Source organism: Streptomyces sp. NPDC031479, assembly GCF_055581065.1.
This window is the reverse complement of sequence record NZ_JBVIKC010000002.1, coordinates 113,069-168,758: the sequence shown is the minus strand read 5'-3', so window position 1 is coordinate 168,758 and position 55,690 is coordinate 113,069. Positions and strand designations below refer to the sequence as shown.

General features: G+C 72.9%; 50 protein-coding genes, 1 tRNA gene and 1 pseudogene (1 of these 52 only partly in view). 22 read left to right on the top strand and 30 right to left on the bottom strand.

Annotated elements, in window-relative coordinates; genetic code table 11:
• Positions 1-45: 45 nt before the first annotated feature.
• From glpK to ACZ5D2_RS03320, 3 genes are all read left to right on the top strand, one after another.
• A complete protein-coding gene (glpK, locus tag ACZ5D2_RS03330; protein WP_371679313.1) occupies positions 46-1,572 on the top strand; it encodes a glycerol kinase GlpK in 1,527 nt (508 codons plus the stop codon).
• 40 nt (positions 1,573-1,612) lie between these two features.
• On the top strand, positions 1,613-3,220 hold the full coding sequence (locus tag ACZ5D2_RS03325; RefSeq protein WP_371679312.1) for a glycerol-3-phosphate dehydrogenase/oxidase: 1,608 nt from the start codon (positions 1,613-1,615) through the stop codon (positions 3,218-3,220).
• A gap of 127 nt (positions 3,221-3,347) precedes the next feature.
• Positions 3,348-4,364, top strand: coding sequence for a PAC2 family protein (locus tag ACZ5D2_RS03320; RefSeq protein WP_371679311.1), 1,017 nt, complete (start codon positions 3,348-3,350; stop codon positions 4,362-4,364).
• A gap of 250 nt (positions 4,365-4,614) precedes the next feature.
• Here the strand turns inward: ACZ5D2_RS03320 and mshC are convergent, their stop codons facing one another.
• The 4 genes from mshC to ACZ5D2_RS03300 all read right to left on the bottom strand — a co-directional run bounded on the left by mshC (position 4,615) and on the right by ACZ5D2_RS03300 (position 8,129).
• Positions 4,615-5,844, bottom strand: coding sequence for a cysteine--1-D-myo-inosityl 2-amino-2-deoxy-alpha-D-glucopyranoside ligase (gene mshC / locus ACZ5D2_RS03315; RefSeq protein ID WP_371679310.1), 1,230 nt, complete (start codon positions 5,842-5,844; stop codon positions 4,615-4,617).
• Between the two features lie 110 nt (positions 5,845-5,954).
• Positions 5,955-6,791, bottom strand: a complete 837-nt coding sequence (locus ACZ5D2_RS03310) for an SCO1664 family protein (RefSeq protein WP_371679309.1) — start codon at positions 6,789-6,791, stop codon at positions 5,955-5,957.
• Positions 6,755-7,345 carry a DUF3090 domain-containing protein gene (locus ACZ5D2_RS03305; RefSeq protein WP_280920854.1) on the bottom strand — a complete coding sequence of 197 codons (591 nt, stop codon included), beginning with the start codon at positions 7,343-7,345 and terminating at the stop codon, positions 6,755-6,757. The genes ACZ5D2_RS03310 and ACZ5D2_RS03305 overlap by 37 nt, the downstream gene beginning before the upstream one ends.
• Before the next feature lie 76 nt (positions 7,346-7,421).
• On the bottom strand, positions 7,422-8,129 hold the full coding sequence (locus ACZ5D2_RS03300) for a histidine phosphatase family protein (protein ID WP_371679308.1): 708 nt from the start codon (positions 8,127-8,129) through the stop codon (positions 7,422-7,424).
• Between the two features lie 54 nt (positions 8,130-8,183).
• On the opposite strand from ACZ5D2_RS03300, the gene corA reads away from it, so the two are divergent.
• Positions 8,184-9,176, top strand: coding sequence for a magnesium/cobalt transporter CorA (gene corA, locus ACZ5D2_RS03295; protein ID WP_371679307.1), 993 nt, complete (start codon positions 8,184-8,186; stop codon positions 9,174-9,176).
• A 52-nt stretch (positions 9,177-9,228) separates the two neighbouring features.
• On the opposite strand, the gene ACZ5D2_RS03290 is transcribed toward corA, so the two are convergent.
• Positions 9,229-10,017, bottom strand: a complete 789-nt coding sequence (locus ACZ5D2_RS03290) for a ferritin-like domain-containing protein (RefSeq protein ID WP_371679306.1) — start codon at positions 10,015-10,017, stop codon at positions 9,229-9,231.
• 230 nt (positions 10,018-10,247) lie between these two features.
• On the bottom strand, positions 10,248-11,297 hold the full coding sequence (locus ACZ5D2_RS03285) for an LLM class F420-dependent oxidoreductase (RefSeq protein ID WP_371679305.1): 1,050 nt from the start codon (positions 11,295-11,297) through the stop codon (positions 10,248-10,250).
• Positions 11,298-11,405: 108 nt separating this feature from the next.
• Between ACZ5D2_RS03285 and ACZ5D2_RS03280 the strand changes: the two genes are divergently transcribed.
• A complete protein-coding gene (locus ACZ5D2_RS03280) occupies positions 11,406-12,389 on the top strand; it encodes an aldo/keto reductase (protein WP_371679304.1) in 984 nt (327 codons plus the stop codon).
• Positions 12,386-14,767 carry a helix-hairpin-helix domain-containing protein gene (locus ACZ5D2_RS03275; protein ID WP_371679303.1) on the top strand — a complete coding sequence of 794 codons (2,382 nt, stop codon included), beginning with the start codon at positions 12,386-12,388 and terminating at the stop codon, positions 14,765-14,767. Before ACZ5D2_RS03280 ends, ACZ5D2_RS03275 begins: the two co-directional genes overlap by 4 nt.
• 89 nt (positions 14,768-14,856) lie before the next feature.
• Here ACZ5D2_RS03275 and ACZ5D2_RS03270 read toward each other — a convergent pair whose 3' ends face one another.
• On the bottom strand, positions 14,857-15,516 hold the full coding sequence (locus ACZ5D2_RS03270) for a hypothetical protein (protein WP_371679302.1): 660 nt from the start codon (positions 15,514-15,516) through the stop codon (positions 14,857-14,859).
• Positions 15,517-15,563: 47 nt separating this feature from the next.
• Between ACZ5D2_RS03270 and ACZ5D2_RS03265 the strand changes: the two genes are divergently transcribed.
• A complete protein-coding gene (locus tag ACZ5D2_RS03265) occupies positions 15,564-15,752 on the top strand; it encodes a DUF5703 family protein (protein WP_356223034.1) in 189 nt (62 codons plus the stop codon).
• A gap of 39 nt (positions 15,753-15,791) precedes the next feature.
• On the opposite strand, the gene ACZ5D2_RS03260 is transcribed toward ACZ5D2_RS03265, so the two are convergent.
• From ACZ5D2_RS03260 to ACZ5D2_RS03250, 3 genes are all read right to left on the bottom strand, one after another.
• Positions 15,792-16,622, bottom strand: a complete 831-nt coding sequence (locus ACZ5D2_RS03260; protein ID WP_371679300.1) for a chaplin — start codon at positions 16,620-16,622, stop codon at positions 15,792-15,794.
• 150 nt (positions 16,623-16,772) lie between these two features.
• The gene (chpH, locus tag ACZ5D2_RS03255; protein ID WP_030238980.1) at positions 16,773-17,006 is read right to left on the bottom strand and encodes a chaplin ChpH; all 234 of its coding nucleotides are present in this window, start codon (positions 17,004-17,006) and stop codon (positions 16,773-16,775) included.
• A gap of 137 nt (positions 17,007-17,143) precedes the next feature.
• A complete protein-coding gene (locus tag ACZ5D2_RS03250; protein ID WP_468926875.1) occupies positions 17,144-18,469 on the bottom strand; it encodes a M20/M25/M40 family metallo-hydrolase in 1,326 nt (441 codons plus the stop codon).
• Positions 18,470-18,637: 168 nt separating this feature from the next.
• Between ACZ5D2_RS03250 and ACZ5D2_RS03245 the strand changes: the two genes are divergently transcribed.
• Positions 18,638-18,722: transfer RNA gene (locus ACZ5D2_RS03245), tRNA-Leu, on the top strand.
• A gap of 50 nt (positions 18,723-18,772) precedes the next feature.
• Here ACZ5D2_RS03245 and ACZ5D2_RS03240 read toward each other — a convergent pair.
• The 12 genes from ACZ5D2_RS03240 to ACZ5D2_RS03185 form a co-directional block, all read right to left on the bottom strand.
• Positions 18,773-19,735, bottom strand: a complete 963-nt coding sequence (locus ACZ5D2_RS03240) for a TauD/TfdA dioxygenase family protein (RefSeq protein WP_371679298.1) — start codon at positions 19,733-19,735, stop codon at positions 18,773-18,775.
• 85 nt (positions 19,736-19,820) lie between these two features.
• Positions 19,821-20,768: an AEC family transporter gene (locus ACZ5D2_RS03235; protein WP_371679297.1), complete on the bottom strand. Its 948-nt coding sequence runs from the start codon at positions 20,766-20,768 to the stop codon at positions 19,821-19,823.
• The gene (locus tag ACZ5D2_RS03230; RefSeq protein ID WP_371679295.1) at positions 20,756-21,679 is read right to left on the bottom strand and encodes an aminotransferase class IV; all 924 of its coding nucleotides are present in this window, start codon (positions 21,677-21,679) and stop codon (positions 20,756-20,758) included. Before ACZ5D2_RS03230 ends, ACZ5D2_RS03235 begins: the two co-directional genes overlap by 13 nt.
• Position 21,680: 1 nt before the next feature.
• Positions 21,681-22,502, bottom strand: coding sequence for a hypothetical protein (locus ACZ5D2_RS03225; protein ID WP_371679294.1), 822 nt, complete (start codon positions 22,500-22,502; stop codon positions 21,681-21,683).
• 50 nt (positions 22,503-22,552) lie between these two features.
• The gene (gene asnB / locus ACZ5D2_RS03220) at positions 22,553-24,352 is read right to left on the bottom strand and encodes an asparagine synthase (glutamine-hydrolyzing) (protein ID WP_468926870.1); all 1,800 of its coding nucleotides are present in this window, start codon (positions 24,350-24,352) and stop codon (positions 22,553-22,555) included.
• Between the two features lie 36 nt (positions 24,353-24,388).
• Complete coding sequence (locus ACZ5D2_RS03215) at positions 24,389-25,354, bottom strand: peptidase (RefSeq protein ID WP_468926867.1); 966 nt, start codon at positions 25,352-25,354, stop codon at positions 24,389-24,391.
• Positions 25,351-26,640 carry an ATP-grasp domain-containing protein gene (locus ACZ5D2_RS03210; protein WP_468926864.1) on the bottom strand — a complete coding sequence of 430 codons (1,290 nt, stop codon included), beginning with the start codon at positions 26,638-26,640 and terminating at the stop codon, positions 25,351-25,353. The genes ACZ5D2_RS03215 and ACZ5D2_RS03210 overlap by 4 nt, the downstream gene beginning before the upstream one ends.
• Positions 26,637-30,542 (bottom strand): non-ribosomal peptide synthetase, encoded by a 3,906-nt coding sequence (locus tag ACZ5D2_RS03205; RefSeq protein WP_468926861.1) that lies wholly within the window; start codon positions 30,540-30,542, stop codon positions 26,637-26,639. The genes ACZ5D2_RS03210 and ACZ5D2_RS03205 overlap by 4 nt, the downstream gene beginning before the upstream one ends.
• Positions 30,543-30,810: 268 nt before the next feature.
• Complete coding sequence (locus ACZ5D2_RS03200; RefSeq protein ID WP_468926858.1) at positions 30,811-32,043, bottom strand: MFS transporter; 1,233 nt, start codon at positions 32,041-32,043, stop codon at positions 30,811-30,813.
• 443 nt (positions 32,044-32,486) lie between these two features.
• Positions 32,487-33,932: an amino acid permease gene (locus ACZ5D2_RS03195; RefSeq protein WP_371679287.1), complete on the bottom strand. Its 1,446-nt coding sequence runs from the start codon at positions 33,930-33,932 to the stop codon at positions 32,487-32,489.
• Positions 33,933-34,150: 218 nt separating this feature from the next.
• A complete protein-coding gene (locus tag ACZ5D2_RS03190) occupies positions 34,151-35,695 on the bottom strand; it encodes an APC family permease (RefSeq protein ID WP_371679286.1) in 1,545 nt (514 codons plus the stop codon).
• 34 nt (positions 35,696-35,729) lie between these two features.
• A complete protein-coding gene (locus ACZ5D2_RS03185) occupies positions 35,730-36,680 on the bottom strand; it encodes a hypothetical protein (protein WP_468926854.1) in 951 nt (316 codons plus the stop codon).
• 327 nt (positions 36,681-37,007) lie between these two features.
• Here ACZ5D2_RS03185 and ACZ5D2_RS03180 point away from each other — a divergent pair, with 327 nt between their 5' ends.
• The gene (locus tag ACZ5D2_RS03180) at positions 37,008-37,451 is read left to right on the top strand and encodes an ASCH domain-containing protein (protein WP_468926851.1); all 444 of its coding nucleotides are present in this window, start codon (positions 37,008-37,010) and stop codon (positions 37,449-37,451) included.
• Here the strand turns inward: ACZ5D2_RS03180 and ACZ5D2_RS03175 are convergent.
• Together ACZ5D2_RS03175 and ACZ5D2_RS03170 are read right to left on the bottom strand one after the other, a co-directional pair.
• Positions 37,448-39,106 carry an FAD-binding dehydrogenase gene (locus tag ACZ5D2_RS03175; protein WP_468926848.1) on the bottom strand — a complete coding sequence of 553 codons (1,659 nt, stop codon included), beginning with the start codon at positions 39,104-39,106 and terminating at the stop codon, positions 37,448-37,450. The two genes, ACZ5D2_RS03180 and ACZ5D2_RS03175, sit on opposite strands and share 4 nt — an antisense overlap.
• Before the next feature lie 90 nt (positions 39,107-39,196).
• Positions 39,197-39,883 carry a zinc ribbon domain-containing protein gene (locus tag ACZ5D2_RS03170; protein WP_468926845.1) on the bottom strand — a complete coding sequence of 229 codons (687 nt, stop codon included), beginning with the start codon at positions 39,881-39,883 and terminating at the stop codon, positions 39,197-39,199.
• A gap of 97 nt (positions 39,884-39,980) precedes the next feature.
• On the opposite strand from ACZ5D2_RS03170, the pseudogene ACZ5D2_RS03165 reads away from it, so the two are divergent.
• From ACZ5D2_RS03165 to ACZ5D2_RS03130, 8 genes and pseudogenes are all read left to right on the top strand, one after another.
• Positions 39,981-40,133: pseudogene (locus ACZ5D2_RS03165) on the top strand (transposase); the annotation flags it as partial.
• Between the two features lie 103 nt (positions 40,134-40,236).
• The gene (locus ACZ5D2_RS03160; RefSeq protein WP_371679282.1) at positions 40,237-40,761 is read left to right on the top strand and encodes an NUDIX hydrolase; all 525 of its coding nucleotides are present in this window, start codon (positions 40,237-40,239) and stop codon (positions 40,759-40,761) included.
• A 121-nt stretch (positions 40,762-40,882) separates the two neighbouring features.
• Positions 40,883-41,281 (top strand): YidH family protein, encoded by a 399-nt coding sequence (locus ACZ5D2_RS03155; RefSeq protein ID WP_266838225.1) that lies wholly within the window; start codon positions 40,883-40,885, stop codon positions 41,279-41,281.
• Positions 41,278-41,598 carry a DUF202 domain-containing protein gene (locus tag ACZ5D2_RS03150; RefSeq protein WP_371679281.1) on the top strand — a complete coding sequence of 107 codons (321 nt, stop codon included), beginning with the start codon at positions 41,278-41,280 and terminating at the stop codon, positions 41,596-41,598. The genes ACZ5D2_RS03155 and ACZ5D2_RS03150 overlap by 4 nt, the downstream gene beginning before the upstream one ends.
• Positions 41,599-41,672: 74 nt before the next feature.
• On the top strand, positions 41,673-41,969 hold the full coding sequence (locus ACZ5D2_RS03145; protein ID WP_371679280.1) for a hypothetical protein: 297 nt from the start codon (positions 41,673-41,675) through the stop codon (positions 41,967-41,969).
• 86 nt (positions 41,970-42,055) lie between these two features.
• On the top strand, positions 42,056-42,967 hold the full coding sequence (locus ACZ5D2_RS03140; RefSeq protein WP_371679279.1) for an MBL fold metallo-hydrolase: 912 nt from the start codon (positions 42,056-42,058) through the stop codon (positions 42,965-42,967).
• A gap of 158 nt (positions 42,968-43,125) precedes the next feature.
• The gene (locus ACZ5D2_RS03135; protein ID WP_371679278.1) at positions 43,126-44,166 is read left to right on the top strand and encodes a phosphotransferase family protein; all 1,041 of its coding nucleotides are present in this window, start codon (positions 43,126-43,128) and stop codon (positions 44,164-44,166) included.
• 9 nt (positions 44,167-44,175) lie between these two features.
• Entirely contained in the window at positions 44,176-45,411 is a 1,236-nt protein-coding gene (locus ACZ5D2_RS03130) for an acyl-CoA dehydrogenase family protein (protein ID WP_468926837.1), read from the top strand.
• A gap of 114 nt (positions 45,412-45,525) precedes the next feature.
• Here ACZ5D2_RS03130 and ACZ5D2_RS03125 read toward each other — a convergent pair whose 3' ends face one another.
• The 3 genes from ACZ5D2_RS03125 to ACZ5D2_RS03115 all read right to left on the bottom strand — a co-directional run bounded on the left by ACZ5D2_RS03125 (position 45,526) and on the right by ACZ5D2_RS03115 (position 48,733).
• The gene (locus ACZ5D2_RS03125; RefSeq protein ID WP_037688592.1) at positions 45,526-46,137 is read right to left on the bottom strand and encodes a TetR/AcrR family transcriptional regulator; all 612 of its coding nucleotides are present in this window, start codon (positions 46,135-46,137) and stop codon (positions 45,526-45,528) included.
• Between the two features lie 80 nt (positions 46,138-46,217).
• The gene (locus ACZ5D2_RS03120; RefSeq protein ID WP_468926833.1) at positions 46,218-47,963 is read right to left on the bottom strand and encodes a class I adenylate-forming enzyme family protein; all 1,746 of its coding nucleotides are present in this window, start codon (positions 47,961-47,963) and stop codon (positions 46,218-46,220) included.
• Positions 47,960-48,733 (bottom strand): SDR family oxidoreductase, encoded by a 774-nt coding sequence (locus tag ACZ5D2_RS03115; protein ID WP_371679275.1) that lies wholly within the window; start codon positions 48,731-48,733, stop codon positions 47,960-47,962. Before ACZ5D2_RS03115 ends, ACZ5D2_RS03120 begins: the two co-directional genes overlap by 4 nt.
• An 83-nt stretch (positions 48,734-48,816) precedes the next feature.
• Between ACZ5D2_RS03115 and ACZ5D2_RS03110 the strand changes: the two genes are divergently transcribed.
• From ACZ5D2_RS03110 to ACZ5D2_RS03095, 4 genes are all read left to right on the top strand, one after another.
• A complete protein-coding gene (locus tag ACZ5D2_RS03110; protein ID WP_468926829.1) occupies positions 48,817-50,109 on the top strand; it encodes an exo-beta-N-acetylmuramidase NamZ family protein in 1,293 nt (430 codons plus the stop codon).
• A gap of 111 nt (positions 50,110-50,220) precedes the next feature.
• On the top strand, positions 50,221-51,618 hold the full coding sequence (locus ACZ5D2_RS03105; RefSeq protein WP_468926826.1) for a serine-threonine protein kinase: 1,398 nt from the start codon (positions 50,221-50,223) through the stop codon (positions 51,616-51,618).
• Between the two features lie 154 nt (positions 51,619-51,772).
• Complete coding sequence (locus tag ACZ5D2_RS03100; RefSeq protein WP_371679272.1) at positions 51,773-52,387, top strand: hypothetical protein; 615 nt, start codon at positions 51,773-51,775, stop codon at positions 52,385-52,387.
• Positions 52,388-52,467: 80 nt separating this feature from the next.
• Complete coding sequence (locus ACZ5D2_RS03095; protein ID WP_468926823.1) at positions 52,468-53,199, top strand: 3-keto-5-aminohexanoate cleavage protein; 732 nt, start codon at positions 52,468-52,470, stop codon at positions 53,197-53,199.
• Here ACZ5D2_RS03095 and soxR read toward each other — a convergent pair.
• Positions 53,174-53,623 (bottom strand): redox-sensitive transcriptional activator SoxR, encoded by a 450-nt coding sequence (gene soxR / locus ACZ5D2_RS03090; RefSeq protein ID WP_371679270.1) that lies wholly within the window; start codon positions 53,621-53,623, stop codon positions 53,174-53,176. The genes ACZ5D2_RS03095 and soxR overlap by 26 nt on opposite strands.
• Positions 53,624-53,725: 102 nt before the next feature.
• Here soxR and ACZ5D2_RS03085 point away from each other — a divergent pair, with 102 nt between their 5' ends.
• On the top strand, positions 53,726-54,187 hold the full coding sequence (locus ACZ5D2_RS03085) for a MaoC family dehydratase (protein WP_468926819.1): 462 nt from the start codon (positions 53,726-53,728) through the stop codon (positions 54,185-54,187).
• Here the strand turns inward: ACZ5D2_RS03085 and ACZ5D2_RS03080 are convergent.
• Together ACZ5D2_RS03080 and ACZ5D2_RS03075 are read right to left on the bottom strand one after the other, a co-directional pair.
• Complete coding sequence (locus ACZ5D2_RS03080) at positions 54,178-54,822, bottom strand: TetR/AcrR family transcriptional regulator (protein WP_371679268.1); 645 nt, start codon at positions 54,820-54,822, stop codon at positions 54,178-54,180. The two genes, ACZ5D2_RS03085 and ACZ5D2_RS03080, sit on opposite strands and share 10 nt — an antisense overlap.
• A 91-nt stretch (positions 54,823-54,913) precedes the next feature.
• A protein-coding gene (locus ACZ5D2_RS03075) for an acyl-CoA dehydrogenase family protein (protein WP_468926816.1) crosses the window boundary here: on the bottom strand, positions 54,914-55,690 show its 3' portion. It continues 375 nt past the right edge of the window; the window shows 777 of its 1,152 coding nt (coding positions 376-1,152); its start codon lies off the right edge, out of view — the gene reads right to left on this strand; the stop codon is at positions 54,914-54,916.

The window sequence follows — 55,690 nt, the reverse complement described above, 5'->3', positions numbered from 1 at the left end:
CCTCCTGATTCCGCCAACCCTTCAGATCTGCCAGGAGCAGCCACCATGACCAGCAGCACCGGCCCCTTCATCGCCGCGATCGACCAGGGCACCACCTCCTCCCGCTGCATCGTCTTCGACCGCGACGGCCGCATCGTCGCCGTCGACCAGAAGGAGCACGAGCAGATCTTCCCGAAGCCGGGCTGGGTCGAGCACGACGCCACCGAGATCTGGACCAACGTCCAGGAGGTCGTCGCCGGAGCCATCGCCAAGGCGGAGATCACCGCCGCCGACGTCAAGGCGGTCGGCATCACCAACCAGCGCGAGACCACCGTCCTGTGGGACCGGCACACCGGCGAGCCGGTGCACAACGCGCTGGTCTGGCAGGACACCCGCACCGACTCCCTCTGCAAGGAGCTCGGCCGCAACGTGGGCCAGGACCGCTTCCGCCGCGAGACGGGCCTCCCGCTGGCGAGCTACTTCGCGGGTCCGAAGGTCCGCTGGCTGCTCGACAACGTCGAGGGCCTGCGCGAGCGCGCCGAGGCCGGCGACATCCTCTTCGGCACGATGGACTCGTGGGTCATCTGGAACCTCACGGGCGGCGCCGAGGGCGGTGCGCACGTCACCGACGTCACCAACGCCTCGCGCACCATGCTGATGAACCTGCACACCCTGGCCTGGGACGACAAGATCGCCGAGTCCATGGGCGTCCCGCTCAACGTCCTCCCGGAGATCAAGTCCTCCGCCGAGGTCTACGGCCACGTCAAGGAGGGCGTCCTCGCCGGCGTCCCGGTCGCCTCGGCGCTCGGTGACCAGCAGGCCGCGCTGTTCGGCCAGACCTGTTTCGCCGAGGGCGAGGCCAAGTCCACGTACGGCACCGGCACGTTCATGCTGATGAACACCGGCGACAAGGTCATCAACTCCTACAGCGGCCTGCTGACCACGGTCGGCTACCAGATCGGCGACCAGAAGCCGGTCTACGCCCTGGAGGGCTCCATCGCCGTCACCGGCTCGCTCGTCCAGTGGATGCGCGACCAGATGGGCATGATCAAGACCGCGGCCGAGATCGAGACCCTCGCGCTCTCGGTCGAGGACAACGGCGGCGCGTACTTCGTGCCGGCCTTCTCCGGCCTGTTCGCCCCGTACTGGCGCTCCGACGCCCGCGGTGTGATCGCCGGCCTGACCCGGTACGTCACCAAGGCGCACATCGCCCGTGCCGTCCTGGAGGCCACCGCCTGGCAGACCCGCGAGATCACCGACGCCATGACCAAGGACTCGGGCGTCGAGCTCGCGGCCCTCAAGGTCGACGGCGGCATGACCTCCAACAACCTGCTGATGCAGACCCTCTCCGACTTCGTGGACGCCCCCGTGGTCCGTCCCATGGTCGCGGAGACCACCTGCCTCGGCGCCGCCTACGCCGCCGGCCTGGCCGTCGGCTTCTGGCCCGACACCGACGCCCTGCGCGCCAACTGGCGCCGCGCGGCCGAGTGGACCCCGCGCATGCCCGCCGAGCAGCGGGACCGCGAGTACAAGAGCTGGCTCAAGGCCGTGGAGCGGTCCATGGGCTGGGTCGACGACGAAGACGCCAGCTGACCGCACCAGCTGAGTCAATCGACGAGGAGCTGAAAGAGATATGAGCACCCTGCAGAGCGTTCCCGCCCTGGGTACGCACCCGACCGCCGGTTCGAACCCGAGCCGCGCCGAAACCCGTGAGCAGCTGTCGAAGGCCACCTACGACCTGCTCGTCATCGGCGGTGGCATCCTGGGCACCTCGGTGGCCTGGCACGCCGCGCAGTCGGGTCTGCGGGTCGCCATGGTGGACGCCGGCGACTTCGCCGGCGCCACCTCGTCCGCCTCCTCCAAGCTCGTCCACGGCGGTCTGCGCTACCTGCAGACCGGCGCGGTCAAGCTGGTCGCCGAGAACCACCACGAGCGCCGGGTGCTGGCCAAGGACGTGGCCCCGCACCTGGTCAACCCGCTGACCTTCTACCTGCCCGTGTACAAGGGCGGTCCGGTCGGCGCGGCGAAGCTGGGCGCGGGCGTGTTCGCGTACTCGGCGCTCTCGGCCTTCGGCGACGGGATCGGCAAGGTCATCTCGCCGGCCCGCGCCGTCGCCGACAACCCCGGTCTGAAGACGGACAACCTGAAGGCCGTCGCGGTCTACTACGACCACCAGATGAACGACTCCCGCGTCGCCGTCATGACGGTCCGCGCGGCCGTCGAGTCCGGCGCGGTCGTCCTGAACCACGCCGAGGTCACCGGCCTGCGCATGACGCGCGGCCGGGTCTCCGGCGCCGAGCTCAAGGACCGCCTCGACGGCACCGAGTTCGGGGTCGACGCGCGCGTCGTGCTCAACGCCACCGGCCCGTGGGTGGACCACCTGCGGCGCATGGAAGACAAGCACGCGATGCCGTCGATCCGCCTGTCCAAGGGCGCGCACATCGTCATGAAGCGCAAGTCGCCGTGGAAGGCCGCCATGGCCACCCCGATCGACAAGTACCGCATCACCTTCGCCCTCCCGTGGGAGGACCAGCTGCTCCTCGGTACGACCGACGAGGTCTACGAGGGCGACCCGGCGGACGTGCGCGCCACCGAGTCGGACATCCAGCAGATCCTCGACGAGGCGGCCTTCTCCGTGAAGGACGCCGACCTCGACCGCTCCCTGATGACGTACGCCTTCGCCGGCCTGCGGGTGCTGCCCGGCGGCCCCGGCGGCGTCGAGAAGGCCAAGCGCGAGACGGTGGTCTCCGAGGGCGCGGGCGGCATGCTGTCGGTGGCCGGCGGCAAGTGGACCACGTACCGGCACATCGGCCGCGTGGTCATGGACAAGCTGGCCAAGCTCCCCGGCAGCCCGCTCACCGAGGACATGGAGCCGGTGAAGTCGCTGGTGCGCCGCATCGCGCTGCCCGGCGTCGCCAACCCGAACGCGGTCGCGCACCGGCTCCTGGTGGACCGTGAGCCCGGCACCCGGATGGACCCGCTGACCGCCCGTCACCTGGCCTCGCACTACGGCTCGCTGGCCTTCGACATCGCCCGTCTGGCGAACGAGGACCCGGAGCTGGCCGAGCGGATCCACCCGGACGGTCCGGAGATCTGGGCGCAGGTCGCCTATGCCCGTGACAACGAGTGGGCCGAGACGGTCGACGACGTGCTGCGCCGCCGTACCACGGTGACGGTCCGCGGCCTGGACGACGAGGCCGTACGGGCCCGGGTCGAGGAGATGCTGGGCCGCAAGGCATAGCTGTCCCGCAGGTGGGGAAGAGGGGCGGTTCCGAGGGGAACCGCCCCTCTGTCGTGGGCTGTGGCCGGTGCCTCATCAAGGCTTAGGCTGGCCCACGTACACAAGGGAACTTCGGAAGGAGACCTGGGTGATCGAGCTTGAGGGCGTGCCCGAGCTGATCGACCCGGTCATGGTGGCCGCGTTCGAGGGCTGGAACGACGCGGGTGACGCCGCCTCCGGTGCGGTGGCGCACCTGGACCGGGAGTGGAAGGGCGAGGTCTTCGCGGCGCTGGACGCCGAGGACTACTACGACTTCCAGGTCAACCGGCCGACGGTGTGGCTGGACAACGGGGTAAGGAAGATCACCTGGCCCACGACGCGGCTGTCGGTGGTCCGGATCGGCGGCGCGAAGCCGCGGGACCTGGTGCTGGTGCGGGGCATCGAACCGTCCATGCGGTGGCGGTCGTTCTGCGAGGAGATCCTCGGCTTCGCCGTCGAGCTGGGCGTGGAGATGGTGGTCATCCTGGGCGCGCTGCTCGGGGACACCCCGCACACCCGGCCGGTTCCGGTGAGCGGGGTGACCTCGGACGCGGACCTGGCGCGGACGATGGACCTGGAGGAGACCAAGTACGAGGGTCCGACCGGGATCGTGGGCGTCCTTCAGGAGGCCTGCACCCATGCCGGGATGCCGGCGGTGTCGCTGTGGGCGGCGGTGCCGCACTACGTGTCGCAGCCGCCGAACCCGAAGGCGACGCTGGCGCTGCTGAACCGGCTGGAGGACCTGATCGACATCCGGATCCCGCTGGGCGAACTCCCGGAGGACGCGCGGGCCTGGCAGCTGGGCGTGGACCAACTGGCCGCCGAGGACAGCGAGGTGGCGGAGTACGTCCAGACGCTGGAGGAGGCGCGGGACACCGCCGACCTGCCGGAGGCCTCGGGGGACGCGATCGCGCGGGAGTTCGAGCGGTACCTGAGGCGACGGGATCCGTCGGCGGGTCCGGAGACGGCCGGCGACACGGGCTCCTACTTCCGCGACCTGTCGGGCGGCCCCCGGCCCCCGGCGAAACCGAAGCCGGACGGCCCGGCGGACCAGGACGGCCCCTCCGGACCGGACGCCACCGGCGAGGGAGATGAAGGCGGGGACGGAGACGCCGAAGGGGCCTGACGGCCCCGGCCGTCCGGGTGTCGGTACGCCCTGCTCGCGGCGGCGCCGGAGCCGGCGTACGTGGGCACGGACGAGCTGGTGCCGGTCCCCTGCGTGCTCCACCCGGAGCAGGTCCGCGAATATCCGGCCGCGCACGATCTGGACCGTGACCGTCGTGCAGTGATCCGGCGCCGCCGTGGGCGGCGGTACGGAAGGAGCGCGCCCCCCGGCACCGGGCCGGGGGGCGCGCTCCTCGCGTACTGCTCCGGTGCTAGAGGGCCACGCCCAGGAGGGCGTCGACCGTGCGGGAGACCAGGCCCGGGGCGGACTCGTCGTCGCCGTCCGAGGCGTTCTGCGCGTCCGCCCACCGGTCCACGGCCGCGAGCGCGGCCGGGGCGTCCAGGTCCTTCGACAGGGCCTCGCGGACCTCCTCGACGAGGGCGTCCGCCGGCAGGCCGTCCGGCCGGGAGACCGCCGCGCGCCACCGCTCCAGCCGGGCCACGGCCTCGGCGAGGACCTCGTCCGTCCACTCCCAGTCGGCCCGGTAGTGGTGTGCGAGGAGGGCCAGCCGGATGGCGGCCGGGTCGACGCCGGCCCGGCGCAGCGCCGAGACGAAGACCAGGTTGCCCTTGGACTTGGACATCTTCTCGCCGTGCAGCGCGACCATGCCCGCGTGGACGTAGGCCTTGGCCATCGGGAACTCGCCCGTCAGGGCCTGCGCGTGCGAGGCGCCCATCTCGTGGTGCGGGAAGGCCAGGTCGGAGCCGCCGCCCTGGATGTCGAAGCCCATGCCCAGGTGGTCCAGGGCGATGGCGACGCACTCAATGTGCCAGCCGGGGCGGCCGCGGCCCAGGGAGCCGCCGTCCCAGCTCGGCTCGCCGGGCCGTGCGGCCATCCACAGCATCGGGTCGAGGGGGTTCTTCTTGCCCGGACGGTCCGGGTCCCCGCCCCGCTCGGCGGACAGCAGCCGCATCGCCCGGGCGTCGAGGTTCGAGACCCCGCCGAAGTGCGGATCGGACTCCACGGAGAAGTAGACGTCCCCGTCGAGCTCGTAGGCGGCACCCGCGTCGCGCAGCCGCTCGACCAGCGGCACGATGCCGGGTATGGCCTCGACGGCGCCGATGTAGTTCCGCGGGGGCAGCATCCGCAGGGCGGTCATGTCCTCGCGGAAGAGGGCGGTCTCGCGTTCCGCGAGCTCGGTCCAGTCGTGGCCGTCGCGCAGCGCCCGCTCCAGGAGCGGGTCGTCCACGTCCGTGACGTTCTGGACGTAGTGAACCTGCCGCTTGTTGTCGAGCCACACGCGCTGCACGAGGTCGAACGCGTTGTAGGTCGCCGCGTGACCGATGTGGGTCGCGTCGTACGGGGTGATCCCGCAGACGTAGATACGGGCGACGGGACCGGGGTCGAGGGTGATCGTCCCTTGGGTCGCGGTGTCGTGGATCTGGAGGTCGCGGCCCTTGCCGGGCAGGGCGGGGACCTCAGAAGCGGGCCAGGCATGCATGCATCGAGCCTAACCGGACGAGTGTTCCGGAAACGAACCGGAGCAGCACTGTTGGCTTGATCGGCCGTCTTGCGGTCCGGCCGGTTCTGTGCGTCGCGGGCCGTGGCAGCTCAGACGGGTGGCCAGGGGATCGCCGGCCACTGTCCGGAGGGCTTCGGGTGCGTCCCGTTGCGCAGCAGCAGGGCCACACGGGCCCGTACGGCGCCCAGCTCGACCGGGGTGATCAGTTCGGCCAGCCGGGTGGCCAGCGGGCCCCCCTCGGCGAGCTGGGCCTCCAGGGAGCCCAGCACCCGCCGGGCCTCGTCGGTGAGCGGCTCCCCCGCCCAGCCCCACAGCAGGGTGCGCAGCTTGTCCTCGGCATGGAAGGTCACGCCGTGGTCGATGCCGTAGAGCCGGCCGTCGGGGGCGGGCAGCAGGTGGCCGCCCTTGCGGTCGCCGTTGTTGATCACCGCGTCGAGTACGGCGAGGCGCCGCAGCCGCGGGTCGTCGGCGTGCACCAGCAGGGCGGTGCGGCCCTCCCCCACCTCGGCGAAGGCGACCGGCTTCCAGCCCTCCCCCGCCTCCTCGCCCTCGACGAGCGCGAGGAGCCCGGCCTCCGGCGATTCTCCGGCGTCGATCCAGTGCTGGACCATTCCCTCCCCGTACGGGCCGTCGCGCAGGACCGTCGCGGGGACGAGCCCCCACCCGGTCGCCTCGGAGACCAGGTACGCGGCGCGCTCGCGGCGGGCGAGGTTGCCGTCGGGGAAGTCCCACAGCGGGCGCTCGCCCTTGACCGGCTTGTAGACGCAGTCCGCGCTCGCGCCCTCGTGGGCCACCGTGCACAGCAGTACGGCGTTGGAGGCCTCGGCGATACGGCCGCGGACGGTGAGCTCACCGCGGGTGAGCAGTTCCTCGATCGGGGTCTCGGCGCTCACACCTGGCGCCGGTACCCGTTCTGGCGCGGGCACACGTGTCCCTCGGGGTCGAGCGGCAGACTGCACAGGGGGCACGGGGGGCGGCCCGCGTTGACCACGTCCAGGGCCCGCTTGGCGAAGGCGCGGGCCTGGGCGCCGGAGAGGCGCACGCGCAGCATCGGCGGGCCGTTCTCCTCGTCCTGCAGGAGCCGCTCCTCGGCCTCGGCGAGGTCCTCGTCGGAGTCGGCGTCGAGTTCGACGAGGGCCTGGGCCTCGACGATCATCCGCTGCTCCTCGCCGTCCCAGGCGAGCGCCATGGTGCCGACGCGGAACTCCTCCTCGACGGGGACGTCGAGGGGGGCGGTGTCCGCCGCCTCGGTGGAGGCGACGGCGGGGACGGGCGCGTTGCCGCCGGTGCGCCGGACGACCTCGTCGAGCAGCTCGTCCATCCGCTCGGCCAGTGCAGCGACCTGGGTCTTCTCCAGGGACACGCTGGTGACCCGGGCTCCCGCGGAGGCCTGGAGGAAGAACGTACGGCGTCCAGGCAGACCGACCGTACCGGCCACGAAGCGGTCCGGCGGGTCGTAAAGGAACACCTGACGGGGCACGACCGGTCTCCAAGTCTGAGGCAGGGCAGGGCTGCGCCGGTGTGGGGGCGCCATGCCACCCTACTGCGCCGTTCGATCAGGCCGCGCCCGCGCCGCCGCCCACGACGGCGTTCCCGCCGTCCTCGGTCGTGGTGTCGGGGGACGGGGCGGTGCGCGGGACGAGGGGCGAGAGGTCCCCGGTGTCGCCGAGGCGCAGCAGGAAGGGCCTGGTGGGGGTGTAGCGGATCGCGGTGACCGAGCAGGGGTCGACGTGGATCCGCTGGAAGAGGTCGAGGTGCATGCCGAGGGCGTCGGCGACGAGGGACTTGATGATGTCGCCGTGGGAGCACATGAGGTAGACGGCGTCGGTGCCGTGCTCCTCGTCGATCCGGGCGTTCCACTCGCGTACGGCGTCCACGGCGCGCGCCTGCATGGCGCGCATGGACTCGCCGCCGGGGAAGGCGGCGGCCGAGGGGTGCTGCTGGACGATCTTCATGAGGGGTTCGTCGGCGAGTTCGGAGAGTTTGCGGCCGGACCAGTCGCCGTAGTGGCATTCGCCGATGCGCTCGTCGGTGTGCAGGGGCAGTGCGGGGCGGGCGGCGAGCAGCGGGGCGAGGGTTTCGCGGCAGCGCTGGAGGGGGCTGGTGACGGCGGCCACGAGGGGCACGGCGTCGAGCCGCCCGGGAAGCGCGGCGGCCTGGGCGGCGCCGTGGTCGTCGAGGTTCACCCCCGGGGTCCATCCGGCGAGCACGCCCGCGGTGTTGGCGGTGGACCGCCCGTGTCGTACGAGGATCAGCATGGCCATGGGGGAAGCCTATGCCGTGCCGCCGTTGTGCGGGCGGGCTCCGGCCGGGGCAGAATGCCCGGCGTGATTGTCGACTGCGCGATGTACCGGAACGGCCGCCGCTCCACGGCACCGGAGGACTTCTCCGATGCCCTCGACGAGGCGCGGGCCTCGGGTGACGCGTTCGTGTGGGTGGGCATGCACGAGCCGACGGCCGACGAATTCGATCATGTGAGCCGGGAGTTCGGGCTGCACGCGCTGGCGGTGGAGGACGCGCTGACCGCGCACCAGCGGCCGAAGCTGGAGGTCTACGACGACTCGCTGTTCGTGGTCCTCAAGCCGGTGCTCTACGACGACGACACGGACACGGTGACCACCGGCGAGCTGATGGTCTTCATAGGCGACTCGTTCGTGGTCACCGTCCGGCACGGCGAGGGGGCCGCGCTGGCGGCCGTGCGGCACCGGCTCGAACAGGAGCCGGAGGTGCTGCGGCACGGGCCGACCGCCGTGCTGTACGCCGTGTCCGACGCGGTGGTGGACCACTACATCGAGGTGGCGGCCGAGCTCCAGGCCGACCTGGAGGAGCTGGAGGCGGAGGTGTTCGCCCCGAACGCCTCGGACTCCAAGAACACCGCCGCGCGGATCTACGGCTTCAAGCGGCAGGTGCTGGAGTTCCGCCGGGCGACGAGCCCGCTGCTGCAGCCGATGGACCGGCTCGCCTTCGGGCAGGTGCCGTTCGTGCACGAGCACTCCCAGCCCTTCTTCCGTGACGTCGCCGACCACCTGACGAAGGCCAACGAGTACATCGAGGGCCTGGACCGGCTGCTGTCGGACGCGCTGGCCGCCCACCTGGCGCAGATGGGCGTCCGGCAGAACGACGACATGCGCAAGATCTCCGCCTGGGCCGCCATGGCCGCCGTCCCGACGATGGTCGCGGGGATCTACGGGATGAACTTCGAGCACATGCCGGAGCTGCGGCAGAGCTGGGGCTATCCGGCGGTGCTGGCGCTGATGGCGGCTCTGTGCGCGGGCCTGCACCGGATGTTCAAACGGCGCGGCTGGCTGTAGCGGCGGGGCCGGCGGCCGGCTGTAGCGGCGGGCGAGGCCGGCGGGAGAGGGCCTACGCGTGGCCGTGCGCGGTGGCGGGTGCGCCGCCCAGCGGGTCGCGCCGCTCCGGAGGGCGCAGGCCGACCATCCGGTGCCAGCCGCCGAAGCGCTCGTACGCGTACATCCCGCGGATGCCGGCGGCCAGGGCGGCGGCCTTGGGCGCGGGCCAGCGGAGCAGCCGGCCCATGTGGGCCATGACGGCGAGGCTGACGTCCCGGTGGACGGCGATCTCGGCGAGCGCGCTCTCGCGCAGCACCCGCTGGATGGTCCGGCCGTGGCCGGCGCGGGCGAGACGCAGCAGTTCCTCGTGGCAGTAGGCGAGGTGGTTGTCCTCGTCGCCGCTGATCTGGCGGACGGCTTTGCCGATCTCGGGGTGGTCGCCGAAGTGGTTCACCAGCAGGACCATCTGCTCGGAGGCGCGCTGTTCGGTGACGCGGCTGTGCGCGAGGTAGACGACGATGTCCCGTTCGGTCAGCGCTTCCTCGCGGCGCAGCTTGTCGTGCGCGAGGCCGATGCCGCGGCGCTCCAGCAGCATCGTGTAGTCGGTCTCGGGCGGTACGGGGACGGGGGCCAGGCCGCGGTTGCGCAGCAGGGCCCGGAAGATCCGGCCGTGTTTGTCCTCGTCCGCGCCGTGCCGGGTGATCTTGGGTGCGAGGTCGCGCATGCCGTCGGGGACGAGGGCGGCGATCCTGGCGTTCTCCCAGCCGCCCTGGGACTCCCCGCTGGCGGCGATGGAGCAGAACAGCTGGAAGGAGTCGTCGTGGCCGACGATCTCCTGGAACAGGCTGCGGGCAGAGAGCATGGAACGAGTCAAATGCGGATCTGCCGGGCGGGCAACCGAGGGCTCGCCCGACTCGGCCGAATGAACGAGCCGCGCGGCCGGGCCCCGGGGCGTAACCCCGTGGCCCGGCCGCGCGTTGTTGGCTGTGTCGGCCGTGGCGGGGAAGACCCCCCGAGCCCCCACCACGGCCGCAGACCTCGATCCGGACGCCGCCCCGCACCGCTCCCCGTGCGCCGGGCGGCGTCCGCGTTTCAGGACAGGCCGGCCAGCTCCAGGGCCCGGGTGCCGGCGCGCAGGGCGGCGAGGCGCTCGTCCAGGGTGAAGCCGGCGGGGGCGAGCGTCAGGGTGGTGACCCCGGCGTCGGCGTAGGCGCGCATCCCGTCCGCGATCCGCTCGACGGAGCCGAGCAGGGTGGTCGAGTCGATCAGCGAGTGCGGCACGGCGGCCGCCGCGCCGTCCTTGTCGCCGCCCAGGTACTTGGCCTGGATCTCGGCGGCCTCCTTCTCGTACCCCATGCGCTGGGCGAGCTGGTTGTAGAAGTTCTGCTTGGGGCTGCCCATGCCGCCGACGTACAGGGCGGTGTAGGGGCGGAACACGTCCGCGAGGGCGTTCACGTCCTCGCCGAGGGCCAGCGGGACGGTCGGGCAGACGTCGAAGCCGTCCATCGTCAGTCCGGCCTTCTCACGGCCGGCGCGGATGTGCCGCAGGGCCGTCTCCTCCAGGTGCTCGGCGGCCGGGAAGATCAGCAGGGCGCCGTCGGCGATCTCGCCGGTCTGCTCCAGGTTCTTGGGCCCGATGGCGGCGATGTAGAGAGGGATGTGCTCGCGCTCGGGGTGCACGGTCAGCTTGAGCGGCTTGCCGGGGCCGCCGGGCAGCGGGAGGGTCCAGTGCGCGCCGTCGTAGGAGAGGCGCTCGCGGCTCATCGCCTTGCGGACGATCTCCACGTACTCCCGGGTCCGGGCGAGGGGCTTGTCGAACTTCACCCCGTACCAGCCCTCGGAGACCTGCGGGCCGGAGACGCCGAGGCCGAGCCGGAACCGGCCCTTGGTCAGGGAGTCCAGGGTGGCGGCCGTCATCGCCGTCATCGCGGGCTGACGGGCCGGGATCTGGAAGATGGCCGAGCCGACGTCGATCCGCTCCGTCTGGGCGGCCACCCAGGCGAGCACGGTGGCCGCGTCGGAACCATAGGCCTCGGCCGCCCAGCAGACGTCGTAGCCGAGGCGGTCCGCCTCCTGCGCGACGGCGAGGTTGTCGGCGTCCATGCCCGCGCCCCAGTAGCCGAGGTTGATGCCGAGCCGCATGTGTCGTCCCCTTACGATGTGCCGCTTTACCGATCAGTAACGTGGGTCTGCGGGGGACTGTAGCGCGCCCGGCCGCCGTGCGGCAGTGCCCCAGTAGTCTCAGCGCTCATGGAGCAGAGGCATCTCGGCCGCACCGGACTGCGCGTCTCCCGGATCGGCCTCGGCACCCTGACCTGGGGCCGTGACACCGGCGAGGAAGCCGCCGCCGAGCAGTTGAGGACGTTCTGGGAGGCGGGCGGCACGCTCGTCGACACGGCCGACGTGTACGGCGGCGGAGAGGCGGAGTACCTCCTCGGGCAGCTGGTGGGCTCCCTCGTGCCGCGCCGGGACCTGGTCATCGCGACCAAGGCGGGCAGCGTGCCCGACCCGGACCGGCGGTTCGACGGCTCGCGCGGACACCTGCTGGCCGCCCTGGACGACTCCCTGGACCGCCTCGGCACCGATTACGTCGACCTGTGGCAGGTGCACGCTTTCGACCCGGCGACCCCGCTGGAGGAGACCCTCCAGGCGCTCGACCTGGCCGTCGGCAGCGGCCGGGCCCGCTACGCCGGGATCTCCAACTTCAGCGGCTGGCAACTGGCGAAGGCGGCGACCTGGCAGCTGGCCGCACCCGGGACCCGGACCCGGCTCGCGTCGACGCAGATGGAGTACTCGCTCCTGCAGCGGGGCGTGGAGCGGGAGGTGCTCCCGGCCGCGCTGGACCTCGGTGTCGGCCTGCTGCCCTCCTCCCCGCTGGGCCGGGGGGTGCTGACGGGCAAGTACCGGGACGGGACCCCGGCCGGCTCCCGGGGCGCCTCCCAGTCGCTGGGCGCCTTCGTGGAGCCGTACCTGGACGAGGCCGCCGGGCGGATCGTGGACGCGGTGGTGACCGCCGCGCAGGGCCTGGCCGTCACCCCGCTCCAGGTGGCGCTGGCCTGGGTCCGGGACCGGCCGGGGGTGGTCGCCCCGATCGTCGGCGCGCGGACGTCCGCCCAGCTCGGGGCGGCGCTGTCGGTGGAGACCCTTACGCTTCCGGAGGAGATCTGCCGGGCTCTGGACGACGTGTCGGCGCCCGTGCACCGCTACCCCGACCAGGACTGGAGCACGCTGTGAGTACGGACCCCGAGGCCACCGGCCCCGCCACCGCGGAGGACCCGGAAGAGGCCGCCACCCCGGAGGCGACCCCCGGCCTCGGCGAAACCCCCGCCGAGGGGGGCCACCACCCCGCACCCCCGACCACCGATGCCGACGGCGACGGCGACGGCGAACCCCCGACCGACGGACCGGACGCCGGCGGCGACGAGACCCCGGCCGACGAACCCGCGGGCGACGCCGAGGCCCCGGCCGACGGGGGCGCGGACGCGGACGGCGTCGAGATCCCGGCCGGGGAGTCCGGTTCCGGTTCCTCCGGTCCCTCCGAGGCGGCCGACCCCTCCGCCGAGGGGGACGAGGCCCCGGCGGGCGCGGCCGCCACCGGGGACGGCGCCGCCGAAGCCCCCGGCGCGGAGCCGGCCGGGCTCACCGAGGCGCAGGCCGAGCTGGCCGCGCAGAAGATCGAGCGGGAGCGCATCGCACGCCGCAAGGCGGAACGCGAGGCCCCCGTGGACGCCGGCGCCAAGCTCAGCGGCAAGGCCGCCGACCTGCTGGCCGCCGTACGGGCCGTGGAGAGCGGCGCCAAGCCCTCCGCCGTCTTCTTCGACGACGCGCCCGCCGCCCCCCGCCGGGCGGCCCCCGCTCCCCCGCAGCCCCGCCCCGCCACGGCCCCCGCCGCCGCGCCCGCCCCCACCACCGAGGAGATCGGCGCGGTGCGCGCCGTACTGACCCGCGGCGGGGCCCCCGAGGGCCTCGCCGGGGCCGCCGCCGAGGCCCTCGGAGAGGGAGCCGCGGACCTGCTCGCCGAGGACCCCTGGCGGCTGCTCGCGGTCCCCGGGGTGCGCCCGGCGCAGGCCGACGGTTTCGCGCAGGCCCTGCTGGGCGCCGCGGCCGGTCCCGCCGACGAGCGCCGGGGCGCGGCCCTGCTGGGCTGGCTCCTGGACCAGGCGGCCCTCAAGGGGCACACCGCGCTGGAGGCCCCGGTCCTGGAGAAGGCCCTGGTCCAGTACGGGGTGCCGGCCCCCGCCGAGGCCCTGGAGGCGGCCATCGGGGAGGGCGCGGTCCTGGTGTTCCACGAACCGCTGGGCGAGCCCGGCCCGCGGGCGGCGGACACCGGCGGCGGCGACGGGGGCGACGGAGGCGACGAGGAGGACGAGCCGCGGCCGGTACGGATCCTCGTGGGCCTGGAGGAACACGCCCTGGCCGAGGAGAGCCTGGCCGACGGCCTGGCCCGGCTGACGGGCACCTTCGGCGGCCTGGCCGACTGGTCCGGGGTGGCCACCGGTCCCGGCGCCGAGCTGGTCCGTGCCGTCGCCGGCCACGGCCTGGTCACCCACACCGGCGGCGAGGCCGCCCGCGCCGAGCCGCTGGCCCTGCTGGCGGCCGCCCGGAAGCTGGGCCTGCGGGCCGCCCTGGCCGCGCACGCCCCCACCGGGGACGCCGTGGGCGTGGCCGGGCTGCTCTCGGGGACCCAGGGCCCCGGACGGGACGCCGACGGCCGCTTCGACCTCGACCTGCTCATCGTGCTGGACGCCCCGCAGCTGGACGTGGAGACGGCCGCCGCCCTGGTGGAGTCGGTGCCCGACGGGGCCCGTCTGGTGCTCTCCGGCGACCCCGGGGTGCTCGGGTCGGCCGGGCCGGGGCGGGTGTTCGCCGACGTGCTGGCCGCCCGCGCCTGTCCCCAGGTGGTGTCCCGGACGCCGGACCCGGGCCCGCTCGGCGAGCTGGTGTCGGGGATCGGTGTCGGGGAGCTGACCCAGGTCGAGGCCCCCGGCAAGGAGATCGTCATCGTCCCGGTGCGCGATGCCGGCGAGGCCGTGCACCGCACCGTGCAGCTGGTCTCCGAATCGGTGCCGCGCGCCTTCGGGATCCCCGCGGACGCCGTGCAGGTCGTCACCCCGGGCCACGGTGGCGCGGCGGGGACCCGGGCGCTGAACGCGGCCCTCAAGGAGCGGCTGAACCCCGGCCCGGGGCGGTTCGGCGGCTTCGATCCCGGTGACCGGGTCGTCCACGTCCCCGCGCCGGGACGGGCCGTGCCGGGCCGGGTGGTGTCGGCCGACGCGCAGGGGCTGCACCTGGACGTGGCGGGCGTACGGGTCGTCGTACCGAAGGAGCGGGTGGAGGCGCAGGTGCGGCACGGCTGGGCGGTGACGGCGCACCAGGCCGTCGGGGCGCGCTGGCCCGCGGTGGTCGTCGTCCTGCCCGGGGACGCGGCACAGGCCCTGTCCCGGGACTGGGTGTACACGGCGTTCGGGCGGGCCGAGCGGCACCTGTCGGTGGTGCACGGCGTGGACCAGGCGCTGCCGCGCGCGGTGGCCGAGGTGCTGCCCAAGCCCCGTACGACCCGTCTGACGGGTCTGCTGCGGGCGCTGACGGCGGATCGGCAGCCGCAGGCGTAGCGGAGGAGGGCCGCGCCCCCGCCCCGCCGAGGACGGCGGGGCGGGGGCGCGGCGCGCCGTGCGCTTGCGACGGCCCGCGGCCGGTGGGCTCAGGCCGGGACCGGGCCCGGGGCCGCGGCCTCCTCTTCCTCGTCGAAGTCCTCGTCCTCGACGTCCTCGTCGAAGACCGAACTGACGTCGAAGCGGTGCACCACGTCCTGGGGATCGGTCTGCCCGAAGGGCGAGTTGAGCCAGTCCCCCGGTTCGGCTACCTCCTCCAGCGCCGCGATCCAGAGGGTGGAGTCGCCTTCCTCCAGGCCGAACTCCTTGTAGCGGGAGGCGATCTCGTCGGGCTCGTACTCCCCGAAGAGCACGCCGAGCGCCCCCGCGGTGCCCGCGTCGTCGACGAGTTCGGCGTCCCGGTCGTGCGCGGCGACGCGCTCGGCCTGGGCGATCAGCCGGGCCGGTTCGACGACGGCGTAGTCGCGGCGGATGAGCACGCTGAAGGCGGCGGGCTCGGCGGGGCCGGTGTACGCGACACCGTCCTCGGGCGTGGGGATCTCGAAGGGGGTGACCTCGTCGTAGCGGTCGTAGAGGAGTTCGTCGTACTCCTCGGCGGCGGCGGCGAGTTCGTTGAAGGCGGCGTAGACGGCCGGGTCCTCGTCCCCGATCCTGCTCTCGACCGCGGCGAGGTGACGGTCGAGAGCGGCCTTGACCGCCTCGGCGGCGGCGCGTACCTCGGCAACAGTGGGCAGAGCGGCATCAGACATAGTGCAGACGCTATCCGTAGCGGGCCGGTGCCCGCACAATAGATGCGATGCCGGAATACGAATTTGTCGACGTGTACGTGCCTCGCGGTACCTCCCGCCAGGAGGCGACCCGCCTGTTGACCGATCATGCGGAATACGGGCACTGGGAGCTGGACCGGATGGCCCTGTACCGGGACGGCAGCCGCCGCGTGCGGTTGCGCCGCCGGATCATCCGTCAGGTCCGCGCGACCTGGTGACGCGGGCCCCCTGAGGGCGGGGCCCGCGTCGCAGTGCCGTCAGGCGGCGTTGCGGGCGCGCCGGTAGAGCACGGCTCCGGCCAGCAGCAGGCCGCCCGCGAGCGGGATTCCGGCGGTCATGACGTCACCCGCGCCGGTGGCGGCGAGTCCGGGCGTCCCGGAACCCGTGCCGGGTCCGGTGGGAGTACCTGGCGTGCCGGGCGTGCCGGGGGTCTGGCCGCCCGGAGTACCGGGATTGCCCGGCGTCTGCCCGCCCGGGGTGCCCGGGTTGCCCGGCGTCTGCCCGCCCGGCGTACCGGGGGTGTGGCCGCCCGGAGTACCGGGGTTCCCGGGCGTCTGCCCGCCCGGGGTACCGGGGTTGCCCGGGGTGTGCCCGCCCGGAGTACCGGGATTGCCGGGGACGTGCCCGCCGGGGGTGCCGGGGTTGCCCGGGGTGTGCCCGCCGGGAGTCCCCGGGGTCCCCGGATGGCCCGGGGTGTGTCCGCCCGGAGTACCGGGGTTGCCCGGGGTGTGTCCGCCCGGGGTGCCCGGGTTGCCGGGGTGGCCCGGCTCGTCGTCGCAGGGCTCGTCGTGCCCGCCGCCCGGGTGACCGGGGTGGCCCTGGTGCTGCGGCGCGCCGGACGTGTTGGCGCAGGTGTTGCCGAAGGCCGGGTTGAGCAGGCCGATCACGGAGATCGTGTTGCCGCAGGCGTTCACCGGTGCGTCCACCGGCGCCTGCACGTTGTTCCCGGACAGCAGGCCCGGTGAGTTCGCGGCGTGTCCGGACGCCCCGGAGTCGGCTTGCGCGTAACCGCCGCCCATCGCGAGGACGCCCCCCGCCGCCGCCATCGTGATCAGCGTCTTCCTCGTGACCTGAACCGGTCGTCGCATCTGTACTCGTCCCCTGGTGTGTACGTGTCGGTCGGCGCACAGGCCGTACAGGCTCCCCCGCCTGCCGCGCCGAAGAGGTGTGGTCCGGGCCGGAAAGCCCGGCGGCCCCGGAGCGCTGGGATGCGCTCCGGGGCCACTACTTCAGGCGCGTCAGGCGTTGACGCAGGTGTTGCCGAAGGCCGGGTTGAGCAGGCCGATCACGGAGATCGTGTTGCCGCAGACGTTCACGGGCACGTGGACCGGAACCTGGACGACGTTGCCGGACAGGACACCGGGGGAGCCGATGGCCGCACCCTGCGCGCCCGCGTCGGCGGCGGCGAGGCCGGCACCCGCGAGAACCAGACCACCGGTGGCAGCCGCAGCGGCGACAACCTTCTTGAGCATTGTTCCTCCTAGTAGGCAAGTGCGGTCCCAGCCGCGGACCGCACCACCTGTAACGAGGAGGGATCACCAGGGCTACGAGCGTATGAGTGCATTCACTCTTCTCAGTGGAATGCGCACACCCGCGCGATTTCGGGCCGTCAGGCGTTGTCGATGAACCGGTCGAGCACCCGCACACCGAACTTCAGCCCGTCGACCGGCACCCGCTCGTCCACCCCGTGGAACATCCCGGCGAAGTCGAGCTCGGGCGGCAGCTGCAGCGGCGCGAAGCCGAAGCAGCGGATGCCGAGGTCGTCGAAGGACTTCGCGTCCGTACCGCCCGAGAGCATGTACGGGACGGCGCGCGCGATCGGGTCCTCGGCCTTCAGGGCGCCCTGCATGGCGTCCACGAGTCGCCCGTCGAAGTCCGTCTCCAGGGCCTTGTCCCCGTGCACGTCCTCCCGCCTGACGCGCGGGCCGAGGATCCGGTCGAGGTCGGCGAAGAACTCGTCCTCGTAGCCCGGCAGGAAGCGGCCGTCGACGTGCGCCGTGGCCTGGCCGGGGATGACGTTCACCTTGTAGCCGGCGCCGAGCATGGTCGGGGCGGCGGAGTTGCGCAGGGTGGCGCCCACCATCTTGGCGATGCCGCCGAGCTTGGCGAGGGTGGCGTCCATGTCGTCGGGGTCGAGCGGGGTTCCGAGGGCGTCCGAGAGTTCGTCGAGGAAGTGCCGTACGGTCTTGGTGACGCGCACCGGCCACTGGTGGCGGCCGAGGCGCCCGACGGCCTCGCACAGCTCGGTGATCGCGTTGTCGTTGTTGGTCATGGAGCCGTGGCCCGCGGTGCCGTCCACCGTGAGCCGCATCCAGTGCATGCCCTTCTGGGCGGTCTCCACGAGGTAGAGCCGCAGGTTCTCGTTCACGGTGAAGGAGAAGCCGCCGACCTCGCCGATCGCCTCGGTGACGCCCTCGAAGAGCCCGGGGTGCTTGTCCACGAGGTGCCGGGCCCCGTACGTGCCGCCCGCCTCCTCGTCCGCCAGGAAGGCCAGCACGATGTCCCTGGGGGGCTTGCGGCCGCTGCGCATGCGGTCGCGGACGACGGCCAGCGTCATCGCGTCCATGTCCTTCATGTCGACCGCGCCGCGGCCCCACACGCACCCGTCGGCGATCTCGCCCGCGAAGGGGTCGTAGGTCCAGTCGGCGGCGTTGGCCGGGACCACGTCGGTGTGCCCGTGGATCAGCAGCGCGGGCCGGGAGGGGTCCTCGCCCTCGATACGGGCGACGGTCGAGGCGCGCCCCTTGTGCGACTCGAAGATCTGCGGCTCCAGCCCGACCTCGGCCAGCTTCTCGGCGACCCACTCGGCCGCCTTGCGCTCGCCCGGTCCCGAGTGGTCCCCGTAGTTGCTGGTGTCGATCCGGATGAGGTCCCGGCAGAGGTCGACGACCTCGTCCTCGCCGGAGACGTTCTTGCCCGTGCCCGATTCGCTCACGCTGCTTCCTCCCACTGATCAGTACCGGCTACGTCCCCATCCTCCCGCTCCGGGCCGCTCCGCCCAAGGGCGTTCCCCGGTCACCGGGGGGTGTGATCGGGGGCCCCGAATGTTTGGTAATGTTTTCCACGTCGGAACGGCCCGCGAGGGACGCGAGACAGACACCTTGTCCGGGTGGCGGAATGGCAGACGCGCTAGCTTGAGGTGCTAGTGCCCTTTATCGGGCGTGGGGGTTCAAGTCCCCCCTCGGACACAAGAGAGAAGGACCCCGCTCCGGCGGGGTCCTTCTTCGTTCTCCGGGTGTTACCAGGCTGCCAGCCGGTCGCCCTCGACGAGCTCCGAGACGAAGCCGTCGGGGCCGGTGGCGGGTGCGCCGAGGACCGTGACGCGGTGCATGACGCGGTCGACGTCGAGGTGGCCGAAGTCGGTCGGGGCGAAGTGGCAGGTGCTCCGGTTGTCCCAGAAGGCGATGCTGCCCGGCTCCCAGCGGAAGCGTACGGTGTACTCGGCGCTGGTCATGTGCTGGAAGAGCAGGTCGAGCAGGTGACGGCTCTCGATCTCGCTGAAGCCGACGATCCTGGTGGTGGAACCGGGGCTGACGAACAGCGCCTTCTCCCCCGTCTCGGGGTGTACGCGGACGACGGGGTGGACGGCGACCTGAGGGTCCTCACAGTAGATCTTGAGGATCTGCCGGTCGCGCTCGTCGGAGTGGCGCAGGTGGACGCCGGTGAAGAAGGCGTGTTCGGCCTGGAGCGTGTCCAGCAGGCCCCGCAGTTGCGGGGAGAGGCCCTCGTAGGCGGCCACGGTGTTGGTCCACTGGGTGTCGCCGCCGAAGTCGGGGGTGGTCTCGGCGCGCAGGATGGACAGGTCGGGCGGGTTCACGGCCTGGGTGAGGTCGCTGTGCCAGCCGGCGATGGGCGAGACCCACTTGCGGCGGTAGTGCTCCTCGAAGTTCTTGCCGTAGCGCTCGACGTCGGCCTTGGCGTCGACGGTGAGGACCTCGGGGAAGCCCTCGGGCGAGACGCCGTGCTTGGTGCCGGGGCGGCGGGTGAGGTCGCCGAAGCGGCGGCCGAAGGCCACGTGCCGGGCGTGGTCGAGCTCCTGGCCGCGGAAGAAGAGGACGCGGTGGGTGAGCACGGCCTGCCGGATCTCGGCGACGGTGGCGTCGTCGAGATCCTCGCGCAGGTCCACTCCGGACACCTCGGCGCCTATGCGCCCGGCGACCTGGCGGACGGAGATCCTGCTGGTTCGCTCGGTCTGGATCACGGTTCGGATCCGCCTCTCGGAAGAAGGGTGGGGAGGGTGGGGAGGGGCGATGCGTGGGAGGGGTGCGGGACCGCCCGCTCCGGCGTCAGCCGAAGTGGACGGTCCACTGCACCCACAGGGGCAGCAGGAGCAGGGACGCCAGGGAGCTCTTGACCACGAGCTCGGCCGACATGGCGACGTCGACGTCGTAGCGCTGCGCGAAGATGAAGAGGTTCTGCGGGGCCGGCATCGCGGCGATCAGGACGAGGTAGCTGAGCCACTCGCCCTCGACGCCGAAGAGGTACCGGCACACGGCCCAGGCGATGAAGGGGAAGGCCGCGCACTTGAAGGCGATGAGCCAGACCTCCTCCAGGGTGGTGCCCCGGATCGTGAGGCCGGCGCCGCCCAGGTGCAGGCCGAGGGCGAACAGCGCCACCGGGGAGGCGCTGTCGCCGACGAACGCGAAGCTGTCCAGGACCGCCTTCGGCAGGTGCACCGACAGCAGGTTGAGCAGGATGCCCGCGTTGCAGGCGAGGACCACGGGCGTCACGAGCGAGGCTCCGACGGCCCGGGCGAGCCGTACGCCGGGACCTCCGGTGGCCGGACGGCCCAGTTCCATGATCGAGATGACCACGAGGGACAGCACGCAGACCTGGAACAGCAGCACGGGGAAGATCGGTGCCGCGTTCCCGAAGAGCATGATGAACACCGGTACGGCGAAGTAGGCGGTGTTCACCTGCACGCCGGCCATGATCCGCAGCGCTACGCCCCGGGGGTCCAGGACCCCCGTCAGCCGGGCCACGAGGCCGATGACGACGACCGCGCAGCCGGCCGCTGCCGCGTAGCCGCCGATCGCCCTCCAGTCGAAGAGGGCGGCCAGGTCGCTCGCGTAGATGTTGCCGAACAGGTAGCACGGGACCGCGAAGAGGAAGGCGTAGTCGGCGAAGACCTTGGAGCTGTCCGCCGGCACCACCTTGCGCCGTGCGAGGAGAACGCCGCAGCCGAAGGCCAGGACCACCGGCAGCAGCTTCTCCAGGGCCGTCAGCGCCCCCATGCGTGCGGCACTTCCACCGGGCTGCGGCCTGCGATCAGGTCGTGGTATCCGGTGATCAGCCGCCCGATCACCTCGTTGCCGCGCAGGTCGTAGTGGTGGTCGTCGATGCGGGCGACGGGGAGGATCTCGCAGGCGGTGCCGCAGATGAACGCGCCGTCCGCCTCGGCGACGAACTCCGGGCCCAGGTCGCCGATCTCGTACGGGATGCCCTCGTGCCCGGCGATCGCCAGGACGCAGGCCCGGGTGATGCCGTCGATGGTGCACCGCGTGGTGGGGGTGTGGAGGGTGCCGCCCCTGGTGAAGAAGATGTGGGCGCCGGTCGCCTCCACGATGTGGCCGCGGTCGTCGAGGAGCATCGCGTCGTCGAAGCCCGCCCGCAGGGCATGGTTCTTGCTGACCGTGCCGATCATGTAGTTGCCGGCGGCCTTGCTCTTGACCGGGGCGTACTGCGGGGAGGGACGCCGGTAGTCGGCGGTGACCAGGGAGATGCCCGTCTGGAGGGCGTCGGCCGCCGCGTAGTAGCCGGCCGGGATCTCCCAGGCGGCCACCGAGGTGTGTACGGAGGTCTTCAGCGCGGCGGTCTGGATGACCTCGGAGCCGCGCCAGGCGTTCATGCGGACGTAGCCCTCGGTGATGCCGGCCGCGGCGACGACGTCGAGGGTCGCCCGGTGGAGCGTCTCGTCGTCGTGTTCGAGGTCGAAGTCGAGGATGCGGGCCGAGGTGCGCAGCCGTGCGATGTGCTCGTGCAGCATGAAGGGGGCGCCGGCGTAAACGCGTACGCCCTCGAAGACGCTGCTGGCGTAGTGCAGGCCGTGGGTGAGCACGTGCAGCGTGGCGTCGGCCCACTCCACGAGGTCGCCGTCGAGCCAGATCTGACCGGTTCGCTGGTCGAAGGGAAGCAAGGGGGACACCTCAGAGTGCAAGGTCGAAGAGCGGGTTCTGGAGGTCGCCGACGAGGGCGACGAAGCGCCGCTGGTGCGGGGTGAGGCTGCGCACGGACACGCCGTGCAGGGCGAGCGGGTTGATCGGGTACATGACCAGGGTGTTGCTGCGGTAGGGAACGGTGGTGACCTCCTCGACGTACTTCGGGTCTATGTCGAAGCGGTTGTCGCCGTACTCGGAGGCGCTGGTGGTGAACTTGTGGGCGCCCTCCCGGTACTTGTACAGCACGAGGTCGCCGCCGTCGGCGTCGTCCTGCGTCTGACGCATGTAGAAGAGCCCGCCGAAGAGCTTGTGGGGCTTGTCCACGTGGGGGCCGCGGTAGGCGGAGGGGCGGCCGGTGACGGCCGAGTTGATGACGGCGGTGCAGTCCATCAGGATGTCGTGGGTCTCGAAGCCGTCCCGGTTGCGGCGGCCTACGCGCAGGTCGCGCAGCGGGCCGCACTGCTCCTCGGCGTCGGGGAGGTTCGCGAGCAGGTCTTCCCGGAAGAGGTCGAGGAACTCGGCGTAGAACCCGGGCGACGCGTGGTAGGTGACGAAGTCCTTCCACACCCGGGCCATCTCCTCGTCCTGGAGGATGTGCTCGGACATGTAGTTGTAGCGCTCGTTCGAGGTGATCTCCTTGCCGATCCGGGTGCCGATGTATTCGGCGGTCGGCATGGACGCGGACAGCGCATCGTACAGGTCCTGGGGAAGCGCGTCACGGATCACGATGTGCGGGAACGGGTCGCGCCGGATGTCGTCCTTGGTGACTCCGGCCAGCAGGGAGCGGATGGGCGGGACGGACTGCGTCATGTCTCTTCTCCTCGGGTGGGGGTTCGGGCGGGGATCGGTTCGGGCGGGGATCAGGGGGTGAGGTTCCTGACGGACAGCCAGGTCTCCAGCATCAGCAGCGACCACAGGACCTCGGCGGTGTGGGCGCCGGGGCTCTCGGACTGCATGCGGAACAGGTCGTGGACGACGTCCTGGCGGAAGTGGTCCCGGCACCGGGCGCCGGGGCCCAGGAGGGTGTCGCCGATCAGCTCGTGGAGCGCCTCGCCGGGCTTGATCATCGCTGCGACGGGGAGGGTGAAGGGCTGTTTGGGCCGTTCGATGACGCTGCGCGGGATCCAGCGGCGCGCGGCCTCGGAGACCGGTGCCTTGACGGTGTCGCCGACGACCTTCAGTTCCGTGGGCAGGGCGTGCGCGAACCGCGTCACGGCGGGCTGGAGGAAGGGGATCCGGGCCTCCACCGAGTGCGCCATGCTCAGGTGGTCCACGCGGCGCAGGATGTAGTACGGAAACCGTTCCGCCTGGTCGTAGCGGAGCAGCGTCTCCAGTTTGTCGTGGGTCCGCGCGCGGACGCGGCGATCCAGTTCGTCGCCGGCGCGGTCCGCGAAGAAGCCGCCGTCGGCCTCGACGTGGGCGCGGTACTCGGGTGTGTAGAGCCGCCGCAGGGTGCTGGTGCCGACGGCGGCCATGGTGTCCTGGTAGCCGCGGTGCCAGCCGGCGTCGCCGTCGCGGGCGGCCTTGACGAAGCGGGCGTAGCCGCCGAAGAGTTCGTCGGCTCCGTCGCCGGTGAGGGCGACCTTGAACCCGGCGTCGTGGACGGCTTCGAAGAGGGCGAAGGTGCTCAGGCTGTGCGGGGCGTTGTTCGGCTGGTCCAGGTGGCGGACGAAGCGGTCGACCAGGGCGGGGAAGTCCGCCGGGTCGAGCAGGACCTGGTGGTGGCGGGTGCCGCAGTGGCGGGCCACCTCCTCGGCGAAGTGGCGTTCGTCGCTGGGCCAGGTGCCCTTGTAGGCGACGTTGAAGGAGGCCAGGTCGGGGACGAGGCCTGCGGCGATGGCGGTGGTGTAGCTGGAGTCGAGGCCGCCGCTGGTGATGACGCAGACGGGTACGTCCGCGTCGAGCATCCGGGTGAGTTCGTGGCGCAGGATGCCGTCGAGGAGGTCCGCGGCCGCGCCGAGGGTGGGCCCGCCGTCCGGCCAGTCGACCTCGGCGGGCGGGAGCGGGGTGCGGGTGAGGGTGATGCGGCCGTCGGCGAAGCGCAGTGCCGTGCCGGGTTCCATGGTGCGGACGCCGGTGTGGATGGTGCGGGGGCCCCAGACGGCCTTGCCGCCGAGGTAGCGGTCGATGGCGAGGGGGTCGACGGCGTCGGGGAAGTCCGGGAAGCGGGACAGGCCCTGGAGTTCGGAGGCGAAGCAGAGCCGGCGGCCGTCGGCGGAGAGGTGGTAGTAGAGGGACTTCATGCCGGCGTGGTCGTTGAAGAGCTTCAGGCAGGGTTCGCCGCGCAGGTCGACGAGGGCGATCGCGAACATGCCCTCCAGCCGGGAGACGAAGGCGTCGCCGTACCGCTCGTACAGCGGCAGCAGGACATCGCCGTCGCAGTCGCCCTCGAAGGTGTGGCCGTGGGCGGCGAGTTCGGCCCGCAGTTCGCGGTGGTTGTAGATCTCGCCGTTGAACACGCAGGTCATGTCGCCGAGGACGAAGGGCTGGCGGCCGTGGCCGATGCCCTGGACGGCGAGCCGGTTGTTGCCGAGCGCCCAGGTCCCGGCGGTGTGGAGGGTCTGTTCGTCGGGGCCGCCCGGGTGCATCGCGCGGGCGACGGCGTGCAGTGCGTCGCGGTCGACGGGATCGCCGCCGAAGTGGCCGTAGATGCGGCACATGCTGTGTGACCTCTGTCTGTGGACTGGCGGACTGGCTTACGGGCCGACGGGGGTCAGCCGGGCGCCGACGGGGCTCTGGCGGGCCTCGGGGTGGTGGCGGCCGAGGAATTCGGTGACGATCTCGACCTGTCGGAGGATGTCGTCGAGCTGGCTGAGGCTGGGGCTGACGCCGTGTCCTTCGAGGGCGCTGTTGCCGGTCTTGAGGTAGATCGGGGCGGCCACGCGGACGAACTCGGGTGCCTCGTAGGTGCGTACGAAACCGCCGGACATGCGGGGGTTGTCGACGTGGCAGTCGAGCGGGATGGACACCGCCTGGCGCAGCGCCGCGATCATCGGGAGGGTGAGGTCGCGGACGGGGTTGAAGCTGTCGGCGCCGAGCATCTCCAGCATCTGCGCGGAGGCCGCGTTGCCGTGGCCGCAGTGGGCGGAGACCTTGAGGTGGATGTCCTCGGGCAGGTCGCCGGCGGTGCGCAGCCGGTTCAGCACCCACAGCAGGCCCTCGTCGTAGACGACGAAGCCGCGTACGCCGAGTTCGAGGCCGCGTTTGACGTCCTCGACGGCCCGGACGATCTGTTCCTGGCCGCGGAGGCGGTAGCCGATGCGGACGCCTTCGGGGGTCTGGACGCTGCCGCCGGTGTCGTAGCTGGCGCGGGGGCCGACCGACATCAGGATCTCCGCCCCGTACTCCCGGCCGAGGGCGACGTACTCGGCGATCTCGCGTGCCGTGTGGCGGTACATGCCGCGGGTCTCGGTGATGCGGTTGATCGAGAAGCCGCGGCGGCTGCTCTCCGACAGGAGCGTCTGGGCGGCCTGTACGGAGTTGACGGTGGGCACCTCGATCCTGAAGTGGCAGCCGTCGTCGAAGGTCTTGCCGGAGCCCTCGCCGGCGGAGGGGTCGGCGCCCGGCAGTCCGAGGCGGGCGAGCTGGGCCCTGGTCTCGTCGAAGAAGGGCGTGGTGGCCGGCGTGGTGGCCGGCGTGCTCGCCGTCGTCGTGGTCGTCATCTCGTCACCTCGATGCCGAGCAGGTCCGCCGTCCGTCCGACGATCTGCTCAGCGATCCCGATCGATGTCGCGTGGTCGGCGTGGACGACTTGTACCTCGCCGAAGTTCCCGAGGTTGCCGCGGCAGGCGGGCAGCACGTCGCCGTCCGGGAAGCGGACCGTGAGCGCGTGCAGGGCGTCCCCGTACTCGGTGGCGGCCCACTCCAGGTCGGGTACCCGGTCCGGGCGGGGGACGGGTTCGGCGGCGCCGAACCAGCGGACGGTCGCGTACCGGTCGAAGGCCGGGGCGACCGGCTCCACCTCCTCGTCGAGGTGGATGCGTACGAGCAGTTCGAAGATGTCCCCGCCGCCGGCGAGCCGGAAGAGGTTCGGCAGGCAGGAGCCCATGATGCGCGGGTTCAGTTCGATGAGCCGGGGGCGGCCGTCGGCGCCGAGCATGATCTCCACGTGGAAGACGCCCAGGCGCAGGTCGAGGGTCGTGACGACGGCTTCGGCGAACTCCATGACGCGGTCGTGGTCGTCCGGGCCGAGGGCGGCGGGGATGGTGGTGCCGGTCTCCAGGGCCTCGTGCCGGTGCCAGGTGGAGCGTTCGCTGACGGCCAGGCGCAGGAAGCGGCCGTGGGAGAGGCCGATCTCGGCGGAGAGGAAGCGGCCGGTCAGGTACTCCTCGACGAGGATGCCCGCCTCGTAGGTGGTGCGGTCGGCCTCGGCGCGGGCCATGACCTCCCGCAGGTGTGCCTCGTCGGCGACGACGTGGGCGCCCTCGCTGGCGGACCCCCGGGCCGGTTTGACGACGACGGGGTATCCGGTGGCCCCGGCGAACGCGGCCGCCCCGGCGAAGTCGGCGACGACGGCGTGGCGGGTGGCGTCGACTCCGGCGGCGGCGAGGAGCTCGCGGCAGCGGTGCTTGAGCTTGGCGTCCCGGGCTCCCCGGGCGCCGGTGAAGGGGACGCCGATCTCCTCGGCGATCCGGGCGACCGGGACGACGAGGGCGTCGACGGTGGCGACGAAACCGTCGACGGGACGTTCGCGGTGGACGGCGAGGACGAGCTCGCGCAGGGCCTCGTGGTCGGTGTGGTCTTCGAGGACGTGCACGGTGTCGACGAACGCGCCGTAGGGCGAGGCGTCGAAGTCGATGTTCTGGGACTTCTCCATGCGCAGGGAGCGGATGAGGGTCACCTCGTGGCCCAGTCGCCGGGCCGCCTCGAACGCCGGGGCGTTGCCGGTCTTCCAGGTGACGAACAGGACGTGTCTGCGGGTGGGGTGCGGGGGTGTGTGGTCTGTCATCGGGTCGTCTTCCTCGCGAAGCGCTGTCCGATCCGGACGAAACCGGGTACGCGGGTTCCGGGCGTGGGGATGAAGGAGATGGAGCCGGCCAGGATGTTCTTCTGCGACATGGAGCTGAAGCCGCCGGCGCCGGAGAGCACGAGGTCGCCCTCGTCGAGCCGCAGCCAGCTGCCGTCGCCCTGGCGTTCGGAGTACTCGTAGCCGAGGTGCTCGACGCCGCGCAGGACGCGCAGCCGGTAGCCGTCGGAGGCGTACAGGCCCGCGCAGTCGTCGAGGTCCAGGTCGAAGGGGCGGCCGGTGCGGATCAGGCCTTCGCCGGTCAGGGCCCGCAGGAGGTCCTCGTAGAGGCCGAAGGCGGGGTAGGCGTTGGCCAGGAGGAGCAGGAAGCTGCGCTTCTCCGGGAAGATCTGGATGAAGTTGTGGTGGCCGCTGCCGTTGGAGTTGAAGCCGAAGGCGGTCGGTCCGAACATCAGCCAGCCGAGGCCCCAGGCGTGCATGAAGTGGTGGCCGGGGACGTCGATCTGCGGGGTGCGCATCTGTTCGGCGAGGCCGGCGGAGAGCAGCCGCTCCCCGCTCGGGGCCACGCCGTCCCGGAGGGCGAGCAGGGCGATGCTCGCGAGTTCGGGAAGGGTGAGGCAGACGGAGAACGAGCCGGCCGCGTCGTCGGCGACGGTCTGGGGCGGCGGGTCGTGGCGCACGTAGCGCTGCAGCGTCTCGCTCCACAGGTATCCGGCCGAGACGGTGGCACCGTAGTGGCCGTCCTCGGTGAGGGTCTCGGGGATCGCCTCGATGCCGAGCGGGGTGAGCATCAGCTCGTTGACGGCGCGGCGCCAGGGGACGCCGAGGACCTTCTCGATGAGGGCGGCGACGATGGACGTGCCGCAGGCGGAGTAGGCGAAGACCTCGCCGGGCTCGAAGAGCTGTCCGTAGCCGGCGAAGGTGTCGAGGTAGCGGTCGAGGTCCGGGAGGTCGGTGTCGTGCCAGACCTCGTAGGAGTCGTCGATGCCGCTGGTGTGGGACAGGAGCTGGCGCAGCGTCACGTCGACGGTGCGGCCGTCGCTGCGCCGGAACGCCTGCGGGAGCAGGGTGGTGAGGGGTTCGTCGAGGGGGAGCAGGCCGCGGTCGACGAGCCGCAGCGCGGTGAACGCCAGCATCGGCTTGGTGATGCAGGTGACGCGCTGGCGGGAGGTCTCGTCGCGGGGCCTGCCGGTCTCGATGTCGTCGACGCCGTGGTAGGTGAACCGGAGGGTGCCGTCCGCGTAGACGGCGGCGCCGGCTCCGGGGACGCCGTGGCCCCGGCCGGACTCGTGGAGGGTCTCGGCTACGGCGTCCTGCAGCCCGGCGGATCCGATGGCGGCCGTGGCGGCGGGTGCCTGGGCGCGCTTGTGGCGCAGCAGCCGGGCCTGGGACTCCAGGGTGCGGTGTTCGTAGATCTCGGCGACGCGCACGGTGCGGCCGACGGCGTCGCCGAGGCGGGCGGCCAGCAGGTTGGCGAGCAGGGAGTGGCCGCCGATGGAGAAGAAGTCGCGGTCGGCGGCGAGGTGGGCCACGCCGAGGAGGTCGGTCCACACGCCCGCGACGACGGCCTCGTCGGGGTCGTCGGTGGTGAAGCCGCCGTCACCGCCGTCGGTCGCGGTCCAGTCGACGTTCCGGGCGGCGAGCGCCTTGCGGTCGACCTTGCCGTTGGGCAGCTGGGGCAGCCGCTCCTCGACAATGATCTTGGACGGCTGCATGTAGTGCGGGAGCTTGCGGCGCAGGTGATCGCCCATCGCCTGGACGGCGGGGTCCCCGCCCTCCAGGCCCACGTAGCAGACGAGGCGGGTGTCGTCGTCCTTGCGGACCGCGAGGGCGGCGACGTCGCGCAGTCCCACGACCTCCCGCAGGACGGACTCGATCTCGCCGAGCTCGATGCGGAAACCCCGGACCTTGACCTGGTTGTCCCGGCGGCCCATGAAGCGCAGTTCGCCGTCCTCGGTCCAGCGGGCCAGGTCGCCGGTGCGGTACAGGGTGCCGGGCGGCAGGGGCGCGGGGGCGGGGACGAAGGCGGCGGCGGTGCGCCCGGGGTCGTTGATGTATCCGCCGGCCAGGCCGTCGCCGCCGAGGTGGAGTTCGCCGACGGCTCCGCGGGGGACCAGCCGGCCGTGGGCGTCGAGGAGGTAGGCGACGGTGTTGTGGACCGGGACGCCGATCGTGGGGCTCTGGGTGACGGGGCCGGTGAAGCACTTCCACGTGGAGTACGTGGTGTCCTCGGAGGGTCCGTACAGGTTGTAGAGCCGTTCGACGGCGGTGGCGGCGAAGGCCGCGTTGACGAGTTCCTTGGCGAGGGGTTCGCCCGCGACGTTCAGCACGGCGGTGGAGGCGGGGACGGCGGACCGCTGCAGGAGCACGTTGAGCGCGCTGGGCACGGTGTTGACCAGGGACGGGCGCAGGGTGTCGTCCTCGGTGAGGGCCAGGACGTTGTCCACGACGACGACGCAGCCGCCGGTGGTCAGCGGGGCCCACAGTTCGAACACCGAGAGGTCGAAGTTGAGCGAGGTCGCGAAGAGCACGCGGGCGAGGTCTTCGGGCCCGTAGGTGTCGCGGGCCCAGGCGAGCAGGGCCACCACGTTGCGGTGGCTGATGACCACGCCCTTGGGCAGGCCGGTCGAGCCGGACGTGTAGATCAGGTGGGTGGTGGCGGCCGGGTCCACGGCGAGGGCCGGCGGATCGGGGAGTTCGGCCGCGGCCTTCTCCCAGAGCTCGCCCCACGCCAGCGCGGTCGTGTCCACGGCGGTCAGCCACGGTGCGGGGCCGCCGCCGGCCGTGTCGTCGTGGACGACGCCGGCCATGTCCGCCGTGGCGGCGATGCCGCTCAGCCGGTCGGCGGGGTAGGCCGGGTCGAGGGGGACGTAGGCGCAGCCCGCCTTGTGGAGGGCGAGCAGCAGGCAGACGGTCCGGTGGGTGCGGGCGACGGAGACGCCGACGCGCGATCCGGGGGTGATGCCGTGGGCCAGCAGGGCGCGGGCGATCCGGTTGGCCTGTTCGTCGAGCTCGCGGTAGGTGAGGGCGACGCCCCGCCACTCCACGGCGGGGGCGTGGGGGGTGCGGGCCGCCTGGGCCTCGACGTGGGTGTGCAGTGCGGTGTCGCGGGGACGGGGCCGGGCGGTGGCGTTGAGGTCCGTGAGCAGGTGGCGGGTCTCCGGCTCCGACAGCAGGGCCAGGTCCGCGACGGGGGCGGCGGGGCGGCGGCAGGCGTCGAGGAGCAGGGTCCGGTAGTTCGCGGCCATCCGGGAGATGAACCCGTCGGCGAACAGGGTGGTGTCGTAGACGAGGGCGAAGCGCACCGCGTCGGGGGCGTGCTCGACCTCCAGCAGGAGGTGCAGGCCGTCCGGGCGGGCGCCCGCTCCGGCTTCCGCCCGGGGGGCCTCGTGGCCGGCGAAGCCCACGCGCAGGCCGGTGCCGAGGGCGGCGGGGACGTCGGGGGTGCCGGGGGCCTCGGCGGCGGGGGCGCCCGGGGTGTCGGCGGCGGGGGTGTCGTCGGCGTCCGGGCACCCGGTGGCGGCGCGGTACCGGGCGGCGAGGGCGGCGGTCAGCTCCGCGAACGTGACGTCCTCCCCGATACGGGAGCGGACGGCCACGGGAGGGGCTCCGGCCGGTCCTCCGGAGCGGGCGGTGACGAGGTCGTCCTGGCCGCTGTACCGGTGGATCAGGAGGGTGAACGCCGCGTTGAACAGCTCGGCGGCTTCGAACCCGCGCGCCCCGACGAACTCCGCGAGTGGCTGGAAATCGTCGCCCGTCCAGGAGTACGTCCCCGACAATTCCGTCACCTCGCCGCCCGGGTCCCGGGTCGGGAGCTGGAGTGCCGGAGCCGCCGTCCGCCCCTCTTCGGGACCGGCTGATGCGACGGTATGCAATTCGGCCACCGACGTGATTCCCCTCGTTCGACTGCATTGTTTCGGTCTGCGGGTACGGCGGAATTCACCCCCGGCGCGGTGCGGCCTGCCGGGGAAAAGCTTCACGGAATTCCCGACGCCCCGACGAATTCGCGCACGCCACTGCTCCCCGGGGCCCGGGGTGGGCGGCACGCGGAATACGGGCGTGACCCGTGTGTGAAATGTGTGCGGAATGTGTACGGAATGCGGGCGGGTGCTGACGGCTGCCGGCGGGACGGCGGGACCGCCCCGGGAACCGCTACGGGACGCGGACGGGCGCCCCGGACGGATCCTGCGCGGGCCGTCTGCGCGCGGCGCGGGAGGCGACCAGGGGCATGAGGGCCCCGACCGAGGCGAACCCGACGCCCATCACGAGCCAGCCGACCGCACCGTGCTCGATCGCCAGCCAGGTCAGCACCGCCGGCGCGATCATCTTGCCCAGGTCGGCGCCCATCGCGGCGGTGCCCTGGTACTGGCCCTGGGCGTGCTCCGGGGCCAGCCCGAAGGACATCCCCCAGCTCCCGGCCGACTGCCGGATCTCCCCCAGGACGTGTGCGAGCGCGCCGGCGAAGAGCAGGACGCAGGCGACGGCCGCCGAGGCCCCCTCGGTGAAGGCGAAGACCACGCAGGCCACGCCGAGGCACAGCGATCCGCTCCGGGCCGCCCGCGCCGCGGCGGACGGTTCGTCGGTCCCGCGCGCGGCTCTGACCTGGAGCAGGACCACGGCGACGGTGTTGGTGATCAGGATGGCCGCGATCATCCAGCGGGGTGCGCCGGTGTGGTGCAGCACCCAGAGCGGGAGCACCACGTCGAGCAGCAGGTTGTGCATGGACAGCAGGCCGTCCAGTACGACGAAGGCCAGGAAGGGCCGGTCCCGCAGCACCACCAGCGCCGGGCCGGGCCGGGCCGGCTGCGCCGGCACGGCCGGGAGCAGCAGCGTGAGCAGGCCGGTGACCAGGTAGGTGGAGGCGTTGAAGACGACGGCGGCCCGGTAGACGGCGGGGCTGTCGGCGACCAGCACCAGCCCGGCGAGGGCCGCGCCGACCGAGACGCTGACGTTGCTGGTGGCCCGCAGGTAGGCGCGGACGGAGACCCGGTCCTCGGGGGCGACCAGCCCGGCGATCATGGCCATCCTGGCGCTGCGGCTGGCGCTGTACGCGATCGCCTGCACGGACAGCACCAGCAGGTACTGCCGGAATCCGTCGACGAGCAGGAGCGCGGCGGTCAGCGGCCCGAGGGCGAGGAAGGACCAGATCTGGACGGCCCGCGGGCCGATCCGGTCGGCCAGGTGCCCGGTCGGGGTGCTGAGGGCCAGGGCGACGCCCGCGGCGACGCCGACACCGATGCCGAACCGGCCCGGCGAGAGCCCCAGGACGGACGTGGCGTAGATGGCGTTGAGCGCCATCCACAGGCCCTGTCCGAGCGTGTGCACCAGCGTGATGCCGGTGAGGGTGCGTGCGGATCCCCGGGCCGGGAGCAACCGGCTCAGCATTGCCGCACCGAGTCGCCGACGCGGCGACCGGAAAACCGTACGGGCCTCGGGCCGAATTGCCCGGACCATTTCTCGACCGTCAGGATCACTGACACCGTTCCGTACCCCTCGTTCAGCACCATTGCCAACGACAAGATTCGGGAATTTCCCCCGGAGCGCCCGTCCAAGATCGTTGGCCGGGCACGAAGACCCATTAGAGACAGCGTCACGGCGGTACGTCCAGGGAATGCGTTGTGGCGCTCGTCACACGCGAATACCCCGGCCGTCGGCGGTAAATTCTTGGCGAAATTCTCCGGAGGAATGCCGCGAACGTCCCGACTACCTGCGGGTAGGGAACGGCCGGTACGACGAGAAGGCCCCCGCACCGGCGTGCGGGGGCCTTCTCGTCATGGGGTCGCGGTCGTGGGCCGTACGGTGCTTCCGTACGCCGGCGATCCGGCCCGTCAGTCGCCGGAGCGGGCGGCGGCGATCTCCGCCACCCGGCCCCGGACCAGGAACCAGCCGCCGACCAGGGCCGCTCCGATGACCGGGACGAAGAGGATCGTGGTGCGGCCGACGCCCCCGTCGCACCACATCAGGACCAGGACGGTGACCAGGAAGACCAGCGTCACGATCTGGGTGTACGGGGCCCAGGGCAGGCGGTAGGACGGCCGCTCCAGGAGGCCCTGGCCGGCGCGCCGCCAGAAGTGGAGCGAGCACAGCATGACCATCGCCCAGGTGCCCAGGATGCCGAGCGAGGCGAAGTTCAGGACGATCTCGAAGGCGTCCTTGGGCATGAAGTAGTTCAGGCCGACGCCCGCGACGCCGAAGGCGGCGGTGAACAGGACCCCGCCGTAGGGGACCTTGCCCTTGTTCATGACGCCGGTGAACTTGGGGGCGGAGCCGGAGACGGCCATCGAGCGCAGGATGCGGCCGGTGGAGTAGAGGCCGGAGTTCAGGCTGGAGAGGGCCGCGGTCAGGACGACCAGGTTCATGATGCCGGCGGCACCGGGGACGCCGAGCTTGTCGAAGACCGTGACGAAGGGGCTCTGGTCGCCGGAGTACTCGGTGTACGGGAGCAGCAGGGCCAGCAGGACCACGGAGCCGACGTAGAAGAGGCCCACGCGCCACATGATCGAGTTGATCGCCTTGGGCATGATCTTCTCGGGGTTCTCGGTCTCGCCCGCGGCGACGCCGCAGAGCTCGACTGAGGCGTACGCGAAGACGACGCCCTGGATGACCAGGAGCATCGGGAGCACGCCGGACGGGAAGATGCCGCCGTTGTCGGTGATGTTGTCGAGGCCCGGGGTGTGGCCGCCGATGTCGTGGCTGGTGGCGACGAGGTAGATGCCGACGATCAGGAAGACCGCCAGGGCGGCCACCTTGACCAGGGAGAACCAGAACTCCATCTCGCCGAAGTACTTCACCGAGATCAGGTTGGCGGTCAGCACGACGGCCAGGGCGATGAAGGCGAGCACCCACTGGGGGACGTCGGTGAACATCGACCAGAAGTGCGCGTAGGTCGCGGCGGCCGTGATGTCGGCCACGGTGGTCGTGGACCAGTTGAGGAAGTAGAGCCAGCCGGCGGTGTAGGCGCCCTTCTCCCCCATGAACTCGCGCGCGTAGGAGACGAAGGCTCCGGAGGACGGGCGGTACAGGACGAGCTCGCCCAGGGCCCGGACCACGAAGAAGGCGAAGACTCCGCACACCGCGTAGGCGATGGCGAGGGAGGGGCCGGCGCCGGCGAGCCGGCCGCCCGCGCCGAGGAACAGGCCGGTGCCTATCGCTCCGCCGATGGCGATCATGTTGATGTGGCGGGACTTGAGGTCCTTGCTGTAGCCCTCGTCACCGGCGTCGACATGGCGGGACGACGCCTCGGCGGGGGCCTCGGTCAAGGTGCGGTCACTCATTCGGGACTTCGCCTTCGTGGTTCGGACAGGCAGATCCGGGGCGCGTGCGGGGGAGCTGGGTGGTGTCCCCCGTGCCGCGTTCCGGTGAATTTGTCGCCCCAATAGACCATGAGGCTCCGCTACCCGCCAAAATCGGCCCCATGCACGCGGAGGCCCCCGGCGACCATGGAAACGGTCGCCGGGGGCCTCAGGCGGGCACGAAAGCGAGGCTACGGGGCTCAGCCGACCGGGTCGGCCTCCGCGGCCTGGTCGAGGCGGAAGGCCTCGTTGCCCAGGCCGATCCGGGCGTGGGCCTCGGGGCGGCGCCTCTTGAGCAGCAGCCCGTGGACCAGTCCGCCCAGGGCGGCCACGCCGATGATCGCGGGCAGCGCCCGGCCCAGCGCGGAGCCCTCCGCGGCGCCGACCAGCACGCCGAAGTCCCGCACGGTGTAGACGGCGATGGCGATCAGCGCGAGGCCCGCCAGGGCCGCGGCGATCAGACGCCACACCTGCGCGCCCGCGGTGCCGCGGCGGACGAAGAAGGCGATGACGGCGAAGGAGGAGGCGGCCATCAGGACGGTCACGCCGAGGGCTCCGACACTGCCCATCCAGGTGAACAGGTGCAGGACGGGAGCGGTGGGGTCGCCGGCCGGCATGTCGTCGGTGAGCGCGAAGACGACGACGACGACGGCGGCCACGACGGTCTGCAGCAGGGAGCCGGTGGCGGGGGCGCCGGTGCCGGGGTTGGTGCGGCCGAAGCGGGCGGGGAGCAGGCCCTCACGGCCCATGGCGAAGGCGTAGCGGGCGACGACGTTGTGGAAGCTGAGCATGGCCGCGAACATGCCCGTGACGAAGAGCACGTGCAGGACGTCGGTGAAGGCGGCACCCAGACGGGCCTCGGTCAGCTCGAAGAGCAGTCCGGGACCGGCCTTCGCGGAGGCGGCGGTGATCCCGGCGGGTCCGGTGGCCACGGACAGGGCCCAGGCGCTGAGGGCGAAGAAGACGGCGACGAAGCCGATCGCGAGGAACATCACGCGCGAGACCACGATGTGCGGCTTGCTGGTCTCCTCGGCGTACACCGGGGACTGCTCGAAGCCGACGAAGGCGGCGATGCAGAAGCACAGGGCCGTGCCGAGGCCGGCTCCGGAGAGGGTGCCGGGGTCGAAGGCGGTGAGGGAGAGTCCTTCGGGGCCGGGCTTGCCGAGGGCGGCGGCGTCGAAGACGACGACGAGGGCGCACTCGATCAGCAGCAGGACGCCGAGCACCTTGGCGTTGAGGTCGATCTTCAGCCAGCCGAGCGCACCGGTGGCGGCGACGGCGATCAGGGCCGGGATCCACCAGGCGACCCGGGTGTCGAGGTAGGTCGCGAAGAGGCCGGAGATCTCGAAGCCGAGGATGCCGTACACGCCGACCTGCATGGCGCTGTAGGCGACGAGGGCGACGAGGGAGGCACAGGCCCCGGCGGTGGGCCCGAGGCCGCGCGCGATGTACGCGTAGAAGGCGCCGGCGTTGTGGACGTGGCGGCTCATCTCGGCGTACCCGACGCCGAAGAGGGCGAGGACGACGCCGAGGATCACGAAGAGGAGCGGCTGGCCGACGATGCCCATGACCCCGAAGATCGTGGGCATGACACCCGCGACGACCATCAGCGGCGCGCTCGCGGCGAGTACGGAGAGCAGCAGTCCGGCGGTGCCGAGACGGTCGGCGCGCAGGGCGCGGTCCTGGCCCTTGTACGTGCGGATCTCGGCCTCGGCTGGGAGCGTGGTGGATCTGCCCGTCGGCATGGCGGGGTCCTTTCGGGGGACTGGCTGGGCGGGGTCAGGCGGTGCCGAGCGCGGCGCTGCGCGCGGCGAGGAAGGCCTTGTGCGGGTCCCGGTCCGGATAGGACCAGGGCGCGGGGGTGGCATGGCTGCCGATGCGGTGGAAGAGGGCCGCGGCCTCGGCGGGGCGGCCCTCGCAGAGCTTGGCGTGGGCGAGGAAGTTGAGGTCGACCCGGTTGCGGGGGTGGTCCTCGCGTTCCCACTCCAGCCACCAGTCGAAGGCGGAGCGCAGCACCTGCCGGGCGCGCCGGCCGGCCCAGTGCGGGCCCGCGGACTGGGGGGTGGCACCCCCCTGGGCGGCGGCGAGGACCCGGTAGCGCTCGGCGTGGGCGATGACGGGCAGCACGGCGAGCGGGGAGTCGGCCGGGGACTCCTCGGCGGCCCAGGCGGCGAAGTCGTAGACCTCGTGGAGCGGGTCGTGCCCCAGGGAGGGGGTGCGTTCGGCCAGCTTGGCGACCATCAGGTGGTGGGCGTGGTGGTGCTCCCGGTGACGGGCGCGGACCTGGTCGAAGTGGCGGCTGAACTCCTCCTCGGTGCCGAAGGCGCGGGAGAGCATGAGCAGGCCCAGCCAGGGCGTGGGGTCGGCGGGCAGCAGCGCGGCGGCCCGCCGGCAGGCCTCCTCGGCCGCCTCGGGGGTGCCCTTGCGGCGCAGGGCGCTGAAGACGGCGGCGCAGGCGAGGAGGGTCGTGGCGTCGGCGCTGCCGGGCTCGGCGAGCAGCCATTCGCGGGCCCACGCGGTGGCGGCCGGGGTTTCGGCGAGGACGACGACGCGGTGGCCGCGACGGTCCCAGTCGTCACCCGTGCCGACGAGGAGGGTACGGGCCTTGGCCCACCGGCCCTGGGTGAACTGGGAGCGTACGGAGACCAGTTCGGTGTCGCACAGGGCCGGGTCGAAGAGCTGGGCGTCCCGCTTGCGGGCGCGGCCGAGGGGCGGCGGAGGCGGGGACATCCGCGGGTTCCCTCCAGGGCGCGGGCGCGGGTGGACGACGTACGCGGGAGCACGCACGGGTGACGACTGAGGGCCGTGGGGCCGGTGGTGCGGCAGTTCCGATGGTGCGGCGATTTCGGTGGTGCGGCGGTTCCGGTGGTGCGGCTGGATCATGCCCGTGAGTGTTCCGGATGATCACGCACAGCAAACCGGTACGCACAGCTCCGCGTCAAGGTCCGGTCCATCGGGTGGCGGGTTTCAACTGGTGTTTCCGCTGGCCGAGTTGGCATGGTTGTGGTGGTTCGGCCACGCGTGCCACCCGCCGGACGCGGCCCGTAGGCTGTCGCCATGGCGATCTACGACGACCTGCCCCCCTTCCTCCTGGGCTACCCCGGGGAACTGCGGGACCGACTGGTGGCGGCGGTGCTGAGCGGGGCGAAGACCGCCACGACGGGACTGCTGGAGGAGTACGAGCGGGAGGGCGAGCCGCTGCCCGAACCGGGCGACCGCGCGGTCCTGGTCGACTCCGCCGAACGGCCGCTGGCTGTCCTGGAACTGACGGAGGTGCGCGTGCTGCGGCTGGCCGAGGTCGATCTGCGGCACGCGGTGGACGAGGGCGAGGGATACGCGTCGGTGGCCGAATGGCGCACCTCCCACGAGCGGTTCTGGCACAGCGGGGAACAGCGCGCGGCCATGGGCGACCCGCACTTCACGGTCGGCGACGACACTCTGGTCGTCACCGAACGCTTCAGGCTCCTCCAGGCCGGGGCCGGGGCCGGGGCCGGGGCCTAGGAGACGGCCTTGGCCGCCGCGCGGCCCGCGGCGCGGCCCGAGAAGATGCAGCCGCCCAGGAAGGTGCCCTCCAGCGCGCGGTAGCCGTGGACCCCTCCCCCGCCGAAGCCGGCCGCCTCGCCGGCCGCGTAGACGCCGGGGAGCGGTTCGCCCGCCGGGGTCAGGACGCGGGAGGACAGGTCGGTCTCCAGGCCGCCGAGGGACTTCCGGGTCAGGACCGAGAGCCGGACGGCGATCAGCGGGCCCGCCTTCGGGTCGAGGATGCGGTGCGGGGCGGCGGTGCGGATCAGCTTGTCGCCGAGGTACTTGCGGGCGCCGTGGATGGCCGTCACCTGGAGGTCCTTGGTGAAGGGATTGGCGATCTCCCGGTCGCGGGCCACGACCTCCCGGCGGACGGTGGCCTCGTCGAGGAGGTCCTCCTTGGTGACGGCGTTCATGCCGCGCACCAGGGCGGCGAGGTCCCGCTCGACGACGAAGTCGGCGCCGCGGTCCATGAAGGCCTTCACCGGGCCGGGCACGGCCTGGCGGGCGCGGTCGATGACGTCGCGGACCGACTTGCCGGTCAGGTCGGGGTTCTGCTCGGAGCCGGAGAGACCGAACTCCTTGCCGATGATGCGCTGGTTGAGCACGAACCAGGTGTGGTCGTGGCCCGTCTTCATGATGTGGTCGAGGGTGCCGAGGGTGTCGAAGCCCGGGAAGAGCGGCACGGGCAGCCGCTTGCCGGTGGCGTCGAGCCAGAGCGAGGACGGGCCGGGCAGGATGCGGATGCCGTGCCGGGCCCAGATGGGGTCCCAGTTCTCGATGCCCTCGGTGTAGTGCCACATCCGGTCCTTGTTGATGTGGCTGGCGCCGGCCCGCTCCGTGATGCCGAGCATCAGGCCGTCCACGTGCGCCGGGACCCCGGACAGCATCCGCTCGGGCGGGGTGCCGAGGCGGGCCGGCCACTGCGCGCGCACGAGGTCGTGGTTGCCGCCGATGCCGCCACTCGTCACGATCACCGCCTGGGCCCGGAGGGAGAAGGCCCCGGTGACCTCGCGGCTGCTCGCGGCGCCCCGTACGGCGTCGGAGGGGGCCAGGACCTCCCCGGTGACGGTGTCCACGGCGCCGCCGGTGGTGGCGAGACCGGTGACCCGGTGGCGGAAGCGGAACTCGACCAGGCCGCGGGCCGCCCCGGCCCGGACCCGGCGTTCGAAGGGGGCGACCAGGCCCGGGCCCGTGCCCCAGGTGATGTGGAAGCGGGGGACGGAGTTGCCGTGGCCGTTCGCGTCGTAGCCGCCGCGCTCCGCCCACCCGACGACGGGGAAGAAGCGGACCCCCCGGGCGTGCAGCCAGGGCCGCTTCTCCCCGGCCGCGAAGTCCACGTAGGCCTCGGCCCAGCGGCGCGGCCAGGCGTCCTCGGGCCGGTCGAACCCCGCCGTTCCGGCCCAGTCCTGGAGGGCGAGCTCGCGGCTGTCCTTGATCCGCATCCGCCGCTGCTCGGGCGAGTCCACGAAGAACAGGCCGCCGAAGGACCAGTGGGCCTGGCCCCCGACGGACTGCTCGGGCTCCTGGTCGAGGAGGATCACCTTGCGGCCCGCGTCGACGAGCTCGGCGGTGGCTACGAGCCCGGCGAGGCCCGCTCCGATCACGATCACGTCGGCGTCGTACGTCGTCATGGGTAGCCCGTCCTCCGGTGGGTGGTGGGGCAGATCCTTCGCTACGGAGCGGTAACCAGTCAATGGCGGTGGTTGGGTGACTCCTCCCCCTCATGCATGAGGGGGCTTCTCGCTATGCCGTGTCGGCGTCGCGACGGACCAGCCCGGCCCGTAGACCGTGTCAGCGTGCGCCAGGTGGCAGCAGGTGACGCAGTGGAACTTGTCCTGTGTGGGCCGGTTCTCCTTGGCGGTGTGCCCGCATTCAGGGCACTGCCTGGAGGTGTTGCGGGGGTCCACGGCGATCACTTGCCGCCCGGCGCTTGCAGCCTTGGCGGTGAGGATCGTGAGGAACACCCCCATCCGGCATCGAAGATCGAGCACCTTGCCGTGCAGCTTGGCGACCTTCTCGACGGCGCGTCGGTGGTTCGCGGTCCGCTTGTCCCGTCGGACGCGGGGAAACCACGAGAGTGCTTGCTGTGCGGCGGCGAGCCGGTCCGCGTCGGTGCGGCCGTGGCGGGGGTTGGGGACGAAGTTGAACGCCTTGTCGAGACGGCGCAGGGTGGCCTGCTGCGAGGAGAACGACCACCGGCCACGACGTTCCGGGTCGAACGCCCGGATGGCCTTGAGCTGCGCCGACTGCTGGCCGTACCGGACGCTCGTCTTCGAATTGTGCCGGTAGGCGTCACGGCGTTCCTGCAACGCCCCGTTGTAAAGGGAGCAGTGATCACGAAGCATCTCGCCGAGCGCGACCGTCTGGCCCACGGTGGGCCGCATGAGGAACTTGTTCGCGCGGATCACCCGGCCGCCCCCTTCCGGCCAAGTGACGCCAGATCATACTACGCTTGGCGTATGTCACCATATTGGGAACCAAATCCCGATATACGCACCGGCCGTCACCCGGTACTTGCGCGCCGAGTACACCGGTCGGATCAACCGCATCGGCACGGGCTCGGCCTTCTGGTCACGTTCGTACTTCGCGGGCTCCTGCGGAGGCGCTCCGCTGACCGTGATCCGTCAGTACATCCAAGGGCAGAAGCGGCCTGTGTGACCGTCACGACGGAAGCGCAGAGCACTCCGGCGCTCCGCGCCTCCGGGCCTGGGAGGCGTTTCCCTCCCCAGCCGAAGCAGGAGATACCCACGCAAGATCAGGGATGGATTCCGTGAGTTCCGCTGATGAAGTGCTGGACGTGGTGGACCGGGACGACCGGGTCACCGGGCAGGCCCCGCGGGGCGAGGTCTACGCCCGGGGGCTGCTCCACCGGTGCGTGTTCGTGCAGGCCAGGGACGCGCGGGGGCGGGTGTTCGTGCACCGCCGGACGGCGTCGAAGCTGGTGTTCCCCGCGCACTACGACATGTTCGTGGGCGGGGTGCTGGGTGCCGGGGAGGACTACGCGGGGGCCGCGCTGCGGGAGGCCGAGGAGGAGCTGGGGGTGAGCGGGCTGGAGCAGCCGGCGCCGCTGTTCAAGTTCCTCTACGAGGGTCCGGGCGGGTCCTGGTGGTCCTACGTGCACGACGTGCGGTGCGACCTGCCGGTGGCCCCGCAGGCCTCGGAGGTGGACTGGCACACCTGGCTGGCGCAGGAGGAGCTGGACCGGCGGGTCGCCGACGGGAGCTGGGCGTGGGTACCGGACGGGCTGGAGGCGTACCGGCGGCTGACGGCGTACCGCGCGGGGTGAGGGGCGGGGCGGCCGGGCGGGGCACCGGGGATGGCCGGGCGGGGCACCGAGGGCTGGGCGCCCGGTGCCGAAGGCCGGGGCGCTCCCGGGGCGGCCGGGCGGCTGCCCGTAGATTGGCCGGATGATCGACTTCGTCAAGGACGTGCGCCTCTGGTTCGCGCCGCAGCGGCTGAGGGACGAGGGCGACACCCCCGACTACCGGTTCTCCCTGGCCAACGAGCGGACCTTCCTGGCCTGGATCCGGACCGCGCTGGCGCTGGTGGGCGGCGGGTTCGCGGTGGACCAGTTCCTGCCGGACCTGCGGTGGGGGGTGCGCGTCGGGATGGCCCTCGCGCTGCTGGCCGTGGGTGCGGCCTGCGCGCTGCGCGCGGTGAACCACTGGGTGCGGTGCGAGCGGGCGATGCGGCGGGGCGAGGACCTGCCGCTGTCGCGGTTCCCGGTGGTGCTCAGCCTGGGCGTCGGGCTGGTCGCGGCGGCGATGGTGGTGGTCGTGCTGCTGGGCTGGACGGCGGGCCGGTGAGCGGGCCGGGTACGGCCTCCCGCGACGCCGGGCTCCAGCCGGAACGGACCCGGCTGGCCTGGCGGCGTACGACACTGGCCTGTTCGGTGGCCGCGGTACTCGCGCTGCGGCAGGCCCTGCACGGCTCCGGCTCCCCCCTGCGGGTGGCCGGGACGGCGGTGATCGCGCTGATCTGGCTGGCGTTCCTGGGTGTGGCACACGTGCGCGTGCGGCAGCTGGCGACGGCCCGGCCTCCGGCGCTCGCACCGCGGGTGGCGCTCGGAGCGGTGCTGTGCACCGTGGCGCTGGCGCTGTTCGCGACGACGGTGATCTTCTGACGATCTGCCGAGCCGCGCGACACGAGCCCGGACAGAACGGGCGTTAAGGGACGTTCCCCACTAGCCTCTGCGCCATGACGACCCTGCACCACGAGCACCCCACGCACGAACACACCCACGGCCCCTCGTGCGGGCACCGGGCGGTCTCGCACGGCGACCACGTCGACTACGCGCACGACGGCCACCTGCACCGGGAGCACTCCGGGCACTGGGACGAGTGCGAGACCCCGGACCACACCACCCACGACGGGCACGCGCACACCCACGGAGCGGACTGCGGGCACGAGTCGGTCCCGCACGGCGACCACGTCGACTACCTCCACGACGGGCACCGGCACGCGGAGCACGACGGCCACTACGACGACCACTGACGGCCGCTCACCCCCGCTCTCCCCCGGCCGGGCCCCGGCTGACAGGATGCCGATCACCTGTCGTAGCGACCCGGGGGAGAGCGCCCATGACCGTCGACGCACCGTACGTAGTCCAGCCCGCGGCCGGGGTGTACGCCTACGTCCAGCCGGACGGGGGCTGGTGCCTGAACAACGCCGGCTTCGTCAGCGACGGCGGGCGGACCCTGCTCGTCGACACGGCCGCCACCGAGCGGCGGGCCCTGGCCCTGCGCGAGGCCGTCGCGGCGGCCGGGGTGCCGCTCCCCCGGACGGTGGTCAACACCCATCACCACGGCGACCACACCTACGGCAACGCGGTGTTCGCGCCCGAGGCCCTGATCGTCGGGCACGACAACGCGCGCGCCGAACAGCTCGCGGCAGGACACCAGCTGGAGCTGATCTGGCCCGCGACCGACTTCGGGGCGATAGAGATCACCGCGCCGGACCTCACCTTCAGCGAGCGCATGACCCTGCACGTCGGCGAGACCGAGGTGCAGGTCATCCACCCGGGAGTGGCGCACACCACCGGGGACGCGATCGTGTGGCTGCCCCGGCAGCGGGTGGTCTTCACCGGGGACCTGGTCTTCGCCGAGGGCACGCCGTTCCTGGCGATGGGTTCGCTGTCCGGGTCCCTGCGGGCGCTGGAGCTGCTGCGGTCCCTGGGCGCGGAGACCGTCGTACCGGGGCACGGACCGCTGACGGACGCGTCGGCGTACGGGGCGACCGAGCGGTACCTGCGGTTCGTCGCCGAACTGGCGCGGGAGGGGCGGGCGAAGGGGCTGACCCCGCTGGAGGTCGCGCAGGGGGCCGATCTCGGCGAGTTCGCGGCCTGGCGGGAGAGCGAGCGGCTGGTGGCGAACGTGCACCGGGCGTACGCGGAGCTGGCCGGGGAGCCGGAGGGCGTGCCGCTGGACATCATGGCCGTGCTCCGCGACATGACGGTGATGAACGGGGGCACGCCGATCCTGTGCCACGCCTGACGCGGCGGCCGGGTGCGGCGGCGCGGTCGGTGGCGGCGCGGTCGCGGCGGCGGTGTCCGGAGGGTTCCTCCGGCCCGCCCTCTGGACGGCATACCGACTGGTCGGCATGATGTCCTCCGAGCAACCCTCACCGTCAACCCCGTACGGAGGTGCGCACCATGACCGCAGTCCCGGCAGGCTCCCCGAGCCCGCGCGGCCTGGACCTGGAGCGGCTGCGCGGCCATCTCGACGCCGCGCGCCCCGGGCTCGTGGGCGGGCCGTTGAGCGGCCGGCTGATCGAGGGGGGCCGGTCGAACCTGACGTACGCGGTCACCGACGGCTCCGCCCGCTGGGTGGTGCGCCGCCCGCCGCTCGGGCACGTCCTGGCCACCGCGCACGACATGCGGCGCGAGCACCGGGTGATCGCCGCCCTGCACGGGACCGCGGTACCGGTGCCCGGTCCGCTGCTGCTGTGCGAGGACGAGGAGGTGCTGGGCGCGCCGTTCTACGTCATGGAGTACGTGGACGGGGTCCCGTACCGGACCGCCGCCCAGCTGGAGGAGATCGGCCCCGAGCGGACCCGGCGGGCGGTGCTCGCCCTGGTGGACACCCTCGTCGACCTGCACGCGGTGGACCCCGGGGCGGTGGGGCTGGGCGATTTCGGCCGGCCCGAGGGCTTCCTCGACCGGCAGTTGCGCCGCTGGGGCAAGCAGCTCGCGGCCTCCCGCGGGCGGGAGCTGGCCGGCATCGACGAGCTGCACGCCGCGCTCGGCAGGACCCTGCCCGCCTCCCCCGCGCCGACCGTGGTGCACGGGGACTTCCGGCTGGACAACGTACTGATCGGCGGGCCGGACGACTCGATCCGGGCGGTGCTGGACTGGGAGATGTCCACGCTGGGCGATCCGCTCACCGACCTCGGGCTGCTGGTGATGTACAGCTCCGACCTGGGCCTGACGGACTCCCCGGTCAGCACGACCAGCCGTGCACCGGGGCACCCGGACCCCGCCGAACTGGTCGAACGCTACGCCGCCCGCTCCGGGCGCGACACCGGCGCGATCGCCTGGTACACGGCCTTCGCCTGGTTCAAGCTCGCGGTGATCCTCGAAGGCATCCACTACCGCTTCACGCTCGGTCAGACGGTCGGCGCGGGCTTCGACCGGATCGGCGAACTGGTCCCGGTCTTCATCGAACACGGTCTGACCACCCTCCAGGAAGGCTGAGCCACACCCATGGACTTCGCATTCGACGCCCGGACCGAGGAACTCCGCGAGCGGCTGCTCGCGTTCATGGAGAGTCACGTCTACCCGGCGGAAGCCCTCGCCGCCGAGCAGCGCGCACGGCTGGCCTCGCCCTGGGACACCCCGGCCGTCTTCGGTGAACTGAAGGCCGAAGCGCGCCGCCAGGGCCTGTGGAACCTCTTCTTCGTGGACCAGCACGGCCTGCCGGGCGCGGAGCACGGCGCCGGGCTGACCAACCTCCAGTACGCCCCGCTGGCCGAGATCACCGGCCGCAGTCCGCACCTGGCGCCGATGGCGACCAACTGCGCCGCCCCGGACACCGGGAACATGGAGCTGCTCGCGCAGTTCGGGAACGAACGGCAGAAGAAGCAGTGGCTGGAGCCGTTGCTGGCCGGCGAGATCCGCTCCGCCTTCGCGATGACCGAGCCCGAGGTGGCCTCCTCTGACGCGACGAACATCGAGACGCGGATCGAGCGCGCCGGCGACGAGTACGTGGTCACCGGCCGCAAGTGGTACATCTCCGGGGCGATGAACCCCGACTGCAAGGTCTTCATCGTGATGGGCAAGACCGATCCGCGGGGCGCCGACCCGCGCCGACAGCAGTCGATGATCCTGGTCCCGCGCGACACCCCGGGCGTCGAGGTGCGGCGGGCGATGACGGTGTACGGGTACGCCGACCACGACCACGGCGGGCACGCCGAGGTGGTCTTCGACGGGGTCCGGGTTCCGGCGGCCAACCTCATCGGCGAGGAGGGCACCGGCTTCGCCATCGCCCAGGCGCGGCTGGGTCCGGGGCGGATCCACCACTGCATGCGGCTCATCGGCATGGCCGAGCGCGCCGTCGAGCTGATGTGCCGCCGCGCGGTGGGACGTACGGCCTTCGGCAAGGAGCTGGCCGCGCAGGGAGTGGTGCAGGGCTGGATCGCGGACGCCCGGGTCACCATCGAGCAGTTGCGGCTGCTGGTGCTGAAGACCGCCTGGCTGATGGACACGGTGGGCAACCGCGGCGCGCACACCGAGATCCAGGCCATCAAGATCGCTACCCCGCGCGCGGTCGTGGGGATCCTGGACCAGGCCGTGCAGCTGCACGGCGCGGGCGGGGTCAGCCAGGACTTCCCGCTGGCCGAGCTGTGGGCGGCGGCGCGGACGCTGCGGCTGGCGGACGGGCCGGACGAGGTGCACCAGCGCTCGCTGGCGCACCGGGAACTGAAGCGGTACCGGGCCTAGGCGCGGTACCGGGCCCGGGCGCCCCGCCGGGGCTGGCGGGGCGGGCGGGGCGGGCAGGGCGGGCGGGATTCCGGCGGCCGCAGGGTCCTGCCGCTGCTCCGGGCGCCCTCCGGCTCAGGGCCTGAGCGAGCGCAGCAGCAGGTCGGCGAGGTGGTCGGCGACCTGGTGCGGGGTGAGCGGGCCGTCCGTGCGGTACCAGGTCGACAGGTGGTGGACGGACCCGAAGTAGAAGTCCACCACCAGGTCGGCGGGGGTGGCCGTGGCGAACACCCCCGTGCGCTGCCCCTCCTCGACCAGGGCCCGGAACCGCTCGTGGTAGCGGCGGCGCTCCGCCCGTACCTGCTTGTACTTCTCCGGGCTGAGCTGGTGCATCGACCGGAAGAAGATCATCGCGTCGTCGAGGTTCTCGATGGTGGTCACCACCACGTCGGCGGCGGCCGCCCGCAGCCGCTCCTCGACGGGAGCGTCGGATCCGGCCACCGCGTCGAGCCGCTGCTGCTGGAGGCGCAGCATGCGCGCGTACACCTCGTGCAGCAGGTCGTCCTTGGAACCGAAGTAGTGGTAGAGCGCGCCCTTGGTGACTCCGGCCGCCTCGACGATCTCCTGCACGGAGGTGCGGTCGTAGCCGCGCTCGGCGAACAGCCTGGTCGCGACGGCCAGCAGCCGCTGCGGCACCGGGGTCTCCCGGTTGATGTCCTCGGGTCCCGCGGTGGTGCTGGCGGCCATGGTGCTCGCCTTCCTCTCCTGATCCGTCGCCTGTCCTGCGTGTGCCGGGTGTCCTGCGCCGTACGACCGTCCGACGATTTTCAGCCGCGCTCGCGCAGTTCCCGTCGCAGGATCTTGCCACTGGTGGTCTGGGGAAGAACAGGCAGGATCTCGACCTCGCGCGGGTACTTGTACGCGGCGAGCCGCTCGGCGCAGTACGCGGACAGCTGCGCGGGGTCGGCGGTGGCGCCGGGCCGCAGGCTCACGTACGCCTTCACGCTCTCGCCGCGGTAGGCGTCGGGAACGCCGACGACGGCCGCCTCGCGGACGGCGGGGTGGGTGTAGAGGACGTCCTCCACCTCCCTCGGCCAGACCTTGAACCCGGAGGCGTTGATCATGTCCTTCTTGCGGTCGACGACGTAGAGCCAGCCGTCGGGGTCCATGAAGCCGACGTCCCCGGTGCGCAGTTCCCCGTCCGGGAAGGCCGCGGCGGTCTCGTCCGGGAGCCCCCAGTAGCCCGGCACGACCTGGGGGCCGCGGACGGCGATCTCGCCGGTCTCGCCGAGGGGGACCTCGGCGCCCTGCTCGTCGAGGATCCGTACGAGGGTCTGCGCGCCGGGCAGGCCGACCGAGAGGGTGCCGGAGCGGGGGTCGACGGGAGCCTCGCGGTGGGCGGGGACCGAGGCACAGGGGGCGGTGCACTCGGTGAGGCCGTAGCCGTTGCGGAGGTAGAAGCCGAAGGAGGCGCGCAGGCGTTCGACGAGGGCGGGCGGGAGCGGGGCGCCGCCCGAGGAGACGACCCGGAACGAGGCGAAGTGCTCCGCGGTGGCCGCGGGGTGGGCGGCCAGGGCCGTGAAGGCGGTGGCCGGTCCGATGGTGTAGGCCGGGCGGTGTTCGAGGAAGGCGTCGAGGACGGCGCCCGCGTCGAAGCGGCGGGCGAGGACGAGGGTGCCGGCGTTGACGAAGCAGGCGACGAGCTCGCAGACGAGGCCGGTGATGTGGAAGAGCGGCGCGAGGGCGAAGTAGCCGGCGCCTTCGGGGAGGGGGTGGCCGGTGACCTGGCGGGTGGCGTTGTAGGTCAGCGCCCCGTGCGGGTTCATGGCTCCCTTGGGGGTGCCCGAGGTGCCGGAGGTGTAGCCGAGGAGCGCGAGGTCGTCGGCGACCGGATCGGGCCCGTCCGGCGCGGGGTGCCCCAGCCGCGCCACGGTCACCAGGTCCTCGGGCCCGCCCGGGAACCCGAGGGGTCCCGCGGTCGCGGTGTGCGGCTCCCGCTCCCGCGCCGGGGACGGGAAGAGGCGGGCGTCGTCGCGGGTCTGGAAGTCGCGCTCGTCGGTGGTGAGGGCGATCCGGACGCCGGCCTCGTGCGCGGTCCCGCGCAGGTACGCCGCCCAGGCGCGGGCCTCGCAGACCAGCGCGACGGCACCCGAGTCGCGCAGGACGTGCCCGGCCTCGGCGGACTTGTACATCGGGTTCAGCGGGACGACCACCGCCCCGGCCTTCCAGGCGGCCAGCACGGCGAGCACGAAGTGCGGGGTGTTCTGGAGCATGACGGCGATCCGGTCGCCGCGCCGGACCCCCCGCGCGGCGAGGTACCCGGCGAGGGAGTCGGAGAGGGCGTCGGCCTCGGCGTAGCCGACGCGCCCGTCGAAGTACGCGAGGGCCGTACGTCCGGGGGCGCGCGCCACGGCGGCCCGGAAGGCGTGGAGCACGGTGGGCGGCGGGCTGACCGGTGCCAGCTGCGCCGCGCTGAGCCGGCGCAGCCACGGCCGCGCGGCGTACGGGGAGCCGGCCGGGGCCGCCGCGTCCGCCGCGTCCGCCCCGGCCCCGGGTGTGCGGGCGGGTGTCACGAGGACTCCCACTTCTGCTGGAGGTGGTTCATGGCCTCCAGCCACCGGTCCGGGTCGTTCGCGCGGGCGGCGTGGTAGTCCGCCACCTCGGGGTGCGGGAGGATCAAGAAGCGGCCCTTCTCCATGCCGTCGAACAGTGCGTCAGCGACCGCGTCCGGCTCGATGGCGGTCGGCGCCAGGACGAGTTCGCCCGCCGAGCCCGCGGCGGTCAGCATGTCGGTGCGCACGCCCTGCGGGCAGATGGCGTGGACCCGGACGCCGCGGTGGCGGTAGGTCAGCGAGAGCCATTCCGCGAAGGCGAGGGCACCGTGCTTGCTGACACTGTACGGCGCCGCCCCGATCATGGTCAGCAGCCCTGCGGCGGAGACGGTGGACACGAAGCGGCCGCTGCCCCGCTCCAGCCACTGCGGCAGCAGGGTCCGGGCGGCCCGCACGTGCGCCATGACGTTGGTGTCCCAGGCCGCCTCCCACACGGCCTCGTCCGCGAAGGCGTCCCCGCCCGAGGCGAGTCCGGCGTTGGCGCAGTAGACGTCGACCGTGCCGCCGAGGGCCTCGCGGGCCTCCGCGACGACGGTCGAGGCGTCTCCGGGGACCGCGACGGCCCGGGGGCCGATCGCCTCCGCGACCGAGGCGGCCTTCGCGGGGTCGAGGTCGTTGACGACGACGGTGGCACCCTCGGCGGCGAAGCGGCGGGCGAGGGCCTCGCCGATGCCGCCGCCCGCGCCGGTGACGACGACTCGCTGGTCCTGGTACGCGTTCACGGGGATCACCTTTCGCCACGGCCTGCCGGATCCCGGCAGACTAACCAGTCGGTATGTGAGGGCGGAAGGGGGCCGGGCCCTAGCGTGTGCGGATGACGCTGTCACGACGCGGGGTACTGGGACTGGCGGGGGCCATGGGGACCGCGGGGGCCTTCGCGGGAGCCGGTCCGGCGGCCCGCGCCGCCACGGCGGGTACGGCGGACACGGCGGGTACGGCGGGCGCCCCCGCGCCGGGGCGGGTGCTCACCGGATGCGAACGGCTCGCCGCCGACGGGTACGCGGAGCTCGCCGGACAGCGCGTCGGCGTCGTCACCAACCCCACCGGGATCACCTCCGACGCCCGCCACCTGGTCGACGTCCTGCACGCCGACCCGCGGGTCGACCTGGTCGCGGTGTTCGGGCCGGAACACGGCTTCCGCGGATCGGCCCAGGCGGGCGGCTCGGAGGGGACCGGCCGGGACCCGGCGACGGGCCTGCCCGTCCACGACACGTACGACACGAGCGGGCAGCGCCTGGCGGACCTCTTCACGGCCGCCGGGATCGACACCGTCGTCTTCGACATCCAGGACGTCGGCGCCCGCTTCTACACCTACGTCTGGACCCTCTACGACTGCATGCGCGCGGCCGCCCTGGCCGGCAAGGCCGTGGTGGTGCTGGACCGTCCCAACCCGGTGGGCGGACGCCGGGCGGCCGGCCCGGTGCTGCAGCGGCCGTACGCCAGCTTCGTGGGCCGCGAGCCGATCGCGCTCGCGCACGGGATGACGGCGGCCGAGCTGGCCCTCCTCTTCAACGGCGAGTTCCTGCGCGCCCGTCCGGTCCGGCTGCGGACGGTCCCCATGACGGGCTGGCGCCGCGCGTCCTTCTACGGTTCCACCGGGCTGCCGTGGGTGCCGCCGAGCCCGAACATGCCCACCCCCGACACCGCTCTCGCCTACGCGGGGACCTGCCTGTTCGAGGGGACCACGCTCTCCGAGGGCCGGGGCACGACCACCCCCTTCGAGGTGGTCGGCGCGGAGGGGGTGGACCGGCGGTGGGCGGAGGCGGCGAACGCGCTGGGGCTGCCCGGCGTCTGGTTCCGGGAGACCTGGTTCACCCCCTCCTTCTCGAAGCACGCCGGAAAGCTCTGCGGCGGGGTCCGGCTGATCGTGCACGACCGGGAGGCCTTCGACCCGGTGCGGGCGGGGATCGGTCTGCTGGTCACCGCGCGGCGGGCGTGGAGCGGCTTCGGCTGGCGCGCGGACCACTGGATCGACCGGCTGACCGGCTCGGACCGGGTACGGACGCTGGTGGACGCGGGGGCGGGGGTGGAGGAGATCGCGGGCGACTGGGCGGCGGGGCTGGCCCGGTTCGCGGCGGTCCGGAAGGAGTACCTCCTCTACCCCTGACTCCGCCCGCCGGGCCGTGCGGATCCCGTGCTGCCGCGGGTCTGGCCGACGGGCGCCCGCGGCGGGATGCTGCGTGCACCGCAGGCAGGGCACGGCACGGAGGGGGACGTCATGACGGACAGCGGAGCCGCATTCGGAACCGGAGCCCGGGACGGAGCCACGACGGCGACCACGACCACGACCGGGGTGGGCGTCGGGCCCTACCGGGAGCTGACCTTCGACGCCCAGGGCGACGTGGACCCGGCGACGCGGGCGGCGGTGGCCCGGATCGAGGCCACGGACCTGCTGGTGTTCGCACACGGCTGGAACAGCGACCGGACCACCGCGACCCGGCTCTTCGACCGCTTCTTCGCCCCTTTCCCGGGGCTGGTGGGAACGGGGGTGCGGCTCGGCTACGTGGGGGTGGTCTGGCCCTCGATCCGTTTCTCCGACGAGCCGATACCGGACTTCGACCCGCGGCCCGCCCTCGCCGCCCCGGACACCGCCACCGGCTCGCGGCCCGCCACCGGCACCGGCACCGGCCTGGACGCCGACACGCGGCGGGCGCTCGGAGCGTTCTGGCCGGGCCGGCGGGCGGAGCTGGACCGGGTCGCCGAACTGCTCGACGGGCGGCCGGAGTCGGCGGCCGCCTTCGCCGAGTTCGGGGCCCTGGTACGGGAACTCGCCAATGTCGACCGGTCCGGTGCCGCAGGCGGGTCCGCGGCCGCGGCGGACCCGGGCGGCGCCCGCGGGGTACCGGCCCTTTTCGCCCGGGACGTGCTGGAGGCCTGCCGGGAGCTGGCCGACGCCCTGACCGCATCCGGGGCGGACGCCGGCGCCGGCCCGTGCCTGGCCCCCGGTGACGGGCTGCGCGCCCTGTGGGGCGGGGCCAAGGAGCTGCTGCGCCAGGCGACGTACTACGAGATGAAGAACCGGGCCGGGGTCGTCGGTGAGCACGGACTCGGGCCGCTGCTGGCGGACCTGGCGGGCAGACGCCCGGCCCTGCGCGTCCACCTGATAGGCCACAGCTTCGGAGCACGGGTAGTGTCCTTCTCCCTGCGCGCCGTACCGGACGGGGCGCGGCACCTGAAGTCGCTGACCCTGCTCCAGGGAGCCTTCTCGCACTACGCCTTCAGCGACAGCCTCCCCCACGATCCGCGCCGTGGCGGCGCCCTGCGGGGACTCCAGCGCCGGGTCGACGGCCCCGTGGTGGCCTGCCACTCCTCCCACGACAGCGCCCTCGGACTGTTCTATCCCCTGGCGTCCCGGATGGCGGGGGATTCGGCCGGTCTGCTGGGGTTCGACGAGCGGTGGGGCGCGGTCGGGCACGACGGGGTGCGGGCGCTGCCGGGCGCACAGCGGCTCAGCCTGGAGGCGGCCCTGCGCGACGGGTTGCCCGCGGCCGGTTGCGTCAGCGTGGACGCGGGCTCCGTGGTGCGGCGCGGCGGTCCGCCGTCGGGGGCGCACAGCGACATCTGCCACGAGGAGCTGGCCCGGATCGTGGTCGGGGCGGGGCGCATGGGGCGCTGAGTTCTGGCCATGTGCCACCCGCACGCCTCGACCGCCCCCGCATGCGCCCACATCCGGCAGGGCATGTTGGGCACGTCAGGGCGCGCTGCTTCGTTCGACGGGGTAGCGCGAACACAGGTGTGGGCGGGGGCACGGCGGCGGAGGTGAAGGTGCGATGGCGGGTTTTCGGAGTCTGGCCTACCAGGTGCGCGATGCGCGCAACGACCGGGCCCTGCGGCGCCATTCGCTGCGCCGCTGCCTGGAACGGTTCGCGCCCTACGGGCACCGGGCGACGTGGTGGCACCTGTGCGACCGGCACGGGATCGCCCCCGAGGACCGGGGCGCGGATCCGCTGCGCCTGGTCGCGGCGCTGGAGGAACTGGAAGAGGCCCGGGCGGTCTGGCTGGAGTACGAGCGGCAGTTCGCGGCGCGCCGTAGACGTGAGAAGCACGACGGGGTGCGCCGGCCGGAGTGGGCCTGGGGCGGCAGCGGGGACGCGGTGGTGCGGTGCGTCGATCCGGGGGTGCGGCCGGACGGGACGCTCGGCGAGGTGCTGCGCCGACTGGTGAAGGCGCTGGAATCGGAGCCCGGGACGGCCTGCCCGGTGTGCGGGGAGCGGGAGTTGCGCTGGCCGGCGGCGCTGACGGCCCACGCGGCATGGGCCGGGGCGTGGGCGTGGGACGGGCCGGTGTGCGGGGGCTGCGGGATCGTGGTGCCGAGACCGGCGCTCGCGGACGCGGTACTGGTGCATTCGGCGGTGGTGCTCCCGGCCCCGGCGGGCGCGGCGTGAACGGGCCGGGCGGGGGCGGGCCGGGCGGAGACGGGCCGGGCGGGGCCGGCGGTCGGGGCGGGGCCGGCGGGCCGGGGGCGGTGCTCCAGGTGGCGGTCAACGGATCGCGCGGCGCCCGCGACGGGGGTGCGGTGCCGATGACCCCGCGGGATCTGACGGAGTCGGCGGTGGAGGCCGTCGCCGCCGGGGCCGGGGAGGTACTGGTGCACCCGAGGACCCCGTGCGGGCGGGAGAGCCTCTCGCCGCGGGTGGTCGGTCCACTGCTGGAGGAGATGCGCGGCGCGGGGGTCCGCGTACCCCTCTCGGTTCCGGCCGCGGTCGACGCCGAGCCCGATCCCGCCGGGCGGCTGGAGCGGGTGCGGTCCTGGACGGTGCTGCCCGACCGGGCCCAGGTGCGGTTCGCGGAGCCGGGCGCCGGCACGCTGGGCCGGGCCCTGCTGGAGCGCGGGGTGGCGGTGGACGCCCTGGTCCCGCTGGGCGGCGGGGCCGGGCCGGAGCCGCTGGCCCGGTTCCTGGAGTGGGCCCCGCCGGATCACGGCCGGGTGCGGCTGGTGGTGGAGCCGGCCGAGGCCGACCCCGCGCTGGTGGCGGCGCTGCGCTGGCTGCCGCCGGTGCCGGTCCTGCTGTACGGGCGGGACGCGGCCGCCTGGCCGGTGCTGCGGATGGCCGCGCGGTGCGGTGCCGGCGCGCGGACCGGTTTGGGCGACGTCCTGCACCTGCCCGACGGGCGGCCGGCGCGCTCCAATGCCGAACTGGTCTCCGCTGCGCGGGAGTTGCGGGACGCAGCTACTGCGACAGCCGGGATCCGGTGAGGCGGGCGCCGAAGACGTCGTCCGGGTTGGACAGGGCGCACTTCTTCAACGAGAGGCAGCCGCAGCCGATGCAGTCCGACAACCGGTCGCGCAGATCGCTGAGTTGCCGGATCCGCTCGTCGAGCTCGGCGCGCCAGTTCTCGGACAGCCGCGCCCAGTCCTCGGGGGTGGGGGTGCGCTCCTCCGGCAGTTCGACCAGCGCGACGCGGATGTCGGCCAGCGGTATGCCCACGCGCTGCGCGGCGCGTACGAAGGCCACCCGGCGCAGCGCCTCGCGCGTGTAGCGGCGCTGGTTGCCGGACGTACGGCGGCTGCTGATCAGCCCTTTGGCCTCGTAGAAATGCAGTGCGGAGACGGCTGCCCCGCTGCGCGCGGAGAGCTGGCCGACGGTGAGTTCGTGGACGTTCTCGGGAATCTGCGGCACACGGCCGAGCCTAGTCGGAGATCCGTTGACAGACGCATGCGGGCCCCAGCATGCTGAGCAAACGCTTATTAGTTGCGCGACAGCGGACGACAGGGGCAGGGCATGGCCGAACCGAGGATCTTCACCTCCGCCGAGGAACTGCACGCCGGGATCGGTGACGTGCTCGGCCCGAGCGGGTGGCTGGAGGTGGACCAGAAGCGGATCGACCTCTTCGCGGACGCGACCGGCGACCACCAGTGGATCCACGTGGACCCGGAGCGGGCGGCCTCGGGCCCCTTCGGTTCCACGATCGCGCACGGCTATCTGACGCTGTCGCTGCTGCCCAGCCTGGTGCCGCAGGTCATGCGCGTCGAGGGGATGCGGATGGGCATCAACTACGGCACGGACAAGGTCCGCTTCCCGGCTCCGGTGCCGGTCGGCTCGCGGCTGCGCGCCACGGCCGTGATCACGGCGGTCACCGAGGCGGGCGAAGGCGTGCAGGTCGCGGCGACGGTGACGGTGGAGCGCGAGGGCGGCGCGAAGCCGGTCTGTGTCGCGGAGTCGGTGTCCCGCTACTACTTCTGATCCACGGACGCGGCGGCCGGCCGGGCGCCCACCATGCGGAGCACGAGGTCGGCGTAGAGCGCGCCGACCTCGTCGGGCGTGCGGTGCCCGGCGGTACTGAACCAGCGGGCCACGTCGATGCACAGGGAGAGCACGGCGAGGGTGGTCCCGGGGACGTCGGGGACGTCGAACTCCCCCGCCCGGACCCCCTCGGCGATGATGCGGCGCACGGCGGCGTCGCTCTCGCGGCGCAGCGCCACGATCTCGCCGCGGTGCTCGGGCGCGAGCGCGTCGAGCTCGTACTGGACCACGCGCGCGGTCATGTGGTGCGCGGCGTGCCAGCCCACGAAGGACCGCACGGCCGCGTCGAGCCGGTCGGCGGCCGTTCCGGGCCCGGCGGCGGCGGTCTCCAGGATCTCCAGCGCCTTGTCGTGGCCGATCCGGCTGATGCGGTGGAGCAGCTCTTCCTTGGTCTTGTAGTGGATGTAGAGCGCCGCCGGACTCATACCGGCCCGGCCGGCGATGTCGCGGGTGGTGGTCGCGTGGTAGCCGCGTTCGGCGAAGGCTTCGACGGCCGCGACCAGCAGCCGCCGCGCGGCGTCGGGGGTGACCTCCGACCACGCCTGGTAGCCGCTGGTATCCGCCGCGCTGTCCATCGCCCGCTCACCCTCTTCCCCGTGTGGAAGGAACACCCTACCGGAGGGTGAGCAAGCGCTTAGGCAGGATTCCGTCGCGCCCGCCGCCGGCTCAGAAGGCGGAGACGCCCGTGCGGGCGCGGCCGATCAGCAGCTTCTGGATCTGACTGGTCCCCTCGTAGAGGGTCATCACGCGGGCGTCGCGCAGCAGCTTTCCGGCCGGGTACTCGTCGATGTAGCCGTAGCCGCCGTGGACCTGGAGGGCGTTGCCCGCGGCGCGCACGGCCGCTTCGGAGGCGAAGAGCTTGGCGGTGGAGGCCTCGGTGGCGAAGGGCCGGCCGCGGTCGATGAGGTCGGCGACGCGCCAGGTCAGCAGCCGGGCGGCGTCCACGTCGACGGAAATGTCGGCGATCAGCTCCTGCACCAGCTGGTGGTGGGAGATCGGCTTGCCGAACTGCTCGCGCCGGGCGGCGTACGAGACGGCCGCGTCCAGCGCGGCCTGCGCGATGCCGACGCAGCCGGCGGCCACCGACATCCGGCCCTTGGCCAGGGCCGACATGGCGACGGAGAAACCCTTGCCCTCGGGGCCGAGCATCGCGGACGCGGGCACGCGGACGCCGTCGAGGGCCAGCTCGGCGGTGGCCTGACCGCGCAGGCCCAGCTTGCCGTGGACCTCCCGGCGGGTCAGGCCCGGGGTGTCGGCGGGGACGAGGAAGGCGGAGATCCCGCGGTGGCCGGGGGCGCCGCCGGTGCGGGCGAAGAGCAGGACGACGTCGGCCCAGGTGCCGTTGGTGATGAACATCTTGCTGCCGCTGATCACGTACGCGTCCCCCTCGCGCACGGCTCGGGTGGTGAGGGCGGCGGCGTCGGAGCCGGTGCCGGGTTCGGT

What these genes read in the sequence shown, in the direction of transcription:
- ACZ5D2_RS03290 (WP_371679306.1), bottom strand. Translation starts at nt 10,017, where the DNA reads ATGCTCTCTGCCCGCAGCCTGTTCCAGGAGATCGTCGGCCACGACGAC.
- ACZ5D2_RS03325 (WP_371679312.1), top strand. Translation starts at nt 1,613, where the DNA reads ATGAGCACCCTGCAGAGCGTTCCCGCCCTGGGTACGCACCCGACCGCC.
- glpK (WP_371679313.1), top strand. Translation starts at nt 46, where the DNA reads ATGACCAGCAGCACCGGCCCCTTCATCGCCGCGATCGACCAGGGCACC.
- mshC (WP_371679310.1), bottom strand. Translation starts at nt 5,844, where the DNA reads ATGCATGCCTGGCCCGCTTCTGAGGTCCCCGCCCTGCCCGGCAAGGGC.
- ACZ5D2_RS03195 (WP_371679287.1), bottom strand. Translation starts at nt 33,932, where the DNA reads ATGAGTGACCGCACCTTGACCGAGGCCCCCGCCGAGGCGTCGTCCCGC.
- corA (WP_371679307.1), top strand. Translation starts at nt 8,184, where the DNA reads ATGCCCGGCGTGATTGTCGACTGCGCGATGTACCGGAACGGCCGCCGC.
- ACZ5D2_RS03155 (WP_266838225.1), top strand. Translation starts at nt 40,883, where the DNA reads ATGATCGACTTCGTCAAGGACGTGCGCCTCTGGTTCGCGCCGCAGCGG.
- ACZ5D2_RS03225 (WP_371679294.1), bottom strand. Translation starts at nt 22,502, where the DNA reads ATGACGCAGTCCGTCCCGCCCATCCGCTCCCTGCTGGCCGGAGTCACC.
- ACZ5D2_RS03185 (WP_468926854.1), bottom strand. Translation starts at nt 36,680, where the DNA reads ATGTCCCCGCCTCCGCCGCCCCTCGGCCGCGCCCGCAAGCGGGACGCC.
- ACZ5D2_RS03140 (WP_371679279.1), top strand. Translation starts at nt 42,056, where the DNA reads ATGACCGTCGACGCACCGTACGTAGTCCAGCCCGCGGCCGGGGTGTAC.
- ACZ5D2_RS03145 (WP_371679280.1), top strand. Translation starts at nt 41,673, where the DNA reads ATGACGACCCTGCACCACGAGCACCCCACGCACGAACACACCCACGGC.
- ACZ5D2_RS03285 (WP_371679305.1), bottom strand. Translation starts at nt 11,297, where the DNA reads ATGCGGCTCGGCATCAACCTCGGCTACTGGGGCGCGGGCATGGACGCC.
- ACZ5D2_RS03135 (WP_371679278.1), top strand. Translation starts at nt 43,126, where the DNA reads ATGACCGCAGTCCCGGCAGGCTCCCCGAGCCCGCGCGGCCTGGACCTG.
- chpH (WP_030238980.1), bottom strand. Translation starts at nt 17,006, where the DNA reads ATGCTCAAGAAGGTTGTCGCCGCTGCGGCTGCCACCGGTGGTCTGGTT.
- ACZ5D2_RS03200 (WP_468926858.1), bottom strand. Translation starts at nt 32,043, where the DNA reads ATGCTGAGCCGGTTGCTCCCGGCCCGGGGATCCGCACGCACCCTCACC.
- ACZ5D2_RS03300 (WP_371679308.1), bottom strand. Translation starts at nt 8,129, where the DNA reads ATGGCCATGCTGATCCTCGTACGACACGGGCGGTCCACCGCCAACACC.
- ACZ5D2_RS03175 (WP_468926848.1), bottom strand. Translation starts at nt 39,106, where the DNA reads ATGACGACGTACGACGCCGACGTGATCGTGATCGGAGCGGGCCTCGCC.
- ACZ5D2_RS03160 (WP_371679282.1), top strand. Translation starts at nt 40,237, where the DNA reads ATGGATTCCGTGAGTTCCGCTGATGAAGTGCTGGACGTGGTGGACCGG.
- ACZ5D2_RS03125 (WP_037688592.1), bottom strand. Translation starts at nt 46,137, where the DNA reads ATGGCCGCCAGCACCACCGCGGGACCCGAGGACATCAACCGGGAGACC.
- ACZ5D2_RS03080 (WP_371679268.1), bottom strand. Translation starts at nt 54,822, where the DNA reads ATGGACAGCGCGGCGGATACCAGCGGCTACCAGGCGTGGTCGGAGGTC.
- ACZ5D2_RS03190 (WP_371679286.1), bottom strand. Translation starts at nt 35,695, where the DNA reads ATGCCGACGGGCAGATCCACCACGCTCCCAGCCGAGGCCGAGATCCGC.
- ACZ5D2_RS03270 (WP_371679302.1), bottom strand. Translation starts at nt 15,516, where the DNA reads ATGTCTGATGCCGCTCTGCCCACTGTTGCCGAGGTACGCGCCGCCGCC.
- ACZ5D2_RS03210 (WP_468926864.1), bottom strand. Translation starts at nt 26,640, where the DNA reads ATGACAGACCACACACCCCCGCACCCCACCCGCAGACACGTCCTGTTC.
- ACZ5D2_RS03235 (WP_371679297.1), bottom strand. Translation starts at nt 20,768, where the DNA reads ATGGGGGCGCTGACGGCCCTGGAGAAGCTGCTGCCGGTGGTCCTGGCC.
- ACZ5D2_RS03110 (WP_468926829.1), top strand. Translation starts at nt 48,817, where the DNA reads ATGACGCTGTCACGACGCGGGGTACTGGGACTGGCGGGGGCCATGGGG.
- ACZ5D2_RS03180 (WP_468926851.1), top strand. Translation starts at nt 37,008, where the DNA reads ATGGCGATCTACGACGACCTGCCCCCCTTCCTCCTGGGCTACCCCGGG.
- ACZ5D2_RS03215 (WP_468926867.1), bottom strand. Translation starts at nt 25,354, where the DNA reads ATGACGACCACGACGACGGCGAGCACGCCGGCCACCACGCCGGCCACC.
- ACZ5D2_RS03105 (WP_468926826.1), top strand. Translation starts at nt 50,221, where the DNA reads ATGACGGACAGCGGAGCCGCATTCGGAACCGGAGCCCGGGACGGAGCC.
- ACZ5D2_RS03085 (WP_468926819.1), top strand. Translation starts at nt 53,726, where the DNA reads ATGGCCGAACCGAGGATCTTCACCTCCGCCGAGGAACTGCACGCCGGG.
- ACZ5D2_RS03260 (WP_371679300.1), bottom strand. Translation starts at nt 16,622, where the DNA reads ATGCGACGACCGGTTCAGGTCACGAGGAAGACGCTGATCACGATGGCG.
- asnB (WP_468926870.1), bottom strand. Translation starts at nt 24,352, where the DNA reads ATGTGCCGCATCTACGGCCACTTCGGCGGCGATCCCGTCGACCGCGAC.
- ACZ5D2_RS03265 (WP_356223034.1), top strand. Translation starts at nt 15,564, where the DNA reads ATGCCGGAATACGAATTTGTCGACGTGTACGTGCCTCGCGGTACCTCC.
- ACZ5D2_RS03100 (WP_371679272.1), top strand. Translation starts at nt 51,773, where the DNA reads ATGGCGGGTTTTCGGAGTCTGGCCTACCAGGTGCGCGATGCGCGCAAC.
- ACZ5D2_RS03280 (WP_371679304.1), top strand. Translation starts at nt 11,406, where the DNA reads ATGGAGCAGAGGCATCTCGGCCGCACCGGACTGCGCGTCTCCCGGATC.
- ACZ5D2_RS03130 (WP_468926837.1), top strand. Translation starts at nt 44,176, where the DNA reads ATGGACTTCGCATTCGACGCCCGGACCGAGGAACTCCGCGAGCGGCTG.